This window comes from Arthrobacter sp. LAPM80 (assembly GCF_046736435.1).
Lineage (GTDB): Bacteria > Actinomycetota > Actinomycetes > Actinomycetales > Micrococcaceae > Specibacter.
Genome location: NZ_JBCHVD010000006.1, coordinates 1 through 57,671, shown reverse-complemented (window position 1 = coordinate 57,671; position 57,671 = coordinate 1). Strand labels below are relative to the sequence as shown.

The window sequence follows — 57,671 nt, the reverse complement described above, 5'->3', positions numbered from 1 at the left end:
TGATGGCGATGACTTTTGTGCCGCGGTAGCGGACCTCCGTCATCCAGTGGGCGTCCGGGGTGCGGGTGACGGGGACGTTGGAACCCCACATCATCAAGTAGGTGGCATCCCACCAATCACCGGACTCCGGGACGTCCGTCTGGTCACCAAAGACCTGCGGGCTGGCCACGGGCAGGTCCGCGTACCAGTCGTAAAAGGAGGTCATGACGCCACCGATGAGCTGGATGAATCGGGTGCCGATCGTGTGGCTGACCATGGACATGGCCGGGATGGGGGAGAAGCCACAGACTCTGTCAGGTCCGTAGTTCTTGATGGTGTTCACGTGCGCGGCGGCGGCCAGTTCAAGGGCCTCAGCCCAGGATGTGCGGACGAGCCCACCCTTGCCGCGCGCGTTTTGGTACCGTTTGCGCTTTTCAGGGTCCCCCGCAACCTCGGCAAAGGCCAGGACCGGGTCCTTCAAACGGGCCTTGGCCTCTCGATACATCTCCAGCAGCACACCGCGGGCGTACGGAAAACGCACACGGGTCGGTGAGTAGGTGTACCAGGAAAAAGCGGCCCCGCGAGGACAGCCGCGGGGCTCATATTCGGGGCTGTCGGGCCCCACCGACGGGTAGTCGGTTTGCTGGGATTCCCACGTGATGATGCCGTCCTTGACATAAACCTTCCAGGAACACGATCCCGTGCAGTTCACCCCGTGGGTGGAGCGGACCACCTTGTCATGGCTCCACCTGTCGCGATAGAAAATATCGCCCTTCCGGCCGCCGTCACGGAAAACAGCCCGAGAATCCGCGCTCTCGTCCCATCGGGTGAAGAACTTCCCAAGCTTCAACATTGCATCCGACGCCGGTCCATCGATCCCGGCGACAAAAGATTCAGCAGTCATGGCCCCACCCTAGGGGCCTTCGAAGGAGTTTGCTACAGCATTTGGATTAGTCAACAAAGAGGTGCGCTAATTGTTGCCTAAATAATGCAACTTTAACTCTGTTGGGTGATTTTTGTGTCGCGGATGCGCGCCATGTGACGAAAAGGAGGGGTGGTGTCTAGTTCCGGCGGAACTCGAGGTCGAAGATGACCCGGCCGGCCTTGTGGGCCTTGTTTTCAAAGCTGGTCAGAATGCGCCCGTCAAAGCGGGGTGCCCAGCCGCCAACCATGTCCGGCTCATCGCTCTGTTCACAATCCACGCCGCTGAGCCGTGCCGCGGTGAGGGGGCTCTCTGAGCCGGCGCGCTCGCCGTCGTGCATGTTGGTGAAGTCGGCTGAGGCCGCACCCACCTCAAGTATTTGTTCGGCATAACCTGACCAGTCGGTGGCCAGCCGCCAGATGCCGCCGGGGGCAAGGACACGTGCCACGAGCGGGGCGAACGTGTCCTTGACCATGCGGCGCTTGTTGTGCTTGGTTTTGTGCCAGGGGTCAGGGAAGAATACCCAGACCTCGCTGACGGATCCGGCGGCCAGCATGCTGGAGAGGACCTCAGGGGCGTTGGCCTGGACCACGCGGACGTTTGTCAGCTCGTTGGAAACAATTTTTTGGATGGTCTGGGCCAGCCCCGGCGTGTAGACCTCAACGGCGAGGAAGTCCTTGTCGGGATTTTCCTTGGCCGCGTTGACCACGGCATCGCCCAGGCCCGAGCCGATTTCGATGACGAGGGGTGCCGTGCGGCCAAACTCGGCCTCGGCGTCGAAGGTGTACTCGGGGTGCACCGAGGTGTCTGAAATGTGGCGCGGAACATCCACGGCAAGGGTGTCCGAGTGGTCGTCCCAAGCCTGCTGGCGGCGGCCTTGCAGGCGGGTGCCGCGGCGCACGAACGACACCGGCTGCGCACGGTATGTACCTTCGGCTGCCTGGCTTCCCGGGGTGATGGGGCGTGCAGAGCCATCCAGTGTGCGGGGTGCGCGTTCGGCAACGTCCGCGGGCGCGGCTGCGTCGGTGGAAGTTTCGGGGGTTTCGGGGCCGGAAGCTGGGTTTTCGCTCATCACTGTTAAGGGTACCGGGGATTTCCTGGCAGGCCTGGTTGACAAATTCCGGCTTCAGACAGGCCGGGAAGGTGAGGTGCGGCACTTTGGCGAGGTCCGGCGTCGTGCTGCTGTTAGAATGGGGTTACTTAATGTGCTTCGTGCGCATTCTGCGTCGATGAACGCATGCAACTTGTCCCGCAGCGGTTTTGCTCAAAGCAACCCGCGGTTGACACGCTCTGGCATTGAATCGGCGAACCCGTGGTCAAAACTGATCGCGGGACGTTGAACCGCCTTACGAAAGATTCTCTCTTTACATGACAACTTTTGCTGCCCTTGGTGCGCCCAAGGAAATCGTTGCTTCACTCGCCGCTCAGGGCATTGAAGAAGCATTCCCCATTCAGGTCAAGACCCTGCCGGACACCCTGGCAGGACGCGACGTATTGGGTCGCGGCCGCACAGGCTCCGGCAAGACCATTGCCTTCGCCATCCCGCTCGTGGCCCGTCTGGCCGAGCGCGAGGCTCCCTACTTCCGCAAGCCCGGCCGCCCCATGGGCCTGGTTTTGGCGCCGACCCGCGAGCTGGCAACACAGCTGAACAACACCATCGAGCCGTTGGCCAAGGCCATGGGCCTGAACACCACAGTCATTTACGGTGGCGTGTCACAGGCCCGCCAGGAAAAGGCACTGCGCGCCGGCGTTGACATTGTCATCGCCTGCCCGGGACGCCTCGAAGACCTCATGAAGCAGCGCATCGTCTCGCTTGAAAGCGTTGAGATCACTGTCCTTGACGAGGCCGACCACATGGCCGACCTCGGCTTCCTGCCTGTCGTCAAGCGCCTGCTGGACACCACCCCCACGCAGGGCCAGCGCATGCTGTTCTCCGCCACCTTGGACAACGGCGTGGACAAGATTGTCCAGCGCTACCTCTCCAACCAGCTCACCCACTCGGTGGACGAGGCCAAGGCTGCCGTCTCCACCATGGAGCACCACGTCCTGGTGGTCAACGACCAGACCGTCAAGAAGCAGGTCATCGTTGAGCTGGCCTCGGGTGCCGGCCGCCGCATCCTGTTCATGCGCACCAAGCACCACGCACGCAAGCTTGCCAAGACCCTGACCGACGCCGGCATCCCGGCCGTGGACCTGCACGGCAACCTGTCGCAGAACGCCCGTGACCGTAACCTGGCCGAGTTCTCCACCGGCGACGTCCGCGTCCTTGTGGCCACCGACGTTGCAGCCCGCGGTGTGCACGTTGATGACATCGAGCTGGTCATCCACGTTGACCCGCCCACAGAGCATAAGGCATACCTGCACCGCTCCGGCCGCACGGCACGTGCCGGGTCCGACGGCGTTGTCGTCACCCTGACCTTGCCGGAGCAGCAGGGCGACGTCAAGAAGCTCATGCGTGCAGCAGGCGTTGACGTGAACTTCGAGCGCGTCACCACCAGCTCACCGCTCATCGCCGAGCTCGTGGGTAATGTCGCAGACAAGATTGACCCGCGCACCCGTGCGGCACTTCTTGCCGCCAAGCAGCCTGCCCAGGGCGGTGGCACCTCGACCGGCGCCAATGCACAGCGCAAGCGCGCCCGTTCCGGCGCAGCCCCCACGGCCGGTGGCCGTGGGGGTCGTGGCGGACGCGGCCGCGTTTCTTCCGATGCTTCAGAGCGTCCGGCACGTTCATCCGAGGGTCGCCCGGCCCGTTCGGGCGATTCACGTCCGGCCCGCGTCGGTGACGTGGCACGCGGCAACCGCGCAGCTTCGGCACCGCGGAACAACTCGCACAGCAACGACGCCCCTCGCGCCACATCACGCGGCGCCGGCCAGAGCGGTGCTGCCCGCACCTCGGGCCAGGGCGCAGTCTGGTCTTCCAACACTGGTGGCAACTCCGGCGGAAGCTACAACTCCAACGGGGGCGGAGCCCGCTCAGGCGGACCCCGCCGCGCATCGGCACCAGCCTCAAACCAGCGCCGCAGCCGCTAGCCTTTCCAGGATCTGACCCGCAGTTAAGGTCGAAAAACCCCGAAATTCCGGGGTCTCTCGACCACTACTGCGGGTCGGTTTCGTTTAACGGCGTCGAACTTTGGGCTGCTTCGGCTTTCGGGAGGCAAAGCGGCTCCCCGCCACTGTTGCCGCGGCCATGGTGACGAGGGCGCCCAGGACAAGCGCCGCTGGTTCGCCAGGAGCCAACAGGTTCTGCTGGATGCCAATCGTGGCGGCCGCGACGGGCACGCCCAGCTGCGATGCCGACAAAACCGCCAGCGGCAGCGGCTGCCCCAGCAGGCGCGTCAGTGCGTGGGTAGCGATGGCGCCAAGCCCCAGTGCCAGCCCAAGCAGGACCATGGGCGGATGGGCGGCGAGCTCATTCAGGTTCAACGATGCGCCCAGCCACAGGAAAAACACCGGCCCCAGGAACCCCTCGGTGAGGGCAAAAAGCTGCCGCGCCAGCCTCCGGGGCTCGCCCACCCCCGCAACGGCAAGGCCAAACGCGAACCCCGCGAGCATGATAGAGACGTGCCCCCACACTGCCAGCCCCGCCAGCGTGAACAAAATGATGAGCTGGATGCGCAACTCCAACGCGAACTTGCGGCGCTCGGACACCTTGTGGAAGCGCAGGCGGAGACCCTTTCGGTCAGCTTGGCGGAGAATGCCAAATACGACGGCGGCACCCGCCAACACCGCCAGTGAACCAAGCGCGGCCCGCCCCGCGGTTAACGGGTTCAGTGCGAGCGGCAGGGCCACAATCGCAAGGGTGTCGGCCATGGCCACCTGCGACGTCATGGCCAGCACGGAGGGACCGGAGAACCCCAGCGAACCGATGATTGGCAGGACCAGGGCTGCGGAGGACGACGTCAGCAGCACGACATAGAGCGGGGCGTGGCCGTTGCCAAAGAAGGCTGCAAGCCCGATGCCCGCGGCGGCCGCGGCCACCGCCACCACCACGAGACGCACGGCGCCGCTGCCAAGCGCCGACCGGATTTGTTTGTCCCTGATGGGCACGTGGGAGCCGGCCACAAACATGATCAGCGCAAATCCTATGTCGGCAAGGAATGTGAAGGTCGAATCGCCCGGAACCACAAGGTTCAGGCCCGTGCGGCCTATGAGAATGCCGGCAAGCAGCTCACCAATGACCACAGGGATGTGCCATTTTTGCGGCAGGGCCAACAGCGGTCCCAGCAAGGCCACCGCACAGATCATGGCCAGAAGGGGGAATGTCATGGCCGGCCCTGGCAGGTGGCGTGCAATGAACGCGGGTTCATGTGCCTATTGTGCACGGCAGGCGGGTTTTTGCCCATGGGCCGCTCGCGCAGGCACCGTGCTCGGCAAACTGTCACTGCGAACGCGGCTGCAGCTTGTGGCCGTCCGCATGCTAGGCCGTCTTTGGAGATGGGCCAGTCAACGAAGGAAGACCTGCCTGCAAGGACCAGTGCATGCAATCCCTCATCAAAATGCTCGAAGGCGTTTCTGATCTCCCTGACTTTGAGCGCCGGGAAGTTCTGGTCTAGCCGATGCAGGCCGTTGAGGTCTGGTCGCTTCCGGGTGGCGGAACGCTTTGCCCGGCTGAACCATCCGCTGGATGACGATACAGGCGACACCCCAGACACTGACCACCGTTTGTTCATGGGTAGAGCCTATGTGGGCATCCCGAGACACATCAGACGGAAAATCGCGCTGACCCCTCCGCCGCTGATGAAGGCTGCGACGTGGTGCGCTGAGTCCCGTGGCACAGTCTGGTACCTGTGCCACGGGACGTGCTAGGCGCGTGACCGAAGGACGGTCACTGAGCGGTCCCGAACGATCAGGGATGTTGCCGACTGTTCCACGTGCTGGTCCGGGTCGGTCGAGAGTGCCAGCTCCCATTCCTGCGCAGGCGCTGCCGGGAGGGTGAATTCGACGCCGTTTTCGGCGGCGTTGAACAGCACGGCAAACGCGTCGGCCTCCTTGTGCGCCAAAAGGAACGCGATGGCACGGTGGTCCTCGGCCCAGTCCTCTTCCGCGAAATTCTCGGCATCGGCCCGCAGCACCCGGACGGAGTCAGCACTGCCGGTTTCGGGATCCTGACGGAACCAGTCCGGGCGCAGTGCGGGGTTTTCGCGCCGAAGCGTGATCAGCTGCGTGGTGAACTCCAGCAGCCCGGTGTCTACCTTGTTCCAGTCGAACCAGGAGATCTCATCGTCCTGGCAGTAGGCGTTGTTGTTTCCCCCCTGGCTGCGGCCCATTTCGTCCCCGCCCAGAATCATGGGCACACCGGTGGACAGCGCCAGGGTGGCCAGGAAGTTCCGTCGCTGCCGGTCACGTAGCTCATTGACGGCGGGGTCATCGGTGGGTCCTTCAACGCCGTGGTTGGCAGAGCGGTTGTCGCTCTCGCCGTCGTTGTTGTCCTCACCGTTGGCTTCATTGTGCTTCTCCGCATATGCGGTGAGGTCCGCCAGGGTAAATCCGTCGTGCGCGGTGGTGAAGTTGACGCTGGATACCGGGGCGCGGCGGCTGCCTTCGTAGATGTCCGGGCTGCCGAGGAAGCGTTGGGCGAAGTCGCCGAGCACGTTCTCCCCGCCGTGCCAGAAATCGCGGACATCGTCGCGGAACTTGCCGTTCCACTCGGACCAGTCCGCTGGGAAACCGCCCACCTGGTAGCCCGCGGTGTCCCACGGCTCGGCGATCATCTTGACCGGGGCAAGGACCGGGTCCTGCTGGATCAGGGTCAGGAAGGCGCTGTGCAGTTCGGCGTTGCCGTCCTGCCGGGTCAGTGTAGTGGCCAGGTCGAAGCGGAAACCGTCAACGCGCATTTCGGTCACCCAGTAGCGCAGCGAGTCCATCATGAGGCCCAGCGCTGCGGGGTGGCCCACGTTGAGGCTGTTGCCCGTGCCCGTCGTGTCGAAATATGCCGACTCTTCGCCTTCAACCAGACGGTAGTAGGCGGCATTGTCGATGCCCTTCAGGGACAGCGTCGGGCCCATGTGGTTGCCCTCTGCGGTGTGGTTGTAGACGACGTCGAGGATGACCTCAAGCCCGGCCGCGTGGAGAGCCTTGACCATGGCCTTGAATTCGGCGACCTGGCCGCCGCCATCGCCGGCCGAGCTGTAGTCACCGTGCGGGGCGAAGAAGCCGATGCTGTTGTAGCCCCAATAGTTCCGCAGGCCCTTTTCCTCCAGGTGGCTGTCTTGGACGAACTGGTGCACCGGAAGCAGTTCGACGGCGGTGACCCCTAGATCGGTGAGGTGCTTGATGGCCGCCGGATGCGCCAGTCCGGCATAAGTGCCGCGGATCTCTTCGGGCACGTCGGGGTGCTGCTGGGTGAAACCCTTGACATGGACTTCGTAAATGACAGTCTCAGCCAGCGGAACGCGCGGAGCAACATCGGGGGAGCCAGCATCCCAGTCGAAGGATGGGTCGGTGACAATGCATCGGGGCGTCGAGGGCGCGGAATCTGTTGCATCCAAGGTGGCCGGATCGTTCAGATCATGGGCGAAGACTGCCTGGCCCCAGGTGTAGCCACCCTCGATAGCGGTGGCGTGGGGATCCAACAACAATTTGTTCACGTTGTGCCGGAGTCCGGCGTGAGGGTTCCACTCACCGTCAACGCGTATCCCGTAGCGGGTGCCGACTTCCATGCCGGGAACCAACCCGTGGAAAACGTGACCGGTGCGCTCAGACAGAGCAGTGCGGATCTCCTTGCCGTCACCGTCGAAAACGCAGATTTCCACAGCGTCGGCGCTCTGCGAATAGATGGCGACATTAGCTTCGCCCTCGCCCAAGGTGACACCCAGGGGATAGGGAACGGAATGCGAGGCAGCGGTCAAAGTCATGCGGTGCTCGTTTCTCTGAGGAATTTTCAACCCAGTATAGTAAGCCAGCTGAAGAACTGAGGATTAGGAGATCCGTGGTTTAGATGGTGTCTCCAGAGCGACGCGTAGGGCCGGAAAAACCAAATAATCCACAGACCCGACCAATAGATTCATGACGAGCCAGAGTGCGGAAATGCTCCTCGAAAAGAGATTGTCAGAGATTTTGTTGTTTCCCTCGCGGAACGAAACAGTGAGCATGTCATGTCACTGCTCGCCGACGGCGTGTTTTATTTAGCCGATGGACCCCAAAGCGCGTTTTGCCATGTTCTACGCTTCGCCGGTGCAGTCAAGACCGCGAAAATCGTCGGCGTAAACACCTACGCCATCGTCCTGACCGCTGGTAGCCGTGTCCACTGGAATCCGAGAAGTTCACCAACCCCAGGTTCCTTTCGTTGTCCTCTGCAACCGAGATGTGGTGCACGTTCTGCCGTTGCACGACCCGCTTCCAGACAGGACCGGTAAGAGTGACTGGATAGAATCCCCACTGCGATTCGATGACGGCTGCTGCTGCAAGGGACACCGCAATAATCATGAGGAAGACTGCGCCTCCGTCACGCAGCCAAGCCGGTGAGCGTTCCCCGAATCTGAGACCTTCCACCTCTGTCGGGGTGTCATACTTCTCTTTGATTGAGGCTGGTTTGAAAATCATCTGCCCTTCGCCAAAACCCCATCGTTGTGCGTGGACAGGTGCCACGGCGTTGATACGGAATGCTCAGAATCGCCACAGCGGCATGTCCGGGCAGGCCCGCACAGCCCTCTCACAACGTTGCTGTTCTTTGGTGTGTTGTTGTGAGAGGGGTTGTGGACGTTTTGGTGTCAGCGCGTTGCCCGGGTCCGGAACCGTCTCGGAATCGGCCGGTTCTGAACACCGTTGCCTCAAAAACGCCGACGCCACGGCGCACACCATGGAATTATTCATCTGTCGCCGGACACGACCGGGCCTGTCCCAGTACGCGCATTGGCGGTAAGTTCTCAGGGTTTATGTTGCTGGCCGGGAGCTGGCGGGTGTAACGTTCCACCTTGCGCAACGTTTTTTTGTTTTCCCGCGAGCCGTCACAATGTCGGATCCAACGGCATTTTTACCTACAGTTTTTGAGGACGCATGTCACGCGATTTAGCAGCCCCATCCCCCTCCTCCCAGCCGGGCGGTGCGATCATGAGCCATCGCCAAATCATGTTCGTGATCTTTGGTCTCATGGCGGGAATGTTCCTTTCAGCCTTGGACCAGACGGTGGTGGGGACCTCGATCCGCACCATCGGTGACGACCTGCACGGGCTGAGCCTGCAGGCGTGGGTGACCACCGCCTACCTGATCGTCTCAACGATCAGTACCCCGATCTACGGCAAGCTATCGGATATCTTCGGGCGGCGCCCGCTGTTCGTGTTTGCCATCATTGTCTTCATCATCGGTTCCATCATGTCCAGCTTTTCGACGTCGATGGTTGAACTTGCTGCCTTCCGTGCCGTCCAGGGCCTGGGCGCCGGTGGCCTGATGTCGATGCCGCTGGCGATCATGGGCGACATGCTCGCTCCTCGTGAGCGGGCGAAATACCAGGGATACTTCCTGGCGGTCTTCGGCGTCTCCTCCGTGATCGGGCCCCTGATCGGCGGACTGTTCGCCGGAACCGACCAGATCCTGTGGATCGCTGGCTGGCGTTGGGTGTTCTTGATCAACGTGCCCATCGGCCTGCTGGCACTTGCCATGGTGCTGCGCTTCCTGCATCTGCCGAAGATCCAGCGCCACTCTGTGCGCATCGACTGGTGGGGAGCGACCGCGGTGGTCGTTGCCCTCGTTCCCCTGCTGCTCGTCGCCGAAGAGGGACAGACGTGGGGCTGGAAGAGCTTGGCATCGATCAGCTGCTATGTCGTTGGTATCTTGGGTGTCATTGCGTTCATCATCATTGAATCCCGGATGAAGGATGACGCACTGATCCCCATCAAGCTGTTCCACTCCCCGACGTTTTCCATGGCGACCATCATCGGTGTACTGGTCGGCTTTGGTATGTTCGGTGCGATGATGACGATCCCGCTCTACCTGCAGATCGTGCTCGGATCAACCCCGACCGAGAGCGGTTTGGAGATGCTGCCAATGATTCTTGGCTTGATGATCGCGTCGATCGCCAGCGGCCAACTGATTGCCCGCAACGGCAAGTACCGCATGTTTCCCATCTTGGGCACGGCGCTGATGTCGGCGGGGTTCTTGTATCTGACATTCTTGAAGTACGACTCGCCGTTCTGGTTTGTTGCCATCGGGATGCTGCTGATTGGCCTGGGCCTGGGCCAGCTGATGCAGACCCTGACCATCGCCAGCCAGAATTCCGTGGGAATGCGAGACATGGGTGTGGCGACGAGCGCATCGACGTTCTTTCGCCAGATTGGCGGAACATTGGGCACGGCAGTCATGCTGTCGCTGCTCTTCACCGTCCTGCCGCTGAATATCCAGGGGGCACTTACGGACACGCCCACGCTCAAAGGCGCCCTCGACGCCGCGATGACCCCCTCGGTGGCCACAGCCCCGGAAAACAAGCAGATCATGGCCCTGATTTACACCGACCTGGTGACACCCGTGGAGCAGGGTGCACAGGCGGCGGCGCACACGGCCGGCGTGAAGGAGCTCGTTGCCAAGGGCGTGCCGCAGGCACAAGCCGAAAGCACCGTTCCGGTCCAGCCGCTGGACTTCTCCCAGGCGGCGGTCCGCACCCAGGTGATCAACCAGGTGGCGCCAACAATCGAGCAGAAACTGCGGGAGGCCAAGGGTGGCTCCTCGGCGGTGGGCAGCAGTGCGCTCAATGACACCTCATTCCTCAAGGGTGCCAACACCAACCTGACAAAGCCGTTCCTGACTGGGTTCACCACCTCAACGATTGTCATTTATTGGGTGGCGCTGATGGTTGTGCTTGTGGCATTCGTGCTCGCCCTCTTTTTCAAGACGCCGCCGCTGCGCATGAAGTCCGCGATGCAGGAAGCGGCCGACGACGAGATGGAGCGCTCCGAGAAGATCAATCTGGTGTTGGAGCACTCCGCCGACGCGATGGGTGCCCTGATGGAACCGGGGGGTACCTCCGGGCCGCGCTAGGTGAGGGGGGTCAAATAAATGGCTGTGTGAGAGGTACTGTTGCCGCGGATGAGCTTTGGCGGGTCCGCAGCACGCCTCCGAGTGCCTGTGGTGTTGTGGATGGCCCGGTCCGGCAACCACTCGTCAATCAGGCCTAGGACTCCTAGAACTGTTTGACCCATTGCCGTGGCTTGATAAAAGGTTGACCACACCAGTGATGGTGCGTGTCTCATGAGAGATCTGCCGGACAAGACTTGAACACCGGATGCGATGCCACCAAACCCGGGATGAACCGTGCCATCGCCTGGATCCACAGGGATACCTCCGGGGAGATCTTGGCTGCCATTGTAGGGAACCAACTCCTACGGGTCTTTTATTCGCGGTGAGCTGATTGTTGGGGGTGCGCGTAGTGGAGGTGAAACCACCACGGAAGAAGGCCCGTCGTGGGGTCGGATAATCCGATCCGATCGACGCATTTGCTTCAGCTACGAGTGTTCTGGGATACGAGACCGCCGCCGTATCGATCATCAGCGCACCGCAAACCGCACTGCCTTGCATGCTCTGGTGCGGTTAATCGACTGAGTGGTTGATGCCCGCCATGCGTTGACCGACTGTTGACCGTCGGAGGCGGCAGGCAACTGAAGGTGGCCCTGGACATCTTTGCCAAGAACCGGATGAGATTCGATGAGTAAACCCAGGCATACCTCGAGCAACGAACCAATGTCGCGGGATAAGGAACCCGAACAGTTTTAGCGGATGGTGCTAGCTTGCCACCGGGTCGATGCTGAGCACTGCGAGGAAGCCCCTGCCGGAAATTTCGGGCGCATCATCGGAGCCAACCACTGTGTCGAACTTGCCAAGCGCCTCGGCGACGGGCGCAGGGGAGGAGGGTTCGACGTCGTCCGTGTGGGCGGGGGACACGGAGGCCGAACCCTGCAGCAGCACGGCGAACTGGTCGGAGAAGACCGGATGCGGCCGCTTTTTTGACAGCTCGATGATGGCCGCGTAGCCCTTGAAAGCCCCGCGGCGGGTCATCAGGTTCAGGTCCATGAGCGCGCCGGTGGGCAGGGCCGCGGAGGTGGTTGAATCGCCGGAAAACCTGAACGGGCGGTACTTTTCAAGGGCCTGTTCGGCGCCGTCGACAGTCAGCGCGATGAGCTCGCCCTCGATGACGGTGATGATCCTGTCAATGCCGGGCAGCTGCGAAAACGGGCCGGCCTTGGCCACTTCGGCAATGCTCAGGCGCCAGTCCCAGTCGGCGGACGGACCGGCGGCAATCTGCCGGGTCACCCCGCCGCCATTGGCCCAGGGCGCGGGTTTGAGCGAGGAGTATCGGATGATTTCCACTACTGTTCGTCTGCGTTCTTTTCGCTGTACACGTGCAGGCGCTTTAGGTCCGACTGGCGACGGCGGTGCTTGCGTTTGTAGTAGGACCAGCCTCCCGTGATGGCCAGGGACACTGCAAAGGCCAGGACGATCTTCAGCGGCAGGTTGATCCTTGCAAAGGTAAGGACAAGGATCATGGCCGCGAAACTGGCGAAGTTGACCAGGATGTCCAGCCAATCGTTCTTAGTGCGCATGGCACAAGCTTACGCGGCAATGCCCGGCGCGCGTGCGGGAAGCGGTCGTGTCAGCGCACAGCCAAAAAATCACCTGTAGCTGTTAACAAACGGGCGTTTGGTTGGCACGATTTCCTTGCCCAGTGGCATGAGGGAAATAGGGATCATCTTCAGGTTGGCGATGGCCAGGGGGATGCCGATGATGGTGATGGCCATCGCGAATGCCGTGGTGACGTGGCTGATGACGATCCAGATGCCCGCGACAAGGATCCAAATGACGTTGCCAAGGGTGCCGGCGATCCCGGGGCCGCCCGGCTTGTCCACGACCGTCCTGCCAAAGGGCCACAGAGCGTAGCCGGCAATGCGAAATGAGGCGATGCCCCACGGGATGGTGATGATGAGGATGCAGCAGAGAATTCCTGCCAGAAAGTAGCTCAGGGCAAGCCAAAATCCGCCAAAAACCAGCCAAATGACATTCAAGAGTGTCTTCATCACCCCATTCTGCCCCGTCAGGTGGTGAAGGCGCATCAGGGATGCCCGTTAGTTTCAGCCTTCCCACCGGCGGCCGGTGCTACGCTGAATCTCAGGAGCACCTCCCAATCCCAACGTCAGGAAAACGGACAGTTCATGGACTTCGGCATAGTCTTCTTGATTCTTATGCTGGTGATCATCGCCATTGTCGTTGGCGTGGCCATCACCCTTGGGGTTTTGATCTCCCGCGGCGCGCTGGGTTTCGTGAAATTTTCCAAGCCCAAGATCGAGTCCGCAAAGCGCAGCGCCCTGAAGGTCCGTGCGGAGTCCAGCTTCGGGCCCGTTGCAGACATCCTTAAACAACGTGTCGCCCTGCAGGAAGCACTTGACGCCACCAGGCGATCCTTGGCGGTGGCGCAGTCCACGGGCCAGTACACCGGCAACCTTGAGGCCATTTTCACCACGCTCCAGCAGACGGCAACCGTCATGGAGCACCAGCTGCTGGTGGCCCAGCAGGAGCCCGATCGCGCCGTCCAGGCCGTCTACGCGAAGACCCTTGGCGTGCAGGTGGAGCAGGTCACGCAGACAGCCACGGGGGTCCGCAACGCCCTGGCAAGTGCGGCGGCCCCGGCCGGCGACGTCGACCTGAAGGACCTCACCCGCACCCTTGAAATTGAGGCCGCGATGCTCAAGAACTGGTCCAGGACGTACACCGACCTCGGCCATGACTAGCCGGGGCCAATGAGCATCTTCGCCCGCATTGCCCAGGTTTTTTCCTCCAGGGATTCCGCTGTGAAGCACGACGCCGGGGCCTCCTCCCGCGACCAGCCCACCCTGGCCGATGCCCAGCTCAAGCAGCAGGCCGCCGTGCAAAAGATGCGCCGCGGCGTCGCCGATGTTTCGGTGAGCAGGCAGCGCCTGGACGTCCAGGCCGCTGACCTGCAGCGGGCCATGGACGCGCTTGAGGTGCAGGCGCAGAAATCCCGGCGGGACGGTGATGAATCGGCCGCGCAGAATGCCATGGGCCGCCAGGAGATCATGGGCGGGCAGCTGGCGGACCTCATATCGCGGCGCGACGCCCTTGCCGAGCAGGAAACCATGCTCATTGCAGCGCTGACGCAGCTGCAGGCGCGCGTCAGCGGATTCAATGTCACGGTCGAAACGCTTAAGGCCACCCGGACGGCGGCAGATGCAGACCACGCGATTGCCATGGCGCTCAAGGACTTCGAGCAGAACCACCCGACGCCGGACACCGGTCCCTGACCATCGGCCGCGGCGCCGTGAAACGCCGAAAACTGGGCCAACCCGCGAATCATCCCCCAAGATACAGCGTTCTCGAGGGTTGAACCCGTCTTCGGTGCCGTGCGCGGGGTGGGGTTTGGCGCGTCAGTGCTCGGCGATGTCCCCGGAAATGACGTCGAAGGTGAAGGAGCGCTTCGCACCGAGCGTCCGGCCGTCGTCGTCAACGCCCATGGTGAACGCAACCATGACGGAGCCGGCCGCAATGTCGGCCTCCGTTACGGTGTAGGTGGCCGTAAAGCCGCGCACAGTACCAACTGCCAGCGGCTCCGCGCCGGCGACAACCTCGCCGTCGGTCCGGCTGTCCTCGCGGAACACCGACACGGCTGGCGCCCCCGTTGCGCCGAAGTTCTCCACGCGGCCGGCGAAGGCCAGCACGTCGCCCGCCTTGTACCCGGGGATCACTGCTCCGTAGTTCAGGTCCTGCGACTCGCGGTTGGAGAGCACCTGGGGAGCGTCCTCCGAGTAGCCCTGGCCCACTTCCTTCCACGCGGACGGATCCCAGTCTCCGTCAGTCTGGGCCAGCACAAAGCTCTCGCCAACGCTCTCCCACACGGGCGGCCTGGCTGGCGTGATGGATCGCAACACGACGCTCAGGCCGACGCTGCCCGCCCGGGCTGTGCCGCCGTCGTGCGCCAGGGACGCTGCGGGGGAGGCCTGCAACTCATGCGGGTCGATGGTCGCAAACACGATTTCCTGGTAGCCCTGGCGCTCGTACAGAACACCAATCCGGCCGTCGGGCAGGCGGGCTGCGGTGGAATACTGAGAGCTTCCCGCGCACAGCACGACGGCGTAGGGCCAGCTCGCGCCGTTGTCCTTCGAGAGCTTCAGGAGCGTGTTGCGGCGCAGCAGGGGGTCATGGTTGTGGGTGGCGATGAGCCAGTTGTCGGTCTCCGGGGCCACGAACGATGTGACGTTGGGCAGGCCGTCGAAGCGGGCCACCGAACCGTTGTCGCTGGGATCGGGCAGCTCGGGGTGCGGCTGCGCCGGGGACCAGGACCGGCCGCCGTCGGTGGAGCGTGCCGTGAGACGGTGCGGAGTGGCACGAGAATGCATCAGCAGAGATCCGTCAGCGAGGCAGGCAACCTTGTTCTCATTCGCACCGGCGATGAACTCGCCCAGTTTCCACGTCTCGCCGTGGTCGTCGCTGTAGGCGCTGGCGGCCTTGATTTCGCCCTGGTGCAAAAGCACGAACTGCTGGACGAGTCGGCCCTTGAAGGATCCGGTGTGAATCTGTATGCCTGCACCGGCTGCGGCGAAGAGACCCGTCACGCCGTCGCCCTTGAGCATGGAAGTGAGGCGGCGGTGGTGCCAGGTGGCGCCGTCGTCGTCGGAAAAGCTGAGGTCGGCGTGCTGGATGGCGTCGCTGTCATCCAGCCCGGAGGCCGCCTCAAAGAATCCCGCATGCGTGCCGGCCGCGTGGAACATGAAGATGCGGCCGGTGTCAGTGTCGATCAGCAGGCTCGGATCGCCGTACCCGTCGAGTCCGGTTCCCGTGCGCACCGTCTGCTGCGGCCCCCACGTTGCCCCATTGTCGGTGCTGCGCCGGATCAACAGGTCGATCGGGTTGGGCAGGTCGTCAAGGTTGGGGCGCCCGTCATAGGCGGCCAGAAGGGTGCCGCGGGTGGAAACGGCCAGGGCCGGGATGCGGTATTGGCGGTGGCCGGCAACGCCCCTGCGGGCAAGAACTTGCTCAGTATCAGGGACCGGCGCAGAGATGGGACGTGGAATCATAGGCCAATCCTAGTCAATTTTCGTTGCACTGGGTGGTATGGCGTAGAGTTCCGGCCCGGGTCATTTCCCGGCAAAGCGACGCGCGTGGGCCCCCGTGGTTAGGCGAGGGTGATGCCCAGGTGCGCGGCCAGGATGGGTGCCAGCAGGCCAAGCTGGTAGTCGTCAATCACGACCCCGGCCATGGAACCGACACCGTTGAGCGTGCGGAAGTCCGTGGTGCGAAGGTCCAGGTCCTTCAGCGTGGCCTGCTGGAAATCCAGGGTTCCGATCCGGCAGTTCGTCAAGGCCATGCGGGTGATGTTGGCGCCGCCAAGATCCAGTTCGCCGATGATGCAATCGCTGATTTGCAGGTCAACGATCTTTGACGCGCGCAGGTTCAGGAAGTCGACCTTTCCGCCATCGATCCGCACCGACTGCCAGCTGCTGTCATAAAGCTCGGCCGAACCCCACCGCGGTGAGTTGATCTCCGTGTCCCGCCAACTGGTGCGGGCGCCCTTCAGGATGGGGGCGAAACTGTCGTTCAGCACCGTTCCGCGGAAGCGCACGCCGCGCAGCTCGGCGTCGTTGAGCGTAGGCCCGTTGAGTTCGCACTCCAGAAAATCGGTGGACGTCAGGTTCGCCTCATCGAAGGCTGTCCGCTCAAAGCGCTGACCGTCGTAGGTCTCGCCCGGGCCAAAGAACGCATCGTCGTTGTCCACCAGGTCATGCAGGTCTAGCGGAGTGAGCCGGGGTGCGCGGGGTGCATTCTTCGAAGCCATGACCCAAGGTTATCCGGCTGCGGCGGGTCAAAAATTCTGCTAAACCTCAGTCGTCAAACCGGATGGGCAAGGCGGAATGGTAGGCATCACCGCGGTCACTGGGCGGAGTCGATGACACCCCGGCCCTCGTCGCGGTGCCAGATGCGGACTGTTCCCGTTCTCTCCATGTGCTGAGGGTATCGCCGGCAGCATGGGTTGGGCTAGGGCATCAGGGCGATGACCTTGAAGCGTTGGAGCACCACCATGGTGTCGTCGTCCACTGTGACATTCGGATCCCCAGGGCCGCCACGAGCTGTAATCAGTCATGGGGTGAGTGTCCCGTCCGCCGCGGCCAGATTGTGACCCAGCCGTGCCAACTCTCCGCTGAGGTTTGCTTGCGCCTGCCCCGCCCATAATTCACGACCCCTGACGGTGCGAAAAAGCGGGTCAAGGGCCAGCAGTTGCTTCAAGGCCGCGGCCCTTCCCTGATGGAATTGTTCGTCAGGAATGTGCGCGAAATCCTTGCGAACAGCGGCCGCATAGCGGGAATACTCGCCGGGCGCACTGCCCAGGATGGCGAGGTCGGCATCGCATAGGATGTGCCCGGCGCCGTCGGAGGGGGCGGGGGAGTGGGTTGCGGTCAGTCGCACGAGGCGCGTCACTTCCGCCACTTGCGGGGCCGGCAAGAGTCCATTGAGGCACGCTTGCGCTAAAATAGCGGAGTCCTCCTCGTCCGTGACGCTGCCGTTGTAGACGGCGTCGTGAAACCAGGCCGCAAGGGCCACCTGCCCGGGAACGTTGCGTTCGGTCAGCAGGTCCAGGGCCTCCAATACTGCGAGCAGGTGGGTGGCGCTATGGTAATGGCGGTGGGGCTCGTTCCATCGCGCAAGAAGGTCTGCGCCCAGCTCCGGCTGGTCGGGCACGAGGGCGTTCCAGCGCAGCTCGAGCACCGAGCCGACCGACTTGACCCGGTATTTGGCCTTGATGCGCAGCCCAGAAGCGACCAGCGTGCGCGCAAGATCCTTGCCTGACAACGGCCGGGCCCCGGCCGCCACCAGTTCCGCGTAAATGCGCTCCGGGACGTCGTAGTGGTCAAGGTCGAAGGCCCGCCCGGTGACTCCGTTCGCCGCGGCAAAAGCATGCAGTTCGGCAATTGACGTGTCCGAAATCAGGTGGGAGAACACTGTCCCGTGCGCAGGCCAAAAGGGGGGATCGATGAAGATCATGGCCCCAGTGTAGGCCCGTGGCCCTCGCCGCCGTCGTTGCCCGCGGATGTGACCGGGGCGGGCCCGCGCGCATAGACTCAATTCATTCCAGCACACCAAGAAAGAACCGGCGGCAATGCGAAACGAAGACTCTACTGTCCAGGCCACTTTCAACGGCATCGCCCGGCGTTATGACCTGATGAACAGCCTCATGACCCTTGGCTCGCACAAGCGCTGGTGCCGGGAGGTTGCCATCTTTGCCACCGGCGGTGGCGGGAGCAAGTTCCTTGACCTGGCCACCGGAACCGGTGTCATTGCCAGGGCCGTCCATGGACAGAATCCCGGAAGTTCGGTCATCGGGGCGGACTTCTCCGAAGCCATGCTGGAGGTGGCCCGCCAAACCAGGGGCAACGGGGGCATCCACTGGCAGTTCGCCGACGCCCACGAACTTCCCTTTGAAGATGGCGCGTTCGACGGCGTCACCCACGGCTACCTGCTGCGCAACGTCAGCGACTTGGACAAGGTCCTTGCCGAGCAATTTCGTGTCCTTGTCCCCGGAGGTGTTGTGTCCGCCCTTGAGTCCTCCCCTCCCGGGGGCATTCTTGCCCCGTTCGTACGCATCGGCATGCGCGTGGTCATTCCAACGCTCGGGACAATCATTGGACGCGACCGCGACGCCTACCAGTACCTGGTTGACTCGACCCTGGGCTTCCTGACCCCGCAGGCACTGCGGCTGCGGTTCGAGCAGGCCGGATTTGTGGACATCAAGGTGAAGTCGAAGTTCCTGGGTACAAACATGATCTGGAGTGCCCGCAAGCCCCGTTAGAGGAGGGGGCTGTGCAGCCTACAGCTCCCGCTGCGCGAAAACGCCAAGGGCGTCGCGGACAAAGGCGGCACCCTTGGATCCGCCGTAGTTCGCGGCAAACCGTTCATCGCCAACGTACATGTCGGCCAGGCCCAACACGTAGCCGCGAACATCGCCGCCCGCCTTGGTTGCCGGTGTGCCCGGAATGGACCGCAGCCAGGCAACGTGGCGCCGGGCCAGCTCCTGAGCCAAAGGTGAATCGGCCGCCGCCCCGGCAGTGAAGGCAGCAATCCAGTCGGCGTTCAGCGCCGCCACCTGCGCGTTCAACTCGGCCTGTTCCGCCGGCTGCTTGCCGCGCCACCAGCCGTCACTTTCCGCGTAGGCCGCCTGTCCCCAGCGCTGCTCCACTTCCTCCTTGTATTGCGTGTGTTCAAAGCCGTCAAGCATGTCCTTGGCCATGATGTTCTCTCCTTGTGTTTCTGCTGCAATTGTCTTTTCAACCGATGCGATCAGCCGCGTCAACCGTTTCTGTTCCCCTCGCAGCCACGCAACGTGGGTGCGCAGCGCTGCCGCCGGAGAACTCGCCTGCGACAAAACCGCGGCGATGGCAGGCAGGCCAAGCCCGAGCTCGCGCAGCAGCAAAATTCGCTGCAGGCGCATCAGGGAGGCGTGGTCGTAGTGCCTGTAGCCGTTGCCCGCAATGCGGCTTGGTGGCAGCAGCCCGATCGTGTCGTAGTGCCTCAGTGTCCGGCTTGTAGTGCCTGACAGCGTGGCGATTTCTTGGATGGACCAGTCCGCATCGTGCCCGTCGGGGCCCCTTTTGCTGCTCATGAAGACAACGCTAAAGGTTGACGCAGCGTCAATGTCAAGAATTTTTTGGAGAGTAGAATTTCTGGAATAACTTCCCCCATTCAAAAGTTGAGCGTAGTAGACTCAACTTCAGTACGAGTGTGTCACCGCCAATTTGTACACCAACGAAAGGACCCCTCTTGGACGCCAAATTCACCACAAAGAGCCAGGAGGCTCTTTCCGCCGCCGCCATGAACGCCTCGACCGCAGGTAACCCCACGGTCGAGCCGGCCCACCTGCTCAAGGCCCTCATGGACCAGCGCCAGGGCGTGGCAGTGGCCCTGCTCAAGGCCGCCGGTGTAGACCCCGATGAGGTCAGCGTCGGTGCGAGTGCCGCCATTCGCAGCCTCCCGTCGTCGTCCGGCACGTCAGTGGCCCAGGCCCAGCTAAGCCGGAACACGCTGCTCGCCGTGCAGGCCGCCCAGCAGGCCGCCGAGCGCATGGGGGACAGCTACGTCTCCACCGAGCACCTGCTGTTGGGCCTGGCGGACGACGCCGGAGCAACAGGAAGTGCGCTGCGCCAGGCGGGTGCCTCCAAGGCTGCGCTCGACGCCGCCCTGCCCACAGTCAGGGGCGACGGCAAGGTCACAACGCCCGACCCGGAGAACACCTTCGAGGCGCTGGAAAAGTTCGGCGTGGACATGACGGCCATTGCCCGCTCGGGCAAGCTTGACCCGGTCATTGGCCGCGACTCCGAGATCCGCCGCGTCATCCAGGTACTGAGCCGGCGCACCAAGAACAACCCCGTGCTCATCGGCGAGCCGGGCGTCGGCAAGACTGCCGTCGTCGAAGGTCTGGCCCAGCGCATGGTGGCAGGTGACGTGCCGGAATCGCTGCGCGGGAAGACCCTGATCAGCCTCGACCTTGCTTCCATGGTGGCCGGTGCCAAGTACCGCGGCGAGTTCGAGGAACGCCTCAAGGCAGTCCTTGAGGAGATCAAGGCCTCCGACGGGCAGATCGTCACGTTCATCGACGAGATCCACACGGTAGTTGGCGCCGGTGCCTCCGAGGGTTCCATGGATGCGGGCAACATGCTCAAGCCCATGCTGGCCCGCGGCGAACTGCGCCTGATTGGCGCCACCACGCTGGATGAGTTCCGCGAAAACATCGAGAAGGACCCCGCCCTGGAGCGCCGATTCCAGCAGGTCTTTGTCGGTGAGCCAAGCGTCGATGACACCATCGGCATCCTGCGCGGCCTGAAGGAACGCTACGAGGCACACCACAAGGTTGCCATCGCTGACTCCGCACTGGTTGCCGCGGCAACGCTGTCCAACCGCTACATCAGTGGCCGCCAGCTGCCGGACAAGGCCATCGACCTCATGGACGAGGCCGCGTCACGGCTGCGCATGGAGATCGACTCCGCCCCGGAGGAGATCGATCAGTTGCGCCGCGCCGTCGACCGTTTGACCATGGAGGAACTGGCCCTGAGCGGCGAGACCGACCCTGCGTCAATCGAGCGGCTTGAGGCGTTGCGTGCCGACATGGCCGACAAGAAGGAGGAGCTTGCAGGGCTCAACGCGCGGTGGGAGGCCGAAAAGGCCGGCCTGAACCGTGTGGGTGACCTGAAGGCAAAGCTCGATGAGCTGCGTTCCGTGGCTGACAAGGCCCAGCGCGACGGCGACCTTGAGCAGGCCTCCCGGATCCTATACGGCGAAATGCCTGCCCTGCAGCGCGAGCTGGAGAAGGCTGCGGCCGAGGAGGAATCGGAAAAGGGCGAGCTGATGGTGGCCGAGGAGGTGACCGCCGACGACATCGCCGAGGTCATTTCCGCCTGGACCGGCATCCCCGCCGGACGCATGCTCCAGGGCGAAAGCCAGAAGCTGCTGCATATGGAACAGGTCCTGGGCTCGCGGCTCATTGGCCAGGCATCGGCTGTGACTGCCGTATCCGACGCCGTCCGCCGCGCCCGGGCCGGCATCAGCGATCCGGACCGGCCCACAGGTTCTTTTTTGTTCCTGGGGCCGACCGGTGTGGGAAAGACCGAGCTGGCCAAGTCGCTTGCCGACTTCCTCTTTGACGATGAACGCGCCATGATCCGCATCGACATGAGCGAGTACTCCGAGAAGCACTCGGTCTCCCGCCTTGTCGGTGCCCCGCCGGGATACGTGGGCTACGAAGAAGGTGGCCAGCTGACCGAGGCCGTGCGCCGTCGTCCGTATTCGGTGGTCTTGCTGGATGAGGTCGAGAAGGCGCACCCGGAAGTCTTCGACATCCTGCTGCAGGTCTTCGACGACGGACGGCTCACCGACGGGCAGGGCCGCACGGTTGATTTCCGCAATGTGATCATTGTGCTGACGTCCAACCTGGGCTCGCAGTTCCTGGTCGATCCGACGCGGAGCGAGGACGAGAAGCACAAGGCAGTCATGTCCATTGTGGAGTCCTCGTTCAAGCCGGAGTTCCTGAACCGGCTCGATGAGATCGTCATGTTTGACGCGCTCAGCGTTGAAGAGCTCGCCCAGATTGTGGACCTGCAGGTGCAGGCCCTTTCCGCCCGCCTGTACGAGCGGCGACTGAGCCTTGAGGTGACGGCTGCTGCCAAGGCCTGGCTGGCGGCGACAGGTTACGACCCGGCCTATGGTGCCCGTCCGCTGCGCCGCCTGGTGCAACGGCAGATCGGCGACAGGCTGGCCAAGGAAATCCTGGCAGGTGCCATCTCCGATGGCGACACCGTCCTGGTGGACACGGCCGCCGACTTCGACGAACAGGACATGGACTCGGCCTCGACGTCGGGGCTGACCGTCAGTCGCAAATAGCGGGCCGAAGCCCCGCGCGGGGCATCGCTCAAAGGCGCCGGCCGGGCTTGTCGGGAGTTGAATTCCAGCAAGCCCGGCCGGCTTCCGTAATTGTGCCTACTGGATGAGCGAGACCTACTTGACCAGGGAGGTGACCAGTGGGTTGCCGCCGCGGGTGTCGTAGACGAGGCAGTCGACCCGGCGGTCATCCTTGTCCTTCCACGAGGCTTCCGAGGGGTAGGCCGTGCTCTGCTTGAGTGTCTTGATAGCGGCGGCGTCCGTGGTGAACTGAGCGTCACGGCACACTGCGGTGGCCTTGGCCTTGAGGGCGTCGACCCCGGGGTATGCCTCGCTGTCGCCGAAGTAGAAGGTGCCGACAAGCTGGGCGCCATGCGGGGTGCTGCACCGGACGACGTCGGCCGGGGTGGCCTGGTCCTTGACGTCTCGCAGGCAGTCGCCTTGAATCCACTTCAGCGGCGACAGCGCCGCGATGATCAGGCCTCCATCCGAGGAATTGCCCGGACTCCCTGCATCCGTGGCGTTCGCCGTGCCGCTTTTCTGCACCTGGGATTGGCTGGCCGGAAGCGGGGTAGTGGTTGCACTCTGGGTGCTTCCTGACACAAAGCTGACCAGCAGCCAGATGAAGAACGCAATCAGGGCAAGGCCAACCACAACAACACCAAGGACGATGAAAAGCTTGTTCCTCGAGTTGCCGTTGTCATCCTGCCCGCCGGGGAATCCCGGACCGCCGGGAAGCCCGGGGTTGTGGGGTCCGTCAGGCTGTCCGGGGCCCTGTGGACCGCCAGGGAAACCCGGAACCGGTGGCATTTCGGGCGTGCCGTCCTGGCCGAAGGGGGCAGGGGCGCCCTGGGATGTGGGTTGGCCGTCCGGTGCCGCCTGTCCGGCGTCAGGTGTTGCTGGCTCGCCGCCGGCAGCCAGGAGTGCGGCCGTGGCCTCCTCCTCACCACGGGCCACCTGAGCGGGGGACTGCCACTGGCCGGCCTTTGGCTGCCACGGGGTGGCGGACTGCTGCCATGGAGTTTCGGGACGGCGCCAGCCATGGCCGTGGTCAACACCGGGGCGGAGGTGCGGTGCGGGGCCCGGGGCTGGCGGAGCTTCGGGGACGGCATCTTCAACGGGCGATTCGGGCTCAACCCCCGCCGGGGTGACCTCCGCTGGGGTGACCTCGGCCGGGGTGACCTCGGCCGGGGTGTGCCCCGCGGCTGGCGAGGAAACTAGCCGGGCTGCGAGTTGGGCCTCATGCTCCACGCGGGCGGCCTCGGCCTCTGCGGCTTCAAGGTCGACGCTCTCGGCAACGTCCTCGCTGATTTCCACGGCACCGAGCTCGGGCGCGGAAAACTCGTAGTCGGTGCTGGAGATGACGGGCTCGGCATTCTGCGCCGACTGCTCGCCGTCTTTCGGGGGAGGGCCTTGTTGGGCGCCCTGATCGTTGGCGTTGCTGCTTTCGTTCATGGGGACTGACCTTCCGTGCTGCGCCGTGTATCGCGCAAAAACTCGTGTTGGGGATGGGGACGGAAGTGTTTTGGTGACAGCTGTGGACCGCTCCGTGAATGCCATCCTGTGGACTAAATGCTCCGCCTATAGCTGACTCTACCGAATAAAGCGTTCCGCCCGGCTTAAAACCTTCGTTTGGCTATGGGCAGAACAACCAATGGTGCGGACACGGTTGGTGCAGAACTAATGTAATCTAGGAGTACGACAAATGACCGAATATTCCGGAGCCTCGCTCTTAGCCCGAGCGACTACCTCCGGTCCAAGTGTAAAAGGGGGTCACGCCATGGGGCGCGGCCGTCAAAAGGCGAAGGCAACCAAGCAGGCTCGGGATATCAAGTATTACTCCCCGAACACTGATTATTCCGCTCTGCAAAAAGAGCTCGGTGATACCCCTCGGCGTGCCCCGAGCCATCACATTGAGATTCCTGTAGAGCCCGATTATTCGGCATATGAAGATAAATATGCGGACCAGTTTGAGGACGACGACGACGTGGACTCCCGCCGCATTGGCTAGGACCGCTTAGATCGCCATACGCAACAAACCCTGCACGACGCGCGGCAAGAATGCCGCGACGACGTGTGGGGATTTTGTTGTCCCCACGCCCTCCCAAGCAAATGATCCCGTTCGCGGGTTTCGACACCCGTAGAGCGGTGTCGAAACCCGCGAACGGGATCATGAATGCAAAAGCTAGGAAGCGTAGTTGCCAACGAGGCGGACAGCGCCGCCGTCAACGCCCTTGGCGCCCTGGGTGTAGTCGGACCCGGTCTTCTCGGAATCCGAGGACTCCTTCGTGACGGTGCCCATGACCCATGACGGCAGCCCGCGCGCGTTCAGGCGGGCCACAGCGTCATCTGCTGCGTCAGCGGAAACCACTGCCACCATGCCAACGCCGAGGTTCAAGGTGCGCTCAAGGTCGGCCAACGGAACGTTGCCCAGCTGTGAAACAAGGTTGAAGATGGCAGGCATGCTCCAGGTGGAGCGGTCTACGGTACCAATCAGGCCCTGGGGCAGGACACGTGCCAGGTTTGCGGCCAGGCCGCCGCCGGTGATGTGGCTGAAACCATGAACGGCCTTTTCCTGCGTGACAGGAAGGTAGCGGGTCAAATCGAGGCAGTCGGCTGCGTATACGCGGGTCGGCTCCAGGAGTTCCTCACCCAGGGTGCGGCCAAGCTCGGAAACCTGGCGGTCAAGTGCCCATCCGGCGTGGTTGATGACGCGGCGGACAAGTGAGTAGCCGTTGGAGTGCAGGCCCGAGGATGCCATGCCGATGATGACATCACCTTCACGGACGCGTTCCGGACCCAGCAGCAAATCAGCCTCGACGACACCGGTGCAAGCACCTGCGACGTCGTACTCATCCGGTGCCAGCAGGCCCGGGTGCTCGGCGGTTTCGCCGCCAACCAAGGCTGTTCCGGCAACCTTGCACGCGCCAGCGATACCGCGGACGATGTCTGCGATGCGCTGCGGGACAACCTTGCCTGTGGCGATGTAGTCGGTCATGAACAGTGGCTCGGCGCCGACCACAACGATGTCATCGACAACCATGCCGACCAGGTCGTAGCCAATGGTGTCGTGGATGTCCATGGCCTGCGCGATGGCAACCTTGGTGCCCACGCCGTCGGTGGAGGTGGCCAGGAGCGGCTTCTTGTACGTCAGCAGCTTGGAGACGTCATACAGGCCGGCAAAGCCACCGAAACCGCCAACAACGCTGGGGCCGTGGGTGGCCTTGACGGCTTCCTTCATCAATTCAACGGCTAGATCGCCGGCTTCGGTGTCAACACCGGCACTGGCGTACGTGATTCCCTGGGCGGCTGAATCATGGGAGGCGTTGGTCATGGCGTCTCTTTTCTACGGAATTCTTAGGAACCGTCGGCTGCGGTGCGGTCTTGATCGGTCAGGATGTTTTCCAGTTCCGCATCAGGGCCCGGGTCGCACCCGGTGGCGGGGGTGGCGTCGCCGGCTTTCGTGCGTTCGAGCAGGTTCTTGCCCAAACGGTCGCTGCTGGGAAGTTCTATGGGGTAGGTGCCGGTGAAGCAGGCAGTGCACAGGCGTTCGCGCGGCTGCATCGTGGCGTTGATCATGCCGTCCTCGGAGATGTACTCCAGTGAGTCAGCACCAATTGACTTGGCGATCTCGTCGATGGCTGCACCATTGGCGATCAGCTCCGCACGTGAGGCGAAGTCGATCCCGTAGAAGCATGGCCAGCGCACGGGCGGCGAGGAGATCTTCACGTGGACCTCGGCGGCGCCTGCTTCCTTGAGCATGCGCACCACGGCGCGCTGCGTGTTGCCGCGGACAATGGAGTCATCCACAACAACGATGCGCTTGCCGCGGATTACTGATTCCAAGGCGCTGAGCTTGAGCTTGATGCCGAGCTTGCGCAGGGTGTCGCTGGGCTGAATGAAGGTGCGGCCGACGTAGGCGTTTTTGACGAAACCGTGGGCGAAGGGGATGCCCGACTGCTCGGCGTAGCCAATGGCGGCCGGGGTGCCCGATTCCGGGACGGGGATGACAAGGTCTGCCTCTGCGTGGTTTTCACGCGCCAGCTGGCGGCCCATCTCAACACGGGATTCGTACACTGAACGGCCGGCTATGGTGGCATCCGGGCGGGCCAGGTAAACATATTCAAAGACGCAGCCGGCCGGGGTTGCCGGGGCGAAGCGCTGGGTGCGCACACCGTCTTCGTCGATGGCGATGAATTCACCGGGCTCGATTTCGCGGATCATGGTGGCGCCGATGGTGTTCAAGGCGGCGCCTTCGGAGGCAACAACCCAGCCACTGTCGAGGCGGCCAAGGACCAGCGGGCGGACACCGTGCGGGTCCCGGGCCGCGTACAAGGTGTGCTCATCCATGAAGACGAAGCTGAAGGCGCCGTGGATCTTGGGCAGCAGTTCCATGGCTGTTTCTTCCAGGGAGCGGCCTTTTTCGCCACGGAGCAAGGTGGTGACAAGGGCCGTGTCTGTGGTGTTGCCCTGTGCCATTTCACCGGAGGTGGGGACGCCGTACCTGGCAAGGACCATCTCATGCAGTTCAGCGGAGTTGGTCAGGTTGCCGTTGTGCGCCAGGGCGACAGTTGCGCCGCTTTCCGTGGCGCCCAGTGTCGGCTGGGCGTTGGCCCAGTTGGCTGCGCCTGTGGTGGAGTACCGGCAATGGCCCACAGCCATGTGCCCCGTCAGGGTGTTAAGTGTGGGTTCGTCAAAGACCTGGGAAACGAGCCCCATGTCCTTGTACACACTGATCCGCTTGCCGTCGCTTGTCGCGATGCCAGCCGATTCCTGACCACGGTGCTGCAGTGAATACAGTCCGTAATAAGTTAGTTTTGCAACCTCTTCACCGGGTGCCCAGATGCCCAGAACGCCACAAGCGTCCTGAGGTCCCTTTTCGCCGGGTAAAAGATCATGGGATAGTTTTCCGTCTCCGCGTGCCACCTGAAAATTGTCTCACGTTATGGCCCGTGTCTCTAACCACAGATGATGGCGTCATGCACCCTGGCACGCGCCCTGAAAGTCACGCGGACTCGGCGTTTGCGTTGCTTTCGTCCTCGGGCAGTGGTTCCACCAGGAGCGTCTTTGCGCGGCGCCTGCCCTGCCGGTCAAGGACAAGGGCCACAATGGCGCCCATCCCTGCCCCGGGCGCCACCATCAGGACGGCGAACAGGCCAAAGACGCTTGAAGTTTCAAAGTCCTGGCTCGGCGGGAACATGAAAGTAAAGATTGCTGCCGTCACCACGCCTGCCAGGGCGCCGGCAATTAGGAACGGAACATACTTCGGGGCACGGCGCACCATGAGTTTGCGGGGCTCTCCGGAAGTGGTTTCAGGCTGGGAAGTCATGCATCTAGGGTACCCGGCCAACCTTGGAGTCGGCTCCGGGGTGCCGCGGTCCGCTAAAACGGCAGCTCGGCTGAGAGGTCTGCGCGCAATCCTGAGGCCGCCACCAGGCCGCGTTCGACGGCGTCAGCCCAGTCCATGCCGCCGGTCACCAGCGCAAGCCAGGTTCCGGCGTCGCACTCCACCACATTGGGGGGTGTGCCCCGGGTGTGCCGCGGACCGGCGATGCACTGTGTCACGCCAAAGGGCGGCACGCGCACCTCCACCGAGTTGCCCGGGGCGCGCGCGGCCAATTCCTCCAGGGCGTACCTGACGGCCGTGGCCGTGACGGCGCGGGTGGCGTCCCCGCCGCGCCAGCCAGCCAGCGCGGCGCTTCCCTCGGCGATGTCGATGCGGCGTCGGGCGACCATGTGCGCACCTCCTGTTGTGTTGTTGATGTCCGATGTCCACCGGCCGTACTTCGGGTCGGTGGGGTAACGAGTGCGAGGGACCCGCTGGGAGCTTGCGAGCAGGGGGAGCGGTTGGGGATTAATTCAGCAGTGCGCTGACGGCTTGGCCCAGACGCAGGCTGCCCGCCCGGCTGTTGCCGCCCATGACGGGGGGAACGATGGCGGCCAGCACCTCTGCAACCTCGGGAACGTCAAGTGCGCCCGCGGCCGCCAGCAGGGTCAGGCCAACGAGCGTTGCCGCCCGGCCGTTGCCGTCGAGAATTTTCACGGCGACGCTTGCACCAGTGGGGGTCGCCATGGCCAGCACGCCCTCGGCGCCCATCTTCGCCAGGACCCCGAGCTCGTCCATGACCACGGTGTTGGGCTTCCCATGGCCTTCGACGGCCCACGGGTAGTCCAGCATGGAGGTGGCGATCGTGGCGGCCCGGGCATTGGCGTGCTTGTCAGACGGGGCTTTCGCCAGCGTGCTGAAGGCGCGGGCCAGGCCCGTCAGCGATACGGCCATGACGGGTGCGCCGCAGCCGTCAATGCCTGTGTGCGTGACCGTTTCGCCCGTGGATTCCTCCAGGACGGTGCGCACAGCTCGCTGCATGGGGTGGTTTGGCTCCAGGTATCCGGCCACGTCCCAGCCGTTTTCAACGCAGGCCCACAGGAACGCTGCGTGCTTGCCCGAGCAGTTCATGGCGAGCTTGGATTTCTCCCGCTCCGTTCGGACCATCCAGGCGCGGGCTGTGGAATCTGTTGGCCAGGCGGCCGGGCAGCCCAAATGGTCCTCTGTCAGGCCGGCCGACTTGAGCATTCCCGAGACCACGTCCATGTGCTCGAAGGAGCCTGTGTGGCTGCCGCAGGCGATGGCCACCTGGGCGCCGCGCAGCGGAACGCCCGCCTGCATGGAGGCCAGGGCTTGGAAGGGCTTGGTGGCCGACCGCGGGTAGATCGGGGCCTTGATGTCACCCAGTTCGGTGACAACCGAGCCATCGCCGGCCACCACCACGGCCGAACCTATGTGGACGGATTCAACAAATCCGCTGCGTTCCAGGACGGCGAGCTCAACGGCGTCGTACGCCCTGAAGGTATGGATCATGGTGTCATCCTATCGAGTATGGCAAAACGTGACGCTTAGAGCGGCGTGGCCAGGCCGGCGGATTCCTTGATGACCAGGGGAACGGCGCCGGCAGGTTTGTCGGCAGCGGCGGCCCGGGACACGGCGTCGAGCTGGTCTGCCGCGACATATATGGTGATCGTTGCGGTGTTCCCGTCGGGGATGATCCGCTGGATGGCGGCGCCTTGGTCCGCGGGGAGCCGGGCCTGCCATGCGGAGACAGCCTGCAGGGCCGCCTCCAGCTGTGCGGCGTTGATGGTGACGAGCTTCGGGATGGCGCCGGCCGCGGTCACGATGGCTGCCGCGGCCTTGGTGGTGACGGCAACATGCAGCTTGTTGCCCTCAATCCAGGAATCGGAATATTCATCGCCGAGCTTGGCGCGCAGCGAGTCGTTGAGCAGCAGCAGCGACCCGCTGTCGGAGGGGCTGTCGGGCGCACTGGATGATGGGGCCGGTTCGGCGGGGCCGGAATTGGTGCCGCATGCGCTCATGCCGAGTGCTCCTGTCATGGCGGCCGCGAGGGCAATCGCTGCGATCTTCTGGCTCTTCATGGTGCCCTCCGGTGCTGCTGGGTGTTTGTGCTTGCGTGGATCTGCCGGGATGGTTCCGCATATGGCAGTGGGCCCCCTTCAGTGTGAACGGGACCCACTGTCATATTTTCCTCCAGCTTATTTTTCCGAACGGCGGCGAATCAGCAGGAAGGCAGCCCCGCCCAGGAGCAGCAATCCGCCGGCCCCGCCGAGCAGCAGCAGTGAACTGGAGGCTCCCGTGGTGGCAAGGTTGTTGGTGGTCGGTGCGAAGGTGGTGGGCGTGGCCGTGGTGGGCTTGGCCGTGGTGGGTGCCGGGGTGGGTTCCTGTGTTGCCGGCGGGGCTGTTTCCGCCAGAACCTTGAAGGCGGAGGTGGCGGTTGGCGACGCGATGTCACGCCATGTCTGCACCGCCGTGACGGTGTGGTTTCCGGAGCCCAGCTTGGCATCAAGGGTGACGTGCCACGCTCCGTCAAGGACGACGGCGTCGTATGGCTTGCCGTCCACGGTCACCAAAACGCTTGCCTCTTGGAGGTTGGTGCCGGAAATGACCGACGGGCCCCCGTCGTGGGCAAACTCCTGGCCGTTGGTGGGTGTGGAGATGGCAGGGGCGGCCACTGTCTCCTTGATGACCTCAATGGAGGCCTCGCTGGTTTTTGAGGTGCTGAAGCCGTTCTTGGCTTGTGCGCGCACCGAGAACGTGCCGAATGCGTCGGGGGCCGCAACGCTCCATGTGCCGTCGGCGGCAACCGGAACTTCGATCGTGGCAGCGTTGATGGTGACCGAAACCGTGGTGCCGGCGGGGGCGTCCGCGACGGTGCCTGTGACGGTGCCCTTGCGATATACGGGTGCCGAGGTTGTCACCTTGGGGGTGTTGAGGAAGATCTTCACCGAGTAGCCTGCTGTGTGCGCAAGTGCGTCTTTGAGGTCCACGCCGTAAGTGGTGGTCTTTGTAATGACGCCTGCACTGTCCTTTTCCTCCACACCTGCGCTGACCATGCCCACCGCCAGTGTGCCGGCGATGATCGGCCCGCCGGAATCACCCTGACCGGCTGCCAGGCTGGTGGAGCCAAAACCACGCACGGCGCGAATATCATTGCGGTTTGCGGGGTATTTCATACCACCGACCAAGAAGACTCCGACTTCACTGACAGTGCCGCAGGACCAGCCAGTTGTGCGGCCGGACTTGCAGATGGGGGTGCCGAGGATCGCATCGGAAACGCCAGTCACTTGGGGGCCCGAGTCCTTCGGAGAAGCGGGGGTCCTCCAGTCGGTGACCGTGGGAAGCTGGGCCAGCGCCGTATTGATGCCGTCAATGACGGAGACATCCGTGCCGATGTTGCTCGGGTTTTGCGAAAAAGGATCGATCGCCGGTGAGTTGCCGGGACCGCCGAATTGGGAGAAGCCAAAGGTTCCCAAGGGATCGCCGATCGCTCCTCCCCGCGTGGTAGGTTTGCCGGCATCGTCCTGCGACGGAACTGTCAGTTTAGTGGCTTCAAGGGCCCCGTCATCGGTGCAGTGTCCTGCTGAGATGACGGCCGGGGCGCCATACTTGTTGAAACCGTTCCAGCCGATGCTGCACAATTCGCGGGGGCGCGACTGGGAGTCAAACGCGATGTAGCCCTGGCCGTTGACAACGTCTCCGGCCAACGCACCGGCAGGTCCTTGTGCAGGCTCAACCACCACGTTTCCGTACTTGGCGGCGAAGTCGGTGATGGAGGTTTCGGTTGCGGCGGTCAATGACCTGGCCGGGGACACCGGGCTCCCCGTGGCTGCATCGCCGGTGCGGATGACAAAGTTGCCGTCTGCGTTGACCATGATGGCCTGCAGGTTGCTGGTGCCAAACTCCGCCGTGTAGGCGGCGAACAGCGCGTCGATGCTCGCCGCGTCTTTGGTGGCGGCCAGGGGCCCGGCCGTGACGGCGTCCACCTTGACCTTGGTGCGCCCTGCAGCTGCCGTGGCGACCTCGGGAGCTGAGGTCTTGACGTTGATGGTGTCGCCGTCGAGGGACACGACAGCCGCCGGATCTGCTGTGGCGAGCTTTGCCTGCATGGCTGCTGCCGTGGTGGACAAGGCGGCCTGGCTGGTGAATTCCTCCACGCTCATGCCCAAGTCGCGCCTCACCGCCTCTGCCAGGCCACCAGGCAGTCCGGACCCGGCGGCGATCCCGTTGGGGGCGGCGGACGAGCTGGGTGTGGCGCCGGGTGAAGGTGCTGCGGAGGCTGCGCCGGCGGCAAAGCTGCCGCCGATCAAGACCGCGGCTGCGGCGCAGGCCGCGGCGCCGCGCCGAAAGAAGGCGCGCTTAGTTGCTCGCATGTAGGTGGGTCCCCCTGATGAGATGAAAGGTGCCCGGAGACGGGCTTACGGCGACAGTGGTGCCACTGCCTGCCAAGACGAGACAAGGCAGTTTCGAGCATAAGGCAATCAGCTGGAATGACTTGATGCAACGGGTTGCTCCCCCATCGTTGCACTACACCCGCGTTCCCAGCAATGGCAAGGGCTGCCGAATCTTTTCTTGGCCCTGCTTTTCGCTACGCTCCGGAGGCCTGTTGTCAGGGGAGGAGCGTCATTTTGCGGCCCCGGCACTTGAAGCCAAGTAGTCTTGCATTGTGAAGGTTTTAGTCATTGGCCCCGGAGGCCGCGAACATGCCATTGTCCGCTCGTTGCTCAGCGACCCCAACGTCAGTGAGGTTCACGCCGCACCGGGAAATGCCGGAATTGCGGCCATCGTGCCAACGCACGCGATCAACGCCAGCGATCCGGCCGCAGTTGCGGCTCTTGCCCTGAAGCTGGAAAGTGACTTGGTCGTGGTTGGGCCCGAGGCCCCGCTCGCCGCAGGTGTCGCCGATGCCGTGCGAGCAGCAGGCATTCCGGTCTTCGGTCCCAGCAAGGAGGCCGCACAGCTGGAAGCCTCCAAAGCGTTCGCGAAGACCGTCATGGCCGAGGCCCAGGTTCCCACCGCGATGGCGAAGGTTGCCGTCAATGCGCAGGAAGCCGCCGACGCCCTTGACACCTTTGGGGCCCCCTACGTTGTCAAGGACGACGGACTGGCCGCAGGCAAGGGCGTCGTTGTCACCAATGACCGCGCCGAGGCCCTGGCCCATGCCCAGTCCTGCTTTGAGGTCGGCGGCACGGTGGTCATCGAGGAATTCCTCGACGGACCCGAAGTTTCACTCTTTGTCCTTGCCGACGGCCGCACCTGCGTGCCTTTGGCCCCGGCCCAGGACTTCAAGCGCATTTTCGACGGCGACGAAGGACCCAACACCGGCGGCATGGGCGCATACTCCCCGCTTGAATGGGCTCCTGCCGGCCTGGTCCAGGAAGTCATCGACAGGGTTGCCCAGCCCACAATTGACGCCATGGCACACCGCGGCACCCCCTTCACCGGCGTCCTGTACTGCGGATTGGCACTGACAAGCCGCGGCACGCGCGTCATTGAATTCAACGCCCGCTTCGGCGACCCTGAAACACAGGCAGTCCTCGCCCGCCTGAAGACACCGCTCGGCGGGGTCCTCATGGCGGCAGCCAAGGGCCAGCTCGATGGCATCGATGAGCTGCGCTGGGCACCCGAGACGGCCGTCGCCGTCGTGCTTGCCAGCGAAAACTACCCCGAGGCGCCGCGCACCGGCGACAGGATCCGCGGACTGAAGAAGGCCAACAGGCTCGACGGCGTCCACGTTCTGCACGCGGGCACCGACAGCGACGCCGATGGAAACACCATCAGCGCGGGCGGCCGCGTGCTCGCCGTCGTCGGACTGGGCGACGACCTTGAGGATGCGCGCGAGCGGGCCTATGCCGGCATTGAGCAAATCTCCCTCGAGGGCGGCCAGTACCGCACGGACATTGCCGCCAAGGCTGCCCGCGGGGAAATCACCGTGGCCAACACCGCCGCACAGGCATAAGGACCAAAGCCCCATGACTTCCATGATTCCCGCCGCGCCCATCCTGCCGGGCTGGAGCCACGTATACTCCGGCAAGGTCCGCGACCTGTACCAGCCCGCATCCGACGGCGGTCCGTTCGCCGGACGCGACGACGTCGTCCTGGTTGTTGCCAGCGACCGTATCAGTGCCTATGACCACATCCTGGCGACGGAGATCCCCGACAAGGGCCGCATCCTGACGGGGCTCAGCCTGTGGTGGTTTGGGCAGCTCAACGTGCCCAATCACGTGGTCGCCACAACGGTTGAGGACGGCGTTCCGGCTGCCGTTGCAGGCCGCGCCATGGTGTGCAGGAAGCTTGAAATGTTCCCCATCGAATGCATTTCCCGCGGCTACCTCACAGGTTCCGGGCTGATCGAATACCGCGCATCACAGACCGTGTGCAGCCTTCCGCTGCCCGCGGGCCTGGTGGACGGGTCACGTCTTGAAAAAGCAATCTTCACACCCTCTGCCAAGGCCGAGGTGGGTGAGCACGACGAGAACATCACTTACGAAGCCATGGTCGACACCGTTGGTGCAGGGATCGCCGAGGACCTGCGCCGGCTGACCCTTGGGATCTACTCGCGCGCCGAGGAAATTGCCCGCGAACGCGGCATCATCCTTGCCGACACCAAGGTCGAGTTCGGCACCGATCCGGCCACCGGCGTCATCACCTTGGGCGACGAGGTGCTGACCCCGGATTCCTCGCGCTTCTGGGATGCCGGGCTGTGGGCTCCGGGCCAGGCACAGCCCAGCTTCGACAAGCAGTACGTGCGCGACTGGCTGGCCAGCGCCGAATCAGGGTGGGACAGGGCCTCGGACACCCCGCCGCCGGCACTTCCCGCCGACGTTGTCCAGCGCACCCGCGCCCGCTACGTCGAGGCGTTTGAGCGGCTGACGGGCGCGACGTTCGTCTAAGGACGACGCTCGTCCAAAGGCAAAAAAGAGGGGGCCGTTGGGGCCTTGACCGGTGAATATCCACGGTTAAGGCCGCAACGGCCCCTTTGTCATGTGGGAAGGCTGGCCCTAAGCTTTTAGACGCCGGCCGTCTGGACGTTTGCCATGTGCTCGCGTGCGACGGTTGCCCTGTCTTCGGCTCCGGCCAGGGTGAACCTGTCAAGGGCGCTTTGGTAGGCGGCAAAGGCCTCGTCCGGGCGGTCCGCGGCCTGCAGGGCCGTACCGAGCAGCAGGGCGGAGTCGCCGGAAATGTGGGGTGCCAGCTGTTCCTTTTGGGATTCGATGGAGTCAAGGAGCGCCAAGGCCTCGGCCAGTTCGCCGTTGAGGTAATGCCAGCGGGCGCGCAGCAGCGACACCTCGAGGGTTTCCGCCGGGGTTGCGCCCACCACCGAGTGCGCAAGTTCGCTGCGTTCAATGGCCTGCAGGGTTGCTGGTTCCACGACTCCTGCCAGGAGCCGCACCCACGCCGTTGCCTTGTTGAATTGCGCCCAGCGGGCAAGGTCCGCCGCGGGGGAGAGCAGCCTTCCGGCCTTTGCGTGGTGTTCCAGGCCGGTTCTTACATCGTGGCGGATGAACGCGACATTGCCGATGACCCAATGGATTTCACCTGCCATCTGCGCCGGGGTGTCGTCGGTGACGGCGTCGGCAAGGACCCTGGTGTGTGTCCATGCCTCGTCAAGGCGGCCGGCCTCGGTAAGGGCGCCGATGAGTGTTTGCAGCGCCAGAAGGTAGGCGCCGAATTCCTCAGCGCTGTCGCCGGACCCGATTTCAACAGCCTGGATGGCGTGCGCGATGGCCTCCTGCAGACAGCCCTGGGCCAGCATTCCGGCGGCCATGACCTGGTGGGCCCGCAGTGAAAGGGCGTCGCTTTCGAGGGTGAGCGCGTGCTCCAGCAGGGCGCCAAGGATGGCGGTCGCTTCGCCATGGGCGCCCTCACGCAACAGTGAATTGGCGGCGAGGAAGTTCATGTGCCACCACGTCACGGGATCGCCGCTGGCCAGCGCAAGCGCTGCCGCCGCCCTGGCGTTGTTGGCCGCCCCGAGGTAATCGCGGGTGTCCCAGCATTGACGGGCGCACAGTGAGAGTCTCAGGTATTCGCTTTCCTCGGGGAAGGAAGGCTTTTCCCAGGCGGCGACGGAGGACGGTGAGAGCTGGAGTTGCCGCGCAAGCTGCTTGATGATCTCGGTGGTGGGCTCGCGGTGGGCATTTTCGAGCAGCGAAATGTAGCTGGCGGAGTACAGCTCACCGCCAAGATCGCACTGTGTCATGTTTCGTGACATACGCTCTTGTTTTAGTCGATCCCCAAAACTGCTGCCCACTTTTGTGCTCCTCGTTTTCCCCCCGCCAGTTATTTGCTCAACTCTACGGCCTGAGAGCTGGGGAAACCCCAAGGCGTGACAAAATTGTCATGTTGGCCGCTTAACTGTTCGGATGGTCAGGGGCCCACGGGCACCCCGCCGCAGAGGGTCAGCTTGTACAGCCGCGCATGGCCTTCGCTGGCCACCAGGGTGAAGGCGTCCGAATCCGGCGCCAGTGTCACTCCCGGATAGAGCGACCGGGGATCGTTGAACGCCGGAATGTAATTCGTGCCGAAGTCCAGCAGGTACGTCACGCCCAGCCGCTTCGCCGCCGCGCACACCTCCTGGTCGCTGCCGACCCGGTTGAGCCAAAAGCGCAGCGTGTACAGCTCGGGGGACAAATCGCCCTGCGAGCTGTAGGGGAACAGCATGGTCCGCCCCGCCAGTGCCATCGCCAGCGCCGATCCGTTGTAAGGATTGTTGGCGATGACATCCTGGGTTGTTGTGTAATTCGGAAGCCTGTGGATCAGCGCCAGCTCCTGCGCATCAACCTGCGCCAGGCCATTGGGTTCGGGCGGCACATTGTACATCTGGGCCACCTCGCCTTTCATCTGCCACAGTCCCGGATTGGACAGGACAAGGACGACGGCGAGTCCCGCCACCGCTGCCACCCTGCCCCTGCGCCGTCCCGGCGCAGGGCCGAACGGTGTGCGCGGGAACTTCCTGCCAAGCCAGTCGATGAGCATGACGAGGCCAAGGGCGGCCAACGGCACGGCCAGCAGCGGCATGAGTGCCGCAATGCGCTCCGGGTTGTCCCACCAGGGTGCCATGGCGATGTTAGCGAGGCTGGCGTTGGTGCCCGTCGCCAGCGGATAGGTGAAGGCCAGCAGGAGAAGGGCCACAGGCAGCCAGCGAAGCCCCCTGCGACGGAAACCTGCCAGCGCGCCCGCCACCACCAGTGCTGTCAGTGCCAGCGCAGGGAACCAGATGGGTGCCGGCGCGTGCGTGAAATTGCGGAGCAGGGCCAGTGGGAAGGAAAGAAACGCCGGGCTGGTGTAGTTGAATAGGCTGCGGATTTGGGGCAGCGTGAACAATGCCGCCGCGACGGCAGCCACCACCACAACAAGCAGTCCGATCCGCATCCACCCGCGGGCGGGGGTGCGGCCAAATCCCGTGCGCACCCACACAAAGATGAGGTAGGCAATCAGGGGGGTGAGGACCAGCAGGATGCTGAACACGCCATTGGGCTGGGACGTGATGGCTCCGGGCAGAAACAGGGCCACCATGGCAAGAGCCGGGGCCGGGGCGAGGCCGGTGTGGGCGGAGGGTCGCAGGATCAGCAGCACCAGGCCGATACCCACGGGCACCAGGGCATTGGAGAGTGCATTGGGGTACGCCGAACCGTATTGCACCAGCAGCCACGGAAAGGCCGGGAATGCCGCAGCCAAAAGCCCCGCGCAGGCCAGCAGCAGGGGCCGGGCCCCAAACAGCACCCGGGTCAGGAAAACGCAGCTCAACGGCCACACGACGCCGGCCACGGCCAACCATGCGATGTTTGTCGCAGCAGGGACGCTGATCCCGGTAAGAATGGCCAGCAGGCTTGCCAGCCCGTGCCACGCGCCCGGGTAAAAGGAGGACTTGACTGTGGGCAGGATGAAGTTTGAGGTGGCGAAGGAGGATGCGTTGCCTGTTCGAATGGCGTAATCGGTGGCGTTCAGGTGGAACACCGAGTCGTATCCCTGGGTGAACTGTTCCGGATTGGAGGCAACCAGGGTCAGCAGCGCCGTCGTGATTGCCAGGGACAGCAGAACGCCGGAGAGCGCCGCGCCAATCCCGGCCCCGGGGCTTTGCGGCGGGGAGGGAGGCTCGGGCGTGAGTGCGGGGATGAACCGCCGCGCCGCCCAGGCCGCAGCCGCGGCAATCGCGGTGCCCAGCAGGATCACGGGGATGTTCCACGACAGGTGGATCAGGGGGGCCACGATGGCGCTCACTGCCAGCACCGAGACGGACACGGCGGGGGCCAGGCAAACAGCCATCAAGCCGCGTATCCGCAGCGCCGCGAGCACCGCCGCGCCGGGCAGGGCAAATATCAGCAGCACCACCGTGAACGCGGGCAGCGCCTCAAGCCATGACGTCAAGCAAACATCCCTGTCCTAGAGTCAAGGTCCTAGAGTCAAGCGTTCTTGGACTATCGATGTCCTGGATTGAAGCGATGGTCAGACTTTCCTAACAACGCTGGACTTGAGCTTCATGGGGCCAAAGCCGTCCACCTTGGCGTCTATGTCGTGCCCGTTGACGGGGGTGATCACGCGGATGTTGCGGACCTTGGTGCCGATCTTTAGGTCCTGGGGGCTGCCCTTGATCTTCATGGTCTTCACGATGCTCACGGTGTCACCATCGGCAAGGACGTTCCCCACGGCGTCCTTCACCACGGATTCCTGCTCGGCTGCGTCGGCGCGTTCTTCAGTGGGGGACCATTCGTGAGCGCATTCGGGGCACACCAGCAGTTCACCCAGTTCATAGGTGTACTCGCAGCTGCAGACGGGGCAGGGGGAAAGTGTGTCGCTCATGGGGTTCATCTTAGCCGTTCAGGCTTATTGGCCCCTGTGAAGCTGTGCTGAAGGCGGAGCCATGTGGAAAATCTCGTCGTGTGGCGGAACGCAAAAGTGGCGGCATCCCTTGGATGCCGCCACTTTCATTTGGTCGGGGTGACAGGATTTGAACCTGCGGCCTCGTCGTCCCGAACGACGCGCGCTACCAAGCTGCGCCACACCCCGATCCATTGCATTTACCCTGACCAGTGAAGGTCCGGAAAAGCAACCTCTCAAGAATAGCGGACAGGGGGCGAGAACACGAAATCGAGGTCGCTTGCGGCGTTGCGGTCGTGTCTTTTGGCCGTCAACGTCAAAACCACGGCTTCCGGGCGGCAGGCGAAACGGAAGGGGGCCGTGCGGGCGGTGCCGATGCCGGCAGAGACGTTGACCGGCGTCGTGCGTCCGTTGGCATCCCAGTCATTGAGACCCCTGGCGCGCCAGGTGGGCAGGTCGCAGTTGCTGACAAGTGCGCCGTAGCCGGGCACGCAGACCTGTCCGCCATGGGTGTGACCGGCAAGGATCAAATCGGCGCCCGCGCCCGTGAAATGGTCAAGGACCCGCTGGTAGGGGGCGTGGGCAACGGCGATCTTCACGTGCGGGGCGGAATCCTGGCCGACGGCGCCACGCGGCCAGCCGGCATAGCGTTCCCGGTTCAGGTGGGGGTCATCCACGCCGCTGAAATCGAAACGGATGCCCTTCATCGGGATCGACTGGGCGCGGTTTGTCAGGTTGACCCAGCCACCGAGCCCGAATCCTGTATGCAGGGCGTCCGTGTCAAGGGCGACGGGATGGTGCCTTCCGCTGCTGGTGAACTTGGAGGGCCCGGAAAAGTAGGCGAAGGGGTTCTTGAACGTAGGCGCGAAATAATCGTTTGAACCGGGCACAAAAACACCCGGAAACTCCATGAGCGGGCCAAGCGCGTCAAGAAGCGGTGCAATGGCGTCAGGGTGGCTGAGGTTGTCACCGGTATTGACCACAAGGTCAGGCTGCAGCGCTGCCAGCTGCTGCAACCACCGGGTCTTCTTGTGCTGGCCGGGAGACAGGTGGATGTCTGAAAGGTGCAGCACGGTGAAGGGCGCCGAACCGGGCGGCAGGATGGCCAGTGATTCCTCCCTGATCTGGAACCAGTGGCGTTCGATCAGGGCGCCGTACGCCACGGCACCTGCGCCTGCAGCGACGGCAAACCCCGCCGCGGCTCCCAGGGTCGAGAGGCAGGACGGGGTTGTGCGCGTTCGTGACATGGGAACTGTGCCTTAGTCCTTCTTCTTCTCGGAGGGCTTGTCGTTTGAGGGCTTGTCGGAGTTGCCTGCGGCAGGCTTTCCGGGTTGTGCTGGCTTGGGCTGAATGTTGGCGGGCGGGTTGACCATGCTTTCCGGCGGTGCGTCGAAGCCTCCGACGTCGAAGAATCCGGCAACCTGGTTCATGTAGCCCTGCCACGCCTTGCCCGCGTAGGTGGCGCCGTCGACGTAATCGAGGCGCCGGCCGGCGATGAGCTTGCCGTTGTTGGATTGTGCCTTGTCGATGTTCCCCACCCAGGAAGCGGTGGCAAGGCCCTTGGTGAATCCAATGGTCCAGGTCTGCTCGGAGTTGTTGGTGGTGCCGGTTTTGGCGGCAGCAGGGTACCGCAGGGGAATCTGGTAACCGGAACCGCGAACAAGAACTTCCTGCAGAACCGAGGTCACACCGGAGGCTACTTCGGGCTTCACTGTCTGCTTGCAGTTCGCGCCCGGAACGGGGAACTTGTCACCCTTGGCGTTCGTGATCGAGACCAGCGCGATGGGATCGCAGTGGATGCCGCCGGCGGCAAAGGTCGCAAACGAAGAGGCCATGGTGAGCGGGGCAACTGCTCCCGAACCCAGCAAGGAGCTGACATTGTCCAGGTTGTAGGGCAGTTTCGGGTCCTCGCCGAGGTGGATGCCAGCCGCTGTCATCATCTTTTGAACGTTGCACAAATCCAGCTTTGAGGCTGTGTACATGGTGGCCGTATTCAGCGAATTGTAGAGGCCTTCGCGGGCCGTCAACCGCTGGTAGAAGTTGTTCTCGGCATTCTGGAGAGTCTTTGATCCGGGGTAGTTGTCATCATAGATGCCGGTGCTGGTGCCGCAGCTGTTCTGCCAGGGGAAGCCGACGGGGTACACCCTTACTCCCGCGTCCACGATGTCGTTGATCTTGTGCCCTGAGTTAAGCCATTCGGCAAAGGTGAACGGCTTGATAGTTGAACCGACGTCGAAACCGCCGGCTCCGCCGAGTGAATTGCCATTGGCGTCGAGGCGATCAACGTTGAAGTTGTAATCGGTGTTGAACTGTCCCTCGGGAGCCACAAACTTCGTGTTCTGCGCCATGGTCAGGATCCTGCCCGTTTTGGGCTGGACCGAAACCAGGGCCTGGCCCACCTTATCGGGGTTGTTGCCGGCCGGCGTGAAGTTCTCGAACTGTGCCTGGGCTGCGTCCTGCAAGCCCGGATCCAGCGTTGTGGTGATGGTCAGGCCACCCTGCTTAAGCAGCTTCTCCCTGTCCTCGGCCGTCTTGCCGTAGGCGGGATCGTTGACGATCAAACTGGTCACGTAGTCACAGAAGTACTCGCCCCGCACTGCTGTGACGCAGCCGTTGCGGCTGGGCTGGAGCTTGAGGTCAATCGCGGCCTTGGCGGCGTCGTCGTGCTGCTTTTGATCGATCATGCCCTGGGTCAGCATGTGGTCAAGCACCAGGTTGCGGCGCGAGATGGCATTCTCGGGATTCGCGATGGGGTCATACAGCGTGGGGCTGTTGACGACGCCGGCCAACAGGGCAGACTGTGGCAGTGTCAGGTCCTTGGCGTGGACACCAAAGTAGGAGTAGGCGGCCGATTCGATGCCGAAGTTGCCGTTGGCGAAGAGCACCCAGTTCAGGTAGCCCTGCAGGATCTCGTCCTTGGAGTACTTCTTCTCGATGGCGATGGCCAGCTTGATTTCGCGGACCTTGTCCCCGATTTCCTTGTCATTGCCCAACTTGACCTTATCCAGCTCACCGTTGACAGCGTGCGTCTGGATAATGACGTTGTTGACGAACTGCTGGGTGATCGTGGACGCGCCCTGGCGCCCACCGCCCTTGGCCATCGATGTGACGGCGCGCAGAAGCCCCCGGGTGTCGATGCCGCCATGTTCGTAGTAGCGGGCATCCTCGACCGCGACAATGGCGTTGCGCATGAACGGGGAGATGTCCTTCAGAGCCACTTCGGTGCGGTTCTGGTCGTAGAAGGTTGCCAGCAGTGAACCGTCGGCAGCAAGAATTTTCGATGACTGTGCCGGGGTGCCGACGTTCATCTCGTCCGGGAGGTCGTCAAAGAAGGTGATGGACGAGGTTGCCGTGCCGCCTGCAAGGGCGACCGCCGGAACCATCAGTCCTGCGACGAGGACACCACAAACTGAGCTGATGCCCAAAAATGCGACCAATTTACCCAGAGTTGTGGCGGTGTCGAAAATGGGGTGTTTTTTTGCTGCCATTTTCCCAGCTTAGCGGCAGGGGATACGCTTTGACGTATGACCAAATGGGAGTACTCTACGATTCCGCTGATTATCCACAACACCAAGGCAATTCTTGACAGCTGGGGTGACGATGGCTGGGAGCTGGTCCAGGTTGTCCCCGGGCCCGAGGGCCGAGGCCTCGTTGCCTACCTGAAGCGAGAGAAGGCCTAACCATGGAAACACCGTCAAATCAAGGAACATCACGCATTGAGGCACGCCTGGCCGAGCTTGGCTTAAGCCTTCCACCTGTGGCTGCGCCGGTAGCCGCCTATGTGCCGGCTGTGATTTCAGGAAACCACGTTTACACGTCAGGGCAGCTGCCTTTTATTGACGGAAAACTCACAGCTTCGGGCAAGGTCGGGGCGGAAGTTTCCGCTGAGGACGCAAAATCCCTGGCCGCAACATGCGCAATCAACGCCATTGCCGCCCTTAAAAGCGTCATAGGTGACCTCGACCGCGTGACCCGCATCGTCAAGGTTGTCGGCTTTGTTGCATCGGATCCGTCCTTCACGGGCCAGCCCGGCGTCATCAACGGTGCCTCAGAGCTTCTGGGCCAGGTGTTTGGCGAGGCAGGGATCCACGCACGGTCCGCCGTCGGAGTTTCCGTACTGCCTTTGGATTCTCCCGTTGAGGTTGAGTTGATTGCCGAATTCCAGTAACGACCCTGCGGGCATGCGGTCAGCAGGAAAGCGGCTCTTCCCGCTGAACGCAGACCAGCAGGAAGCCGCGCAGACGTGGGTGGACTTCGGCCAGCGCACCCCCAGCAAGCCGCGGCAGGCGTCGTCAGTGGTGCTGTTGAAGGACAGCCCAGGCGGCCTGCGGACTTTTCTGACCTACCGCCCGGGCGGTTCTCCGTTGGGAACTGTCGCCTTTCCCGGCGGCACCATTGAGGCCGCGGACGACGACGTCACCGACTGGGTGGGCCCCTCACCCACGATGTGGGCCAAGAGCCTTGGCACGCAGGACATTGGACTCGCCAAACGCCATGTGGTGGCGGCCATCCGTGAATTGTTTGAGGAAACTGGCATCCTGCTGGCCGGACCGGATTCCTCCGCGCTGGTGGAAAACATCACCGGACCCGAATGGATGCGGGCACGCGAGTCCATAGCCACCCAGGAGACCACTTTTGCGTCCCTGCTGGAGCGCTATGGGTTGGCGCTGCGCACCGATCTGCTCACGCCGCTGAGCCATTGGACCAGCCCGGACTTCGCCCACAGGCGCTTCGACACCAGGTACTTTGCAGCAGCAAGGCCGGTCAACCAGGAACCTTCCCTGCTCACAAGCAAGGGTGTGTGGGGGCGCTGGGCCAGCGCGGCAGACATCCTGGCCGACCGCGCAAAAACCGCACTGGGGGATGAAATCGGCCAGCCGACAACCACAGGCTTGACCCTAGGTGAGCTCGTGGTGCCCGGCGTGGAGATCATCCTTGAAAAAATCGCTGCCGCCCGCGGCTGCATTGCCTATCTGAACCACAAGAGGCCCATCAACGAATACCGGCCCAAGCTCGTGGGGGATTCCGAGTCGAGATTCAGCCTTGAGGTGCTGACAGCGCCCGTGTCCGAGGGCGCTCCCTGCAGGGAGCGCTGACAGGGCCAACGCTGCGGCAGCGTTGTGCTTCTCTTGCCGGAAACGAACGCCGGCCCGGCCACCTAAGGTGACCGGGCCGGCGTTCGTCGTTTCCCGCAGTTCAGGCTCCCTGCGACAGAAGCGCTAGCGTGAGCGCTGGCGCAGGCGGTTGACATCCAGGATGACCACGGCGCGGGCTTCAAGGCGGAGCCAGCCGCGCTGGACGAACTCGGCGAGGGCCTTGTTCACTGTCTCGCGTGACGCGCCGACCAGCTGGGCCAGTTCTTCCTGCGTGAGCTCGTGGGCAACCAGGATGCCGTCGGTCGCGGGGCGGCCGAAGCGGTCCGCGAGGTCAAGGATGGCCTTGGCCACGCGGCCGGGGACGTCCGAGAAGACCAGATCCGAGAGGTTGTCGTTGGTGCGGCGCAGGCGGCGGGCCAGGGCCTGCAGCAACTGCATGGACACCTCGGGGCGGTTGCGCAGCAGGGTGTTCAGGGATTCGTTCTTCAGGCCGGCAAGTCGGGTCTCGGAAACGGCCGTCGCCGTCGTGCTGCGGGGGGCCGGGTCAAAGAGTGCCATTTCGCCGAAGAGCTCGCCCGGGCCGAGGATGGCAACAAGTGATTCGCGGCCGTCAGAGGAGGTGCGTCCCAGCTTCACCTTGCCCGAAACGATGAAGTAGAGCTGGTCGCCCTGGTCGCCTTCACGAAAGACCGAAGCGCCGCGGGAAAGGTCAACCTCTGCCAGTTCGTCCGTCAAAAGGCGGAAAGCCTCGTCGTCGAGCGTGGCGAATAGTGGTGCCCGGCGTAATACCTCGATGTCCATGAAAACTCCTTACAGTATGTAGCTAATCAGTTCTGACCTGATACTGATTGTTTCAGAACTTTTCCGTTTTTGTGACCAATTTGGCATTCCAGGCGTTCGTTGTCAGCATATTGGCAGATTGATCATTCGAAAAGCTCATGGGCCATTCGGGTTGGGCCGGTAACATGTGGAGGTGGAGCACTGCCTGTGCCCAACTTGTAAAGGGCTCCGGCCCGGGAGGAGCTGTACGCGACGGTGCTTGGTTTCTCATGGCTTGATGCGGTGCTCATTGTCTGGCTTTTGTGGCAGCTGATCTACGGCCTGAACACCGGAGTGGTGGTCTCACTGGGTGGTATCGCAGGTTTCGCTGCCGGTGCCGCTGCGGCTTTTTTTGCCGCCCCCTTCGTCAACCAGTTCGCCCCCGGGCCGGGATGGCGCACTGCCATGGTGATTGGCGCCACAGTCCTGTTGATCGCCATCGGCCACGCCCTGGGCATGAAGCTGGGCGGCGCGATCGGCCGCCGTGTGAAATCTGACTCAATCCGATCCGTGAACCGGATTTTGGGCGGGGTGCTCAACGTAGCGGTGGGTGCGCTGGCCATTTCCATGCTGGCATTTGGTGTATCCAACCTTGGCATCCCGGCAGTATCCAAGCAGTTGAGCGACTCCCAGGTCATATCCCGGATTGACACCTGGACGCCCGATCCCGTCAAGGCAGCCGTCGCCGAGATCCGTTCCCTGGTGCTGGACGAGGGCATCCCTGCCCTGTTGAACCCGGGCGGCCCCAATGTCCAGGTGGCCGCCCCGAATGCCAATACAAACACGCCGGCCTGGAACCAGGCTGCGCACTCGGTCATGAAAATTTCGGGCACCGCATTCCAGTGCGGACAGAACCAGACGGGCACGGGGTTCGTCATCTCGCCCGGGCGGGTCCTGACCAATGCCCACGTGGTGGCGGGCGTGTCCATGCCCGTGGTGCAGACCCAGACACAGGGCGCGCTGCCTGCCCGCGTGGTGTACTTCAACCCCGTCCATGACTTGGCGATCCTCGCAGTCGATGGTTTGGCCGCGGCGCCGCTAACCGTTGGGGCCACGGTTCCCGGGAACACTGCCACGGCCTTCGCCGGCTACCCGCTCGGCGGGCCGTTGCAGGTGCGCCCGGCAACCGTGCTCTCCTCGGGCCCCATGATGGTGCCTGACATCTCCGGTGGGGCGAAGTCGCTTCTTGACGTGTATCAACTGGCCGGCAACGTGCAGTCGGGCAACTCCGGCGGGCCACTGCTTGATGCCTCAGGGCGTGTTGTGGGTGTCGTTTTCGCCAAGGCGACCAGTTCTGCCAATGTGGGCTTTGCCCTGACCATGGAGGAGGCCGGGCCCGTCATCGCCTCGGCGCCGACCCTCAGCGGTGCCGTGCCGTCGGGCACCTGCAAGGTCGGCTGACGGGCGCTACGCCAGGATCTTGTCCAGGTAGCTCACGGCCAGTTCGTAGCCGTGGATGCCGGCGCCGACAATGACGCTCTCGCACACGGGGGACAGATATGAGTGGTGCCTGAACTCCTCGCGCTTGTGCACATTGGTGATGTGCACCTCAACCGTGGGAAGTTCGACGCCGGCAATCGCGTCCCGCAGCGCCACCGACGTGTGCGTGTAGGCGCCCGCGTTGATGATGATTCCCACGGCCGTGCCGCGCGCCGCATGGATGGCGTCGACCAGGACACCCTCGTGGTTTGACTGCAGGCACGTGGTGCTGAACCCGGCGGCCCCGGCGGCCGCCGTGGCCAGCCGTTCGACGTCGGACAGCGTGGCCGAGCCGTAAATTTCAGGTTCCCGGGTGCCAAGTAGGTTCAGGTTGGGTCCATTGAGGATCAGCAGGGTGCCGCGGTCCGCGGCGCCCTGCTCAGCAGTCGAAGAGGTCATGGGTTAATAATGCCCCACCCGCGCAGGGCGCCGCGTTTGATCGCCAAAAGCCGTGTCTGCTCGGGAACTTCGCTGCTCAGGAGATGCCTTGCGCGGGGCCCGCAACGGGCACCAGCCGCAGAGCACCCACCCGGTCCCGCAGCGTACGCTGCGCCTCCAGGCCCAGGAATTCATCGCTGATGACCTCATCGACGTCCTCCAACGCGGCTATGGTGCTGATACCCACCGTTCCCCACTTGCTGTGATCGGCCAGCACGACGACTCTGCGGGCCGCGGCGATCAGGGCCCTGTCCATCTCTGCCTCCAGCAGGTTGGGGGTGGTGAACCCCGCCTGCGCATCCACGCCGTGCACGCCCAAAAACAGCACGTCAAGGTGGAGCGATCGCACGGACTGTGTGGCAATGGGACCCACCAGGGCATCCGACGGCGTGCGTTCGCCGCCTGTGAGGATCACCGACACCCGGGAGCCCGGGGTCTGAAAGACATCGGCAATCCGCACCGAGTTGGTCACGACTGTCAGATTCTTCATGCCAGCGAGTTCCTTCGCGAGCGACCACGTGGTAGTGCCGGCGCTCAGGCCGATGGCCATGCCGTCGCTGACAAGTTGCACGGCCTCCTGGGCGATGGCCCGCTTTTCGGCCGTGCCCTGGGTCGATTTGAGTTCAAAGCCTGGTTCGTGCGTCCCGGTGCCTCCTGGCACCTTGGCACCGCCATGGATCTTCTGGACCAGTCCGGCGTCGTCCAGGGCCTCGATGTCCCGGCGCACCGTCACCAGGGATACGCCGAGGAGATCGGCTAAATCCGAAACCCGCACCACCCTCTCACGGGCGACGGCTGCCACAATCTCCGAGCGTCTTGTGTCGGCCAGCATATGTCCCTCCTCGCTGCGCGGGCCCCGGGTGGTCCGCACTGTCATCCCTTGCTTGAACCAAGGGTCAGGCCAGCAACGAACTGCTTCTGCAGCACCAGGTAGACGATCAGTGTGGGGATGACGGTAATCATGGCGCCGGCGGCCAGCAGGTTGTAGTTGGACAGGAACGTCCCCTGCAGGTTGTTGATGGCGGTGGTGACCGGCAGCCTGTCGCCGCTTTGAATTAACAGCAGCGGCCAGAAGTAGTCGTTGTAAATGAAGATCAGTTCCAACGTGGCGAGGGCGGCGATGGCCGGGCGGCACAGCGGGAGGATGATTGAGGCGTACTGGCGCCACAGGCCCGCGCCGTCGACCAGTGCAGCCTCCGTCAGGTCTCCCGACAGCGCTTTCATGTAGTTGGAGAGCACAAAGGTGCAGAAGCCGATCTGGAAGGCCGTGTTCGCGATGATGACCGAGAGGTATGTGTTCAGCAGGCTGCCGGAATCACTGAACGCATAGGGGAGCTGGATGAGTTTGAACATTTCAAACAAGGGAGTGGCCAGCACCTGCGGGGGCAGGAGGTTTCCGGCGGTGAACATGATCAGCAAGGTGACGTTGAACTTCCAGCTGGCCCGGCTGACGGCGAACGCCATCATGGAGCTCAGCCACAACACCAGGATGATCGTGGGGACGGTGATGATGAGCGAGTTGACGAAATAGTGGGGGAAGCCGCCCTGGGTCCAGGCTGTTACGAAGTTGTCGAAGTTGAATGCGCCGCCGAAGCTGAAGTAGCCGTACTTGTCAGTGTCGGGCTTGGGGCGCAGGGCCGTGAACAGGGCCCAGCCCAGCGGGATGAGCCACATGACGGACATGACAATGAGGAACAGGTGGGTGCCGTAGTGCGGGCGCTTGAGCCCGTGGCCGACGGCGGCACCGGACTTTGCGGGACGGGTGCCGGTGGAGGTTGACATCAGAACTTCTCCTTCCGGAACGTCCGGGATAGGTAGATGGTGATCGGCACGAGGGAGATAACAAGCAAGATCACGGCAAAGGCGGAGCCGATGCCGATGGACTGGCCCTCGCCGATCAGGTAGGTGATGACCAGGGCGCTGATGAGTTCAAGGCCGTTGGTGCCCTTGTTGATGACCCAGACGACGTCGAAGGCACGTAGCGACTCGATGATAGTAATGACGACGATGACGATGTTGATGGGGGCCATGGCCGGGAAGACAATGCGGAAGAAGGTTTGGCGGGCGTTGGCTCCATCGAGCGAGGCTGCTTCCTTCAAGGACGCGTCTACGCCCTTGAGTCCGGCTAAGTACAGGATCATGACGTATCCGGCGTGCCGCCAGGTTGCCGCGACGAGGGCTGCCCAGATGTTGATATTGGGGTCACCGAACCAGTCCACTGCCTGCGGGGTGCCGGCGGTTCCGAGGAGGAAGTTCAGCAGGCCGTTGTCCTTTTGGTAGAACAGCTGCCAGATGATGCCCACCAGGGCCAGCGAGAGCATGACGGGGACGAAGAAGATGCTCTGGTAGATCTTGCTGCCCCTGATGTTCTGGTCCAGGAGCACTGCCAGGAGCAGGCCGAGCGGGGTGGCGATCACGGCAAGGAACAGCAGCCAGAGGATGTTGTGTTGGACGGCGGGCCAAAACGCGGGGCTGTCGTTATAGACGTAGCTGTAGTTGGCCAGTCCGGCCGCTCGAATGTCTGACAGGGCCAGTCCGTTCCAGCGGGTGAAGGAAAGGAACACTGACAGCAGGGTGGGAATCCAGACGAAAGCCAGCTGTACCAGGGTGGGGATGCCGACCATGAAGCCAAGAATCACCTTGTCCCGCTTGGAAAGTCTCTTCACCCGGCGGGTCTTGGCTGCGGGCGGGCGGGGCTTGCGTGCGCTCCTGGTGTCGGGGGTGGGCAGGTCGGAAACTTCGGATGGCGTGCTCATGGCGGCGAACTCGTTTTCTTACGGGGACATGGGTGGGGTGCCCGTGGCTATTGGGTGTCCGTGGCGGCGGACCGGGGCCCGCCGCCACGAAGGGACGCGGCTACTGGGCCGCGTACAGGGCCTTTGCCTGGGCCTCGAGGTTCTTCACGTCGATCTTGCCGTCCTTGATGAAGCCTTGGAGGGCCGGGATCATCACGTTGTTGGCCATGGCTGGCAACGCATCACGGTCAAAGAACTGGCTGATGCTCTTGGCGTTGGAGATGACCTCGGCACACTTCTTGTTCAGCGGGCTGAAGCTGGAGGTGTCGGTGCCCTTGGCCGTGGCAATGTTGGACGGGTCAACCTTGGCATATGCGTCCTGGCCTGCGGGGGTGCCCATGAACGCCATGAAGTCGCGGGCCGCCTGGTTGTTGCCGCCCTTCTTTGACAGCAGCAAGCCGTCGATGGGAGCTTCCACGGCGTCCCGGCCCTCCATGGCAATCTCCGGGAACGGGAAGAAGTCGATGTCGTCAAGGATCGTCTTGTCCGTGTACTGCTGGGTGACGAAGGAGCCGAGCAGGTACATGCCTGACTTTCCCTTGCCCATGTTGATGGCGGCGTCCTGCCAGGTCATGCCGAGGGCTCCCGGGTTCTGGTACGGGAGCAGTGCCCGCCACGTGTCAAAGACGGCGCTGACCTTGGGCTGGTCCCAGGATTCCTTGTGAGCGGTCAGGTCCATGTGGAACTGGTAGCCGTTGAGGCGCATGTTGATGTAGTCGAAGGTACCCATGGCAGGCCAGCCGTCCTTGTCGGCAAACTCGATGGGGATCAGCCCATCTGTCTTCATCTTGGCGCACAGGGTCTTGAGCGCGTCGAAGGTGGTGGGGACTTCATAGCCCTTCTCTGCCCAAACGCTCTTGCGGAAGAAGAAGCCCCACGGGTAGTTGTAGTTCGGGACAAAGTACATCTTGCCGTCGGGGCCCGTGGCGGCCTTCTTCATGGCGTCGGAGAAATTAGCGCCGATCTTCTCCCACACGTCATCGATGGGGGAGAGCAGGCCCTGCTTGGCGTAGTACTGCATGCGGTAACCGGCAAACCAGGTGAACGTGTCGTCCGGGCTGCCCTGCAGATAGGTGGCGATCTTGTTTTGGAAATCGTTGTGGGGGACCACATTGGTGGTGACTGCGTCACCGGACTTGGCTGTGAAGGCATCGGCTACGGCCTTGTAGGCGGCCTTGGGGACATCATCCGAGGAGCCGGAGCCGAAGGTCAGCGATTTTGATGCCGAGGGGTTTGAACCGGGTCCTGATCCACCCGTGCAGGCGGCCAGGAGCGGGATGCCGGCCGCGCCAACGGCACCGATGCCGAGGGTCTTCAAGAGTGTGCGGCGGTCCATGCCCGGCAGGATGATTCCCCCGGAGGACCGTTCTTCGTTGCGTGACATGATTTCTCCCTTTGAAAAACGAAGGCTTGTGAAGTGGATCACATAGCTACATCATGAAACAGCCAAAAAAGAACGTCAATAGTCAAAAGGAAAAATTAATGATCACGATTTGGTGTCATCCGTTCGCCGTTTGGCTAGTCGTTCCTCTGGAAAAGGCTTTCCGTCAGGGGTGGCGTGGATGCTTCGCGAAAGGAATGCGGATCGCGTCGGTTCACCCCGCGGGAGGCTGTGACAAGGGTGATTGGGAATGTGACATTTTGAAACGCCCGTTGCGCCCATGCTGCTTAACCCAAAACTGTGACGCAGTAACTGCATCAAAAACACCTAAATTCGGTGAAATCGGTGCAGTTTCTGCGTCACAGATGGGGAGGGGCTAGGCGCGGAGCGACTCGGCAATCTGGTTCATGACCGTGTTGTCAGCCAGTGTTGAGGAATCGCCCACGGCGCGGCCCTCGGCCACGTCCTTGAGCAGGCGGCGCATGATCTTGCCCGAACGCGTCTTGGGCAGTTCCGGAACCACCAGGATGGTCTTGGGTTTGGCGATCGGACCGATCTCGCGGCCCACGTGGTTGCGCAGGGTCGTGACGATATCGGCGTCCTCCACGGCCGAGCCGCGCAGGATCACGAACGCCACCACGGCCTGGCCGGTGGTCTCATCGGCGGCACCGACGACGGCGGCCTCGGCCACCGACGGATGGCTCACCAGGGCCGACTCGATTTCGGTTGTCGAAAGGCGGTGCCCCGATACGTTCATGACGTCGTCAACGCGGCCCAGGAGCCAAACGTCTCCGTCCTCGTCCCTCTTGGCGCCGTCGCCGGCAAAGTACATGCCATCAAAGCGGGACCAGTACGTGTCCTTGTAGCGCTCATTGTCGCCCCAAATGCCGCGCAGCATGGACGGCCAGGGTTCGCGGATGACAAGGTAGCCGCCGTGTCCGTCGGGGACCGAGGCGCCGAGCTCATCGACGACGTCCACGGCGATGCCGGGCAGCGGGGCCTGTGCCGAGCCGGGCTTCGTGGCGGTGACGCCGGGCAGCGGAGCGATCATCATGGCGCCGGTCTCTGTCTGCCACCAGGTGTCAACAATGGGTGCCAGGTCCCCGCCAATGACGCGGCGGTACCACATCCACGCCTCGGGGTTGATGGGCTCGCCCACGGATCCGAGCAGGCGGATCGAGGAGAGGTCGTACTTGGCGGGGATCTCATCACCCCACTTCATGCACGTGCGGATCGCCGTCGGCGCCGTATACAGGATGGAGACCTTGTACTTTTCAATGATCTCCCACCAGCGGCCCTGGTGCGGGGAATCGGGGGTGCCCTCGTACATGACCTGGGTGGCGCCATTGATGAGCGGCGCATAGGTGACGTAGGAGTGGCCGGTGATCCATCCGACGTCGGCCGTGCACCAGAAAACGTCGGTTTCGGGCTTCAGGTCAAAGACGGCCCGGTGCGTGTATGCGGCCTGGGCCAGGTAGCCGCCGGTGGTGTGCAGGATGCCCTTGGGCTTGCCCGTGGTTCCCGAGGTGTACAAGATGAACAGCGGGTGCTCCGAGGAATGCCCGACGGCGGTGTGTTCGGTCGATGCTGTGCCGACGGTGTCGTCCCACCAGAGATCGCGGCCCTGGACCCAGTTGATGTCAGCCTTGTTGCGCTTGACCACAACAACGTTCTGCACCGAGTGTCCCGGGGCGCTCAAGGCCTCATCGACGGCGGGCTTGAGGGCGCTGGGCTTGCCTCGGCGGAAGGTGCCGTCGGCGGTGACAACGAGCTTGGCCTGGGCATCATCAACGCGCGAGCGCAGGGCGTCGGCGGAGAAGCCGCCGAAGACCACCGAGTGGATGGCGCCGATGCGGGCGCAGGCCAGCAAGGTGATGACTGCCTCTGGGATCATGGGCAGGTACACGGCCACGCGGTCGCCCTTGGCCAGGCCGAGGGTTTCGAACGCGTTGGCGGCCTTCTTGACCTCTTCGGTCAGCTGCGCGTAGGTGTACGTGCGGGTGTCGCCGGGCTCGCCCTCAAAGTAAATGGCCACGCGGTCGCCGTTGCCTGCCTCCACATGTCGGTCAAGGGCGTTGTATGCGGCGTTGATTTCGCCGTCCTCGAACCAGGTGGCAAAGGGCGGGTTGGTCCAATCAAGGGTCTTGGTGAAGGGCTTGGACCAGGTCAGCAGTTCGCGTGCCTGCTGGCCCCAGAAGGCGGGGCGGTCAGCGTTGGCCTTAGCGTATTCATCGCCGTGGATGTTCGCGTTGGCGGCAAATTCCGCGCTTGGTGCGAACTGGCGGTTCTCCGTAAGCAGGTTCTCCAGCGCGTCGCCGGGCTGGTTTGCCGCTGCGGTTGTGACCTCAGACATCAAAAATCCCTTCATTCCTTCGTTGCCGGTGCCCCGCGGAATCCCATTCAGGTGGCAGCACGGTGGCAATCCTTGGCGGAGTTCGGGCTGCACAAAATGGTTGCTAAGGACAACTTTTTGTTCCATCTTTAACTGTAGCGCCTTCCTCGGCTAAACGTGTTCGCCGTCACAGCCCATGGGGTCAGCGGCGTCATATCTGCGCCCAAATGCAAGGGCCGGCACGTCGCCCTCGGGTGGGCAGTTGTACCCATTTACGTCATTTTTGCCCCGTTTAAGCTGTGGCTCGCTAGTGTTGCCTGCCTGCGGTAACTAGGCTGGTGAACAATCGTGACATTGAGGAGCAACATCATGACCGAGCAACAAACGCCTTCCGCCCAAACTGCACCAGGCCCCGCGGAATCAGCTGTCAGCCATGCCGCCGTCGGCCCCTTGACCCTCAGGGACCTTGCGGTTCTGGCGTCGGCCGCCATCATTTTCGTCGCCTCAGTGGTGCCGATCGTTTCGACGATCCTCGGAAGCTACAACTTGTGGAACATCAGCAGCCTGTTTTACATCGGCATCGGCGTTGTTCTGCCGCTTTCAGTGGGCGGACTGTTCCTCGCCCGCCGGCTGAGCCCGGAAAGCAAGGTCCGCATCGGCTCGCTGTCGATCGACCAGTACGCCTCGGTCGTGGCGGCCTTTGCCACCTTCTTCTTCTTCACGGGAACGGTGACCAGCTTCGGCCCCGCCTACCTGATCGGACTAGTTGGATCCGTGCTGATGCTCGCCTCCACGGTTTGCGTCCCGTGGATCCCCGTCCTGGCCTCCGACTTTGCCGGCCGCCCGGAGGTGCCCGCCCACGTTGCCGCGCGCGACGCCGTTCCCGCCCTGACGCGTCCTTCAGCAACGAAGCCCGGGGCCGGCCGGGGTGCTGCAGCCGCTGCTGCCGGCCAGGGCAGCCCCGCCGTTGCAGGCACGCCATCCGCAACCGAGCAGGACGCCGCTGCGAACGACTCGTCCACCAACGCTCCCGCCGGATGGGCCGCGAAGGCCGCCAGCGTCGGGCACACTGCCGCGGGCCGGATCTTCACCCCGGCCAAGGACACCACAACCCATGGCGCAGGAACTGCCGCAGCCGAGGCCCCGGCCGGCGCTGCACCAGCTTCCGCAGGTGCCACCCAGGCCCTCGCCGCCACGGCGGCCGCCACGTCCACCGCAGCAATTCCGGCGGCGTCCGCCGCAATCCCGGCCACCCAGACTCCCCACGTGCCCCAGGCTCCCCACGTGCCCCAGGCGTCCAGGAGCTCCGCGGCAACACCCCCGGCCGCGTCCGCCGATGGCGCGGCCGCCGCAACCCCGGCCACCGCATCGCCGGCCACCGCAACCCCGGCCACCACCGAAGCCGCGCGGCCCGCGGAGGCCGCCGCCGCCGTCGTGCCTTCCAGGGATGTCAACGCGACGACGCTGAACCCGCAGGTTGCCCCGGCCAAGGAGCAGGCGCCAGCCCGCGTCAAGGAGAGCATTGGCGCTACCGTGAACCCGCAGGCCGCGGCACCCGTCGCTGCAGAACCGTTCTGGTTTGCCGTCGACCGCCCGCAAAACGTGATCGACGAGAACACCCGCCAGTTCATGTTCAAGCTGACGCCGGGATCGTGGATTCTGGCCCTGGAGGACCGCGGAAACAGCTTCCTTGTCCAGGACAGCCGCGGCAAGACGGGTGTATTGCTGGACCTCGTGGGGATTGAGCGCGCCGCGGACAGCCAGTAACGCAGGTGGCACAGGAATCGGCGCTGGCGCTCAAGCGGCGGGCCCGGAAAATCAACCGCGAGCTGGCGGAGCTGTACCCGTACGCGCATGCCGAACTCGATTTCCGGGACCCCTTTGAGCTGCTGGTGGCCACCGTGCTGTCCGCACAGACCACCGACATCCGCGTCAATGCTGTGACCCCTGCGCTCTTCGCCCGGTTCCCGACGCCCCTGGCCATGGCCCAGGCGCAGGGTGTCGAGCTGGAGGAACTGATCCGGCCGACGGGCTTTTTCCGGGCCAAGGCTGCTAACCTGCTGGCCCTGGCCACCCGCCTGGTTGACGAGTACGACGGCGTGGTCCCCGGTTCCCTTGATGACCTTGTGACGCTCCCGGGAGTCGGGCGGAAAACCGCAAATGTGGTGCTGGGCAACGCCTTTGGGGTGCCAGGCATCACCGTTGACACGCACTTCATCAGGCTGGCACGGCGGTTCGGCTGGACCGAATCCACTGACCCCGTCAGGATCGAGACCGACGTTGCGGCGCTGTTCGAACGCCAGGACTGGACCATGCTCTCGCACCGGGTCGTGTTCCACGGCCGGCGCATCTGCCATGCACGAAAACCCGCCTGCGGGGCGTGCCCGATCGCACATCTGTGCCCGTCCTACGGTGACGGCGAGGTCGACCCAGTGAAGGCCGCAAAGCTGCTGAAATACGAGCTCGCCCCCGGACAGGAGGAACTGCTGGCGCGCATGCTTGCCGATGGGGACAACGCGGCGCAGTACCGGCAGGAGTCGCAGCTGGCCGCACGCACTTCCGGGACCCGGCCGTGAGTGCCTACTTGGACCTTGCGGCACTTTCGGCGAAGGCTGCAGCCACCGCTGCTCTTCCTGAAGCGCTCAGGGACGGACGGCCCTCCCTGTGGCAGCTGCCCATGGACAGTTCAACCACCCGCAGGGCGGCCGTGCTGATGCTGTTTGGCGCACTCGATGACATCCCGGCCGCCTCGAGCAAGCCGCTGGCCTCCGCGGACCTGGACATTTTGCTCATCGAGCGAGCCGCCACGCTGAATGACCACCCCGGCCAGGTTGCCTTTCCCGGCGGCGGTGTTGATGCGCTCGATGTCTCACTTCCGGCCTGTGCGCTGCGTGAGGCCCAGGAGGAGACGGGGCTTGACCCTCTGGGTGTGGAAGTTCTTGGGATGCTGCCCGAAGTTCCGCTGCCCGTCAGCAACTTCATGGTCACACCAGTGGTCAGCTGGTGGGTCCGGCAAACCCCCGTTGACGTCGTCGACTTCGGTGAGTCGGCCCGGGTCTTCAGGATTCCCGTGCGCGACCTGCTGGATCCGGAAAACCGCTTCACCGCGGTGCTTGCGCGTGGCGGGCACAACTACCGGGGCCCGGCCTTCGTCGTCAACGATGTGGTGGTGTGGGGGTTTACCGCCGGAATCCTGAACTACGTCTTCCACGAACTTGGCTGGGCCGTTCCCTGGGACGAACAGCGCGAAATCCCCGCCCCGATCTGACAGCTATTCTGGACGGGCCCGGGCTACCGGTTCGGGCTGAAAACTGTGACACCTTCCTTGATGGTTTCAAGCACCCGAATGTTTTTGACGTTCGCGGCACCTGCCGCCACGGGGTCGCCGTCGAGCATGACCATGTCGGCGAGCATGCCAACTTTCAGCATGCCCTTCCTATCCTCCTCGAACAGCTGGAAGGCAGGGCCGGTGGTGATGGCCTGCAGGGCTGCGTACACGCTGACGCGCTGGCCGGGGCCGAGAACGTGCCCGGTCCTAGTGGTGCGGTTCGTGGCCGTGAACACCGTAAACATCGGGTCCAGCGCCGTGACGGGGAAATCGGTGTGGTTTGAAACCGTCAGGCCCGCGTCGGCTGCGGCCTTCAAGGGGCTGATGAAGGCAGCCTTCGCCTCCCCGACATTGGCTCGGTGCACGTCACCCCAAAAGAAGGTGTGGTTGGTGAAATAGCTCGGCGTGATGCCAAGCCGGAGATAGTCCTGCAGATGCCCGGGGCGCTGGAACTGAGAATGGATGGCGACAGGCCGTGCGTCGTCGCCGGCCGTGGCTCCTGCCAACTCCACAGCCTTGATGAGCTGGTCGATGGCGGCGTCCCCGTTGACGTGCGCGTACAGCTGGACACCCCGGGCCAGGGTGTTCTTCACGATCCCGGCGAAGGTTTCAAACGGCATGGTTGGCTCACCGCACCAGTCCGCACTGCCGTCGAGCCCGCCCGTCAGGTAGGGCTCGCCCATGAATGCCGTCCGGCCTTGGGGGGATCCGTCCTGAAGGACCTTCAGCCCCGCGATTTTGAATCCGTTCCTGTAACTGCCCGTGGGGTATGCGGGGTTGCCCAGCCACTGCGGTGCCTCCGTGAAGGAGCCCAGGGCGGCGATGTCAAGATACAGCAGGCCCGATTCAGCTGCCGACTGGTACAGCTCGATGTCCGCGACAGGGGCAAAACCGTCCTGCGCATGGGTGTAGCCCCTCGATGCGTACTCCTGCTGCACAACGTCGAGCAGGCGCAGTTTGTCCCGGGGCGCAAGAACGGGGAGCCTTGGCGCCACCAATGCCATGTACGCGGTCTCCATCAACAGCCCGGCCGGTTGACGTGATCCGGGCAGGCGGGAAATGACGCCACCTGCGGGTGTGGGCGTTTTTTCGTCGATGCCCGCCCACGCCAAGGCCTTGGAATTGAGCACAATTCCGTGGCTGGAGACATGGACCAGCATGACCAGGTGGTTCGGGAAGTGCGGGTCAAGGTCGGCCACCGTGATGTGCCGGTTCTCCGCCAGGGCTTCCTGGTCGTAGCCGTATCCGATGATCCACTCACCCGGTGCGATGTTGCGGCTGTCCCTGAACCGGGCCAGCGCTTGAACCACGGAGGGAATGTCGGTGCAGCTGCCGACCGGCGGCGGGCCGACATTGACCCTGTCAAGGAGGTCGTAGGAGGCCGAAAAGTGGCTGTGGGCGTCGATGAACCCGGGCAGCAGGGCAGCCCCGTCCAAGTCCCTGACTTCAGCATGCGGGAACAGCTCCCGGGCCCGATCCTCCTCGCCCGCGAAGGCAATCCTGCCACGGCTCGTCACCACTGATTCCACATAGTCAGGGGTGGGCCCGGCCATGGTGAGGATGCGGCCGTTGCAAAAAAG

Annotated in this window: 48 protein-coding genes and 1 tRNA gene (1 of these 49 running past the window's edge); 16 read left to right on the top strand and 33 right to left on the bottom strand. The window is 63.5% G+C overall.

Annotated features, from left to right (window positions below; all coding sequences use genetic code 11):
• Both AAGW05_RS08110 and trmB read right to left on the bottom strand, forming a co-directional pair.
• A protein-coding gene (locus tag AAGW05_RS08110) for a nitrate reductase subunit alpha (protein WP_411803999.1) crosses the window boundary here: on the bottom strand, positions 1-883 show its 5' portion. Its footprint begins 2,831 nt before the window's first position; only the first 883 of its 3,714 coding nucleotides appear in the window; the start codon lies at positions 881-883; the stop codon falls past the left edge of the window.
• 157 nt (positions 884-1,040) lie between these two features.
• On the bottom strand, positions 1,041-1,973 hold the full coding sequence (gene trmB / locus AAGW05_RS08105; RefSeq protein WP_411803998.1) for a tRNA (guanosine(46)-N7)-methyltransferase TrmB: 933 nt from the start codon (positions 1,971-1,973) through the stop codon (positions 1,041-1,043).
• Positions 1,974-2,269: 296 nt separating this feature from the next.
• Between trmB and AAGW05_RS08100 the strand changes: the two genes are divergently transcribed.
• Positions 2,270-3,931, top strand: a complete 1,662-nt coding sequence (locus AAGW05_RS08100; RefSeq protein WP_411803997.1) for a DEAD/DEAH box helicase — start codon at positions 2,270-2,272, stop codon at positions 3,929-3,931.
• 84 nt (positions 3,932-4,015) lie between these two features.
• Here AAGW05_RS08100 and AAGW05_RS08095 read toward each other — a convergent pair whose 3' ends face one another.
• Together AAGW05_RS08095 and glgX are read right to left on the bottom strand one after the other, a co-directional pair.
• On the bottom strand, positions 4,016-5,167 hold the full coding sequence (locus AAGW05_RS08095; protein WP_411803996.1) for a cation:proton antiporter: 1,152 nt from the start codon (positions 5,165-5,167) through the stop codon (positions 4,016-4,018).
• A 536-nt stretch (positions 5,168-5,703) separates the two neighbouring features.
• On the bottom strand, positions 5,704-7,755 hold the full coding sequence (gene glgX / locus AAGW05_RS08090) for a glycogen debranching protein GlgX (RefSeq protein WP_411803995.1): 2,052 nt from the start codon (positions 7,753-7,755) through the stop codon (positions 5,704-5,706).
• A gap of 1,195 nt (positions 7,756-8,950) precedes the next feature.
• Between glgX and AAGW05_RS08085 the strand changes: the two genes are divergently transcribed.
• Positions 8,951-10,870, top strand: coding sequence for an MDR family MFS transporter (locus AAGW05_RS08085; protein WP_411803993.1), 1,920 nt, complete (start codon positions 8,951-8,953; stop codon positions 10,868-10,870).
• A 741-nt stretch (positions 10,871-11,611) separates the two neighbouring features.
• Here the strand turns inward: AAGW05_RS08085 and AAGW05_RS08080 are convergent.
• From AAGW05_RS08080 to AAGW05_RS08070, 3 genes are all read right to left on the bottom strand, one after another.
• Positions 11,612-12,196 (bottom strand): HutD family protein, encoded by a 585-nt coding sequence (locus tag AAGW05_RS08080; protein WP_411803992.1) that lies wholly within the window; start codon positions 12,194-12,196, stop codon positions 11,612-11,614.
• Complete coding sequence (locus AAGW05_RS08075; RefSeq protein ID WP_411803991.1) at positions 12,196-12,429, bottom strand: hypothetical protein; 234 nt, start codon at positions 12,427-12,429, stop codon at positions 12,196-12,198. Before AAGW05_RS08075 ends, AAGW05_RS08080 begins: the two co-directional genes overlap by 1 nt.
• Positions 12,430-12,498: 69 nt before the next feature.
• Positions 12,499-12,900, bottom strand: coding sequence for a YccF domain-containing protein (locus tag AAGW05_RS08070; RefSeq protein WP_411803990.1), 402 nt, complete (start codon positions 12,898-12,900; stop codon positions 12,499-12,501).
• Between the two features lie 135 nt (positions 12,901-13,035).
• On the opposite strand from AAGW05_RS08070, the gene AAGW05_RS08065 reads away from it, so the two are divergent.
• On the top strand, positions 13,036-13,611 hold the full coding sequence (locus AAGW05_RS08065; RefSeq protein ID WP_411803989.1) for a hypothetical protein: 576 nt from the start codon (positions 13,036-13,038) through the stop codon (positions 13,609-13,611).
• A gap of 9 nt (positions 13,612-13,620) precedes the next feature.
• Complete coding sequence (locus tag AAGW05_RS08060) at positions 13,621-14,142, top strand: PspA/IM30 family protein (protein ID WP_411803988.1); 522 nt, start codon at positions 13,621-13,623, stop codon at positions 14,140-14,142.
• A 123-nt stretch (positions 14,143-14,265) separates the two neighbouring features.
• Here AAGW05_RS08060 and AAGW05_RS08055 read toward each other — a convergent pair whose 3' ends face one another.
• The 3 genes from AAGW05_RS08055 to AAGW05_RS08045 all read right to left on the bottom strand — a co-directional run bounded on the left by AAGW05_RS08055 (position 14,266) and on the right by AAGW05_RS08045 (position 17,875).
• A complete protein-coding gene (locus AAGW05_RS08055) occupies positions 14,266-15,912 on the bottom strand; it encodes a sialidase family protein (protein WP_411803987.1) in 1,647 nt (548 codons plus the stop codon).
• A 98-nt stretch (positions 15,913-16,010) separates the two neighbouring features.
• Positions 16,011-16,670, bottom strand: coding sequence for a pentapeptide repeat-containing protein (locus AAGW05_RS08050; RefSeq protein WP_411803986.1), 660 nt, complete (start codon positions 16,668-16,670; stop codon positions 16,011-16,013).
• A gap of 302 nt (positions 16,671-16,972) precedes the next feature.
• The gene (locus AAGW05_RS08045; protein WP_411803985.1) at positions 16,973-17,875 is read right to left on the bottom strand and encodes a DUF4031 domain-containing protein; all 903 of its coding nucleotides are present in this window, start codon (positions 17,873-17,875) and stop codon (positions 16,973-16,975) included.
• 115 nt (positions 17,876-17,990) lie between these two features.
• Between AAGW05_RS08045 and AAGW05_RS08040 the strand changes: the two genes are divergently transcribed.
• Complete coding sequence (locus AAGW05_RS08040; protein ID WP_411803984.1) at positions 17,991-18,680, top strand: ubiquinone/menaquinone biosynthesis methyltransferase; 690 nt, start codon at positions 17,991-17,993, stop codon at positions 18,678-18,680.
• 18 nt (positions 18,681-18,698) lie between these two features.
• On the opposite strand, the gene AAGW05_RS08035 is transcribed toward AAGW05_RS08040, so the two are convergent.
• Positions 18,699-19,490 carry a MerR family transcriptional regulator gene (locus tag AAGW05_RS08035; RefSeq protein WP_411803983.1) on the bottom strand — a complete coding sequence of 264 codons (792 nt, stop codon included), beginning with the start codon at positions 19,488-19,490 and terminating at the stop codon, positions 18,699-18,701.
• A 158-nt stretch (positions 19,491-19,648) separates the two neighbouring features.
• On the opposite strand from AAGW05_RS08035, the gene clpB reads away from it, so the two are divergent.
• Positions 19,649-22,261: an ATP-dependent chaperone ClpB gene (gene clpB / locus AAGW05_RS08030; protein ID WP_411803982.1), complete on the top strand. Its 2,613-nt coding sequence runs from the start codon at positions 19,649-19,651 to the stop codon at positions 22,259-22,261.
• A 114-nt stretch (positions 22,262-22,375) separates the two neighbouring features.
• On the opposite strand, the gene AAGW05_RS08025 is transcribed toward clpB, so the two are convergent.
• Positions 22,376-23,713 (bottom strand): septum formation family protein, encoded by a 1,338-nt coding sequence (locus AAGW05_RS08025; RefSeq protein WP_411803981.1) that lies wholly within the window; start codon positions 23,711-23,713, stop codon positions 22,376-22,378.
• Between the two features lie 325 nt (positions 23,714-24,038).
• Here AAGW05_RS08025 and AAGW05_RS08020 point away from each other — a divergent pair, with 325 nt between their 5' ends.
• Positions 24,039-24,269 (top strand): DUF3073 domain-containing protein, encoded by a 231-nt coding sequence (locus tag AAGW05_RS08020; protein ID WP_411804126.1) that lies wholly within the window; start codon positions 24,039-24,041, stop codon positions 24,267-24,269.
• Positions 24,270-24,443: 174 nt separating this feature from the next.
• On the opposite strand, the gene purM is transcribed toward AAGW05_RS08020, so the two are convergent.
• The 7 genes from purM to AAGW05_RS07985 form a co-directional block, all read right to left on the bottom strand.
• A complete protein-coding gene (gene purM, locus AAGW05_RS08015; protein ID WP_411803980.1) occupies positions 24,444-25,592 on the bottom strand; it encodes a phosphoribosylformylglycinamidine cyclo-ligase in 1,149 nt (382 codons plus the stop codon).
• A gap of 23 nt (positions 25,593-25,615) precedes the next feature.
• Positions 25,616-27,184 (bottom strand): amidophosphoribosyltransferase, encoded by a 1,569-nt coding sequence (purF, locus tag AAGW05_RS08010; RefSeq protein ID WP_411803979.1) that lies wholly within the window; start codon positions 27,182-27,184, stop codon positions 25,616-25,618.
• A gap of 79 nt (positions 27,185-27,263) precedes the next feature.
• Positions 27,264-27,587 carry a hypothetical protein gene (locus tag AAGW05_RS08005; RefSeq protein WP_411803978.1) on the bottom strand — a complete coding sequence of 108 codons (324 nt, stop codon included), beginning with the start codon at positions 27,585-27,587 and terminating at the stop codon, positions 27,264-27,266.
• 53 nt (positions 27,588-27,640) lie between these two features.
• Positions 27,641-27,994, bottom strand: a complete 354-nt coding sequence (locus AAGW05_RS08000; RefSeq protein WP_411803977.1) for a sterol carrier family protein — start codon at positions 27,992-27,994, stop codon at positions 27,641-27,643.
• Positions 27,995-28,112: 118 nt separating this feature from the next.
• Positions 28,113-29,117 (bottom strand): asparaginase, encoded by a 1,005-nt coding sequence (locus tag AAGW05_RS07995; RefSeq protein ID WP_411803976.1) that lies wholly within the window; start codon positions 29,115-29,117, stop codon positions 28,113-28,115.
• A 35-nt stretch (positions 29,118-29,152) separates the two neighbouring features.
• The gene (locus AAGW05_RS07990) at positions 29,153-29,686 is read right to left on the bottom strand and encodes a hypothetical protein (RefSeq protein WP_411803975.1); all 534 of its coding nucleotides are present in this window, start codon (positions 29,684-29,686) and stop codon (positions 29,153-29,155) included.
• A gap of 117 nt (positions 29,687-29,803) precedes the next feature.
• Positions 29,804-31,978, bottom strand: coding sequence for a trypsin-like serine protease (locus AAGW05_RS07985; protein ID WP_411803974.1), 2,175 nt, complete (start codon positions 31,976-31,978; stop codon positions 29,804-29,806).
• A gap of 293 nt (positions 31,979-32,271) precedes the next feature.
• On the opposite strand from AAGW05_RS07985, the gene purD reads away from it, so the two are divergent.
• Positions 32,272-33,564 (top strand): phosphoribosylamine--glycine ligase, encoded by a 1,293-nt coding sequence (purD, locus tag AAGW05_RS07980; RefSeq protein ID WP_411803973.1) that lies wholly within the window; start codon positions 32,272-32,274, stop codon positions 33,562-33,564.
• 13 nt (positions 33,565-33,577) lie between these two features.
• Positions 33,578-34,498: a phosphoribosylaminoimidazolesuccinocarboxamide synthase gene (locus tag AAGW05_RS07975; RefSeq protein ID WP_411803972.1), complete on the top strand. Its 921-nt coding sequence runs from the start codon at positions 33,578-33,580 to the stop codon at positions 34,496-34,498.
• 116 nt (positions 34,499-34,614) lie between these two features.
• Here the strand turns inward: AAGW05_RS07975 and AAGW05_RS07970 are convergent, their stop codons facing one another.
• The 6 genes from AAGW05_RS07970 to AAGW05_RS07945 all read right to left on the bottom strand — a co-directional run bounded on the left by AAGW05_RS07970 (position 34,615) and on the right by AAGW05_RS07945 (position 41,911).
• Positions 34,615-35,856, bottom strand: a complete 1,242-nt coding sequence (locus tag AAGW05_RS07970) for a helix-turn-helix domain-containing protein (protein ID WP_411803971.1) — start codon at positions 35,854-35,856, stop codon at positions 34,615-34,617.
• Positions 35,857-35,972: 116 nt separating this feature from the next.
• The gene (locus tag AAGW05_RS07965; RefSeq protein ID WP_411803970.1) at positions 35,973-37,973 is read right to left on the bottom strand and encodes a DUF6541 family protein; all 2,001 of its coding nucleotides are present in this window, start codon (positions 37,971-37,973) and stop codon (positions 35,973-35,975) included.
• Positions 37,974-38,051: 78 nt separating this feature from the next.
• Positions 38,052-38,405: a zinc ribbon domain-containing protein YjdM gene (locus AAGW05_RS07960; protein ID WP_411803969.1), complete on the bottom strand. Its 354-nt coding sequence runs from the start codon at positions 38,403-38,405 to the stop codon at positions 38,052-38,054.
• Positions 38,406-38,535: 130 nt separating this feature from the next.
• Positions 38,536-38,612: transfer RNA gene (locus tag AAGW05_RS07955), tRNA-Pro, on the bottom strand.
• Between the two features lie 47 nt (positions 38,613-38,659).
• A complete protein-coding gene (locus AAGW05_RS07950; RefSeq protein WP_411803968.1) occupies positions 38,660-39,670 on the bottom strand; it encodes a metallophosphoesterase in 1,011 nt (336 codons plus the stop codon).
• Positions 39,671-39,682: 12 nt separating this feature from the next.
• Complete coding sequence (locus AAGW05_RS07945) at positions 39,683-41,911, bottom strand: transglycosylase domain-containing protein (protein WP_411803967.1); 2,229 nt, start codon at positions 41,909-41,911, stop codon at positions 39,683-39,685.
• Between the two features lie 36 nt (positions 41,912-41,947).
• On the opposite strand from AAGW05_RS07945, the gene AAGW05_RS07940 reads away from it, so the two are divergent.
• Genes AAGW05_RS07940 through AAGW05_RS07930 form a run of 3 tightly spaced genes read left to right on the top strand, consistent with a single transcriptional unit; the run spans position 41,948 to position 43,519 of the window.
• A complete protein-coding gene (locus AAGW05_RS07940; protein WP_380815032.1) occupies positions 41,948-42,103 on the top strand; it encodes a hypothetical protein in 156 nt (51 codons plus the stop codon).
• Between the two features lie 2 nt (positions 42,104-42,105).
• Positions 42,106-42,591, top strand: coding sequence for a RidA family protein (locus AAGW05_RS07935; protein ID WP_411803966.1), 486 nt, complete (start codon positions 42,106-42,108; stop codon positions 42,589-42,591).
• Positions 42,592-42,604: 13 nt separating this feature from the next.
• The gene (locus tag AAGW05_RS07930) at positions 42,605-43,519 is read left to right on the top strand and encodes an NUDIX hydrolase (RefSeq protein WP_411803965.1); all 915 of its coding nucleotides are present in this window, start codon (positions 42,605-42,607) and stop codon (positions 43,517-43,519) included.
• A gap of 123 nt (positions 43,520-43,642) precedes the next feature.
• On the opposite strand, the gene AAGW05_RS07925 is transcribed toward AAGW05_RS07930, so the two are convergent.
• Positions 43,643-44,320, bottom strand: a complete 678-nt coding sequence (locus tag AAGW05_RS07925) for a Crp/Fnr family transcriptional regulator (RefSeq protein WP_411803964.1) — start codon at positions 44,318-44,320, stop codon at positions 43,643-43,645.
• 234 nt (positions 44,321-44,554) lie between these two features.
• Between AAGW05_RS07925 and AAGW05_RS07920 the strand changes: the two genes are divergently transcribed.
• Positions 44,555-45,739 (top strand): MarP family serine protease, encoded by a 1,185-nt coding sequence (locus AAGW05_RS07920; protein ID WP_411803963.1) that lies wholly within the window; start codon positions 44,555-44,557, stop codon positions 45,737-45,739.
• Positions 45,740-45,745: 6 nt separating this feature from the next.
• Here the strand turns inward: AAGW05_RS07920 and aroQ are convergent, their stop codons facing one another.
• The 6 genes from aroQ to acs form a co-directional block, all read right to left on the bottom strand.
• Positions 45,746-46,216 carry a type II 3-dehydroquinate dehydratase gene (gene aroQ, locus AAGW05_RS07915; protein ID WP_411803962.1) on the bottom strand — a complete coding sequence of 157 codons (471 nt, stop codon included), beginning with the start codon at positions 46,214-46,216 and terminating at the stop codon, positions 45,746-45,748.
• Positions 46,217-46,292: 76 nt separating this feature from the next.
• Positions 46,293-47,087: a DeoR/GlpR family DNA-binding transcription regulator gene (locus AAGW05_RS07910; RefSeq protein ID WP_411803961.1), complete on the bottom strand. Its 795-nt coding sequence runs from the start codon at positions 47,085-47,087 to the stop codon at positions 46,293-46,295.
• A 41-nt stretch (positions 47,088-47,128) separates the two neighbouring features.
• Positions 47,129-48,037 carry a carbohydrate ABC transporter permease gene (locus tag AAGW05_RS07905; protein ID WP_411803960.1) on the bottom strand — a complete coding sequence of 303 codons (909 nt, stop codon included), beginning with the start codon at positions 48,035-48,037 and terminating at the stop codon, positions 47,129-47,131.
• Positions 48,037-49,011, bottom strand: a complete 975-nt coding sequence (locus tag AAGW05_RS07900; RefSeq protein WP_411803959.1) for a carbohydrate ABC transporter permease — start codon at positions 49,009-49,011, stop codon at positions 48,037-48,039. The genes AAGW05_RS07905 and AAGW05_RS07900 overlap by 1 nt, the downstream gene beginning before the upstream one ends.
• A gap of 100 nt (positions 49,012-49,111) precedes the next feature.
• Complete coding sequence (locus AAGW05_RS07895) at positions 49,112-50,434, bottom strand: ABC transporter substrate-binding protein (RefSeq protein ID WP_411803958.1); 1,323 nt, start codon at positions 50,432-50,434, stop codon at positions 49,112-49,114.
• Positions 50,435-50,807: 373 nt separating this feature from the next.
• Positions 50,808-52,784 carry an acetate--CoA ligase gene (gene acs, locus AAGW05_RS07890; RefSeq protein WP_411803957.1) on the bottom strand — a complete coding sequence of 659 codons (1,977 nt, stop codon included), beginning with the start codon at positions 52,782-52,784 and terminating at the stop codon, positions 50,808-50,810.
• 348 nt (positions 52,785-53,132) lie between these two features.
• On the opposite strand from acs, the gene AAGW05_RS07885 reads away from it, so the two are divergent.
• Genes AAGW05_RS07885 through AAGW05_RS07875 form a run of 3 tightly spaced genes read left to right on the top strand, consistent with a single transcriptional unit; the run spans position 53,133 to position 56,031 of the window.
• Positions 53,133-54,530 (top strand): hypothetical protein, encoded by a 1,398-nt coding sequence (locus AAGW05_RS07885; RefSeq protein WP_411803956.1) that lies wholly within the window; start codon positions 53,133-53,135, stop codon positions 54,528-54,530.
• Positions 54,531-54,535: 5 nt separating this feature from the next.
• On the top strand, positions 54,536-55,339 hold the full coding sequence (nth, locus tag AAGW05_RS07880; RefSeq protein WP_411803955.1) for an endonuclease III: 804 nt from the start codon (positions 54,536-54,538) through the stop codon (positions 55,337-55,339).
• Positions 55,336-56,031: an NUDIX hydrolase gene (locus AAGW05_RS07875; protein WP_411803954.1), complete on the top strand. Its 696-nt coding sequence runs from the start codon at positions 55,336-55,338 to the stop codon at positions 56,029-56,031. Before nth ends, AAGW05_RS07875 begins: the two co-directional genes overlap by 4 nt.
• A 23-nt stretch (positions 56,032-56,054) precedes the next feature.
• On the opposite strand, the gene AAGW05_RS07870 is transcribed toward AAGW05_RS07875, so the two are convergent.
• On the bottom strand, positions 56,055-57,671 hold a 1,617-nt coding region (locus tag AAGW05_RS07870; protein WP_411803953.1), incomplete at its 5' end, for an amidohydrolase.

Bases quoted from the DNA above. Each gene is read 5' to 3' on its own strand.
- AAGW05_RS08100 (WP_411803997.1), top strand. From the start codon at position 2,270: ATGACAACTTTTGCTGCCCTTGGTGCGCCCAAGGAAATCGTTGCTTCA.
- AAGW05_RS08000 (WP_411803977.1), bottom strand. From the start codon at position 27,994: ATGGTCGCCCGACGCCGCATCGACATCGCCGAGGGAAGCGCCGCGCTG.
- AAGW05_RS08060 (WP_411803988.1), top strand. From the start codon at position 13,621: ATGAGCATCTTCGCCCGCATTGCCCAGGTTTTTTCCTCCAGGGATTCC.
- AAGW05_RS07950 (WP_411803968.1), bottom strand. From the start codon at position 39,670: ATGTCACGAACGCGCACAACCCCGTCCTGCCTCTCGACCCTGGGAGCC.
- AAGW05_RS08025 (WP_411803981.1), bottom strand. From the start codon at position 23,713: ATGAACGAAAGCAGCAACGCCAACGATCAGGGCGCCCAACAAGGCCCT.
- AAGW05_RS07960 (WP_411803969.1), bottom strand. From the start codon at position 38,405: ATGAGCGACACACTTTCCCCCTGCCCCGTCTGCAGCTGCGAGTACACC.
- AAGW05_RS08070 (WP_411803990.1), bottom strand. From the start codon at position 12,900: ATGAAGACACTCTTGAATGTCATTTGGCTGGTTTTTGGCGGATTTTGG.
- AAGW05_RS07945 (WP_411803967.1), bottom strand. From the start codon at position 41,911: ATGGCAGCAAAAAAACACCCCATTTTCGACACCGCCACAACTCTGGGT.
- AAGW05_RS08040 (WP_411803984.1), top strand. From the start codon at position 17,991: ATGCGAAACGAAGACTCTACTGTCCAGGCCACTTTCAACGGCATCGCC.
- AAGW05_RS07975 (WP_411803972.1), top strand. From the start codon at position 33,578: ATGACTTCCATGATTCCCGCCGCGCCCATCCTGCCGGGCTGGAGCCAC.
- AAGW05_RS07995 (WP_411803976.1), bottom strand. From the start codon at position 29,117: ATGATCCATACCTTCAGGGCGTACGACGCCGTTGAGCTCGCCGTCCTG.
- AAGW05_RS07910 (WP_411803961.1), bottom strand. From the start codon at position 47,087: ATGCTGGCCGACACAAGACGCTCGGAGATTGTGGCAGCCGTCGCCCGT.
- AAGW05_RS07900 (WP_411803959.1), bottom strand. From the start codon at position 49,011: ATGAGCACGCCATCCGAAGTTTCCGACCTGCCCACCCCCGACACCAGG.
- AAGW05_RS08045 (WP_411803985.1), bottom strand. From the start codon at position 17,875: ATGATCTTCATCGATCCCCCCTTTTGGCCTGCGCACGGGACAGTGTTC.
- aroQ (WP_411803962.1), bottom strand. From the start codon at position 46,216: ATGACCTCTTCGACTGCTGAGCAGGGCGCCGCGGACCGCGGCACCCTG.
- purM (WP_411803980.1), bottom strand. From the start codon at position 25,592: ATGACCAACGCCTCCCATGATTCAGCCGCCCAGGGAATCACGTACGCC.
- AAGW05_RS08005 (WP_411803978.1), bottom strand. From the start codon at position 27,587: ATGACTTCCCAGCCTGAAACCACTTCCGGAGAGCCCCGCAAACTCATG.
- AAGW05_RS07935 (WP_411803966.1), top strand. From the start codon at position 42,106: ATGGAAACACCGTCAAATCAAGGAACATCACGCATTGAGGCACGCCTG.
- AAGW05_RS08055 (WP_411803987.1), bottom strand. From the start codon at position 15,912: ATGATTCCACGTCCCATCTCTGCGCCGGTCCCTGATACTGAGCAAGTT.
- AAGW05_RS07925 (WP_411803964.1), bottom strand. From the start codon at position 44,320: ATGGACATCGAGGTATTACGCCGGGCACCACTATTCGCCACGCTCGAC.
- AAGW05_RS07885 (WP_411803956.1), top strand. From the start codon at position 53,133: ATGACCGAGCAACAAACGCCTTCCGCCCAAACTGCACCAGGCCCCGCG.
- AAGW05_RS08075 (WP_411803991.1), bottom strand. From the start codon at position 12,429: ATGCGCACTAAGAACGATTGGCTGGACATCCTGGTCAACTTCGCCAGT.
- AAGW05_RS07985 (WP_411803974.1), bottom strand. From the start codon at position 31,978: ATGCGAGCAACTAAGCGCGCCTTCTTTCGGCGCGGCGCCGCGGCCTGC.
- AAGW05_RS07905 (WP_411803960.1), bottom strand. From the start codon at position 48,037: ATGTCAACCTCCACCGGCACCCGTCCCGCAAAGTCCGGTGCCGCCGTC.
- AAGW05_RS08035 (WP_411803983.1), bottom strand. From the start codon at position 19,490: ATGAGCAGCAAAAGGGGCCCCGACGGGCACGATGCGGACTGGTCCATC.
- AAGW05_RS08050 (WP_411803986.1), bottom strand. From the start codon at position 16,670: ATGGCTTCGAAGAATGCACCCCGCGCACCCCGGCTCACTCCGCTAGAC.
- AAGW05_RS07930 (WP_411803965.1), top strand. From the start codon at position 42,605: ATGCGGTCAGCAGGAAAGCGGCTCTTCCCGCTGAACGCAGACCAGCAG.
- glgX (WP_411803995.1), bottom strand. From the start codon at position 7,755: ATGACTTTGACCGCTGCCTCGCATTCCGTTCCCTATCCCCTGGGTGTC.
- acs (WP_411803957.1), bottom strand. From the start codon at position 52,784: ATGTCTGAGGTCACAACCGCAGCGGCAAACCAGCCCGGCGACGCGCTG.
- AAGW05_RS07990 (WP_411803975.1), bottom strand. From the start codon at position 29,686: ATGAAGAGCCAGAAGATCGCAGCGATTGCCCTCGCGGCCGCCATGACA.
- AAGW05_RS08095 (WP_411803996.1), bottom strand. From the start codon at position 5,167: ATGACATTCCCCCTTCTGGCCATGATCTGTGCGGTGGCCTTGCTGGGA.
- AAGW05_RS07940 (WP_380815032.1), top strand. From the start codon at position 41,948: ATGACCAAATGGGAGTACTCTACGATTCCGCTGATTATCCACAACACC.
- AAGW05_RS08085 (WP_411803993.1), top strand. From the start codon at position 8,951: ATGAGCCATCGCCAAATCATGTTCGTGATCTTTGGTCTCATGGCGGGA.
- AAGW05_RS08020 (WP_411804126.1), top strand. From the start codon at position 24,039: ATGGGGCGCGGCCGTCAAAAGGCGAAGGCAACCAAGCAGGCTCGGGAT.
- AAGW05_RS08065 (WP_411803989.1), top strand. From the start codon at position 13,036: ATGGACTTCGGCATAGTCTTCTTGATTCTTATGCTGGTGATCATCGCC.
- AAGW05_RS07895 (WP_411803958.1), bottom strand. From the start codon at position 50,434: ATGTCACGCAACGAAGAACGGTCCTCCGGGGGAATCATCCTGCCGGGC.
- trmB (WP_411803998.1), bottom strand. From the start codon at position 1,973: ATGAGCGAAAACCCAGCTTCCGGCCCCGAAACCCCCGAAACTTCCACC.